Source organism: Streptomyces sp. NTD91, assembly GCF_059510455.1.
The window spans coordinates 225,293-281,190 of record NZ_JCAJZW010000005.1 but is presented as its reverse complement, the minus strand read 5'-3'; the positions used below and the strand labels follow the sequence as shown (position 1 = coordinate 281,190).

Here is a 55,898-nt window from a genome sequence, read left to right as displayed (position 1 = left end):
CGCGACGAGATCGCCGGGCGGCTCGCGAACCGGCTGCCGGTGCCCTGTTACGTCGTCCCCGACGAGCCCGCGCTGTCCGCCCCGACCGTCTCCCAGATCGTCCAGGCCCTCGACGCCAAGGTGCTGCTCGGCGACGACTCCGGGCTCGCCCGGGACACCCTCGACTTCGTCTTCGGCGGCGCGATGCTGCCGAACCTGCTCGCCGCCCTGACGCCCGGCTGCCTGGTGGTGACCCCGGGCGACCGCGCCGACCTGGTCGTCGGCTCGCTGGCCGCGCACAGCGCCGGCACCCCGCCGATAGCCGGCGTGCTGCTCACCCTGAACGAGGTACCGAGCGAGGAGATCCTCACCCTGGCCGCCCGGCTCGCCCCGGGCACCCCGGTCCTCTCGGTGGCCGGCAACTCCTTCCCCACCGCCGAGCGGCTGTTCTCGCTGGAGGGCAAGCTGAACGCGGCCACCCCGCGCAAGGCGGAGACCGCGCTCGGCCTGTTCGAGCGCTACGCCGACACCGCCGAGCTGGCCGCACGCGTGAGCGCCCCCAGCACCGACCGGGTCACCCCGATGATGTTCGAGCACAAGCTGCTGGAGCAGGCCCGCGCCGACAAGCGCCGGGTCGTCCTGCCCGAGGGCACCGAGGAACGGGTGCTGCACGCGGCCGAGGTGCTGCTGCGCCGGGGTGTGTGCGACCTGACCCTGCTGGGTCCGGAGGACCAGATCCGCAAGAAGGCCGCCGACCTCGGCATCGATCTCGGCGACACCCAGCTGATCGACCCGGCCACCAGCGAACTGCGCGACTCCTTCGCCGAGAAGTACGCGACCCTGCGCGCCCACAGAGGCGTCACCGTCGAGCTGGCCTACGACGTCGTCTCCGACGTCAACTACTTCGGCACCCTGATGGTCCAGGAGGGCCTGGCCGACGGCATGGTCTCCGGCTCGGTGCACTCCACGGCGGCCACCATCCGCCCGGCCTTCGAGATCATCAAGACGAAGCCCGAGTCCTCGATCGTCTCCTCCGTCTTCTTCATGTGCCTGGCCGACAAGGTGCTGGTCTACGGCGACTGCGCGGTCAACCCGGACCCGGACGCGCAGGCTCTCGCGGACATCGCCGTCCAGTCCGCCGGTACGGCGGCGCAGTTCGGCGTGGAACCGAGGATCGCGATGCTGTCGTACTCCACGGGCACGTCCGGCTCGGGCGCCGACGTCGACAAGGTGCGCGAGGCCACCGAGCTGGCCCGCTCGCGCCGCCCGGACCTGAAGATCGAGGGGCCGATCCAGTACGACGCGGCCGTGGAGCCGTCCGTGGCCGCCACCAAGCTGCCCGGATCGGAGGTCGCCGGGCAGGCCAGCGTGCTGATCTTCCCCGACCTCAACACCGGCAACAACACCTACAAGGCCGTGCAGCGCTCGGCCGGCGCGATCGCCGTCGGACCGGTCCTGCAGGGTCTGCGCAAGCCGGTCAACGACCTGTCCCGGGGCGCGCTCGTCCAGGACATCGTGAACACCGTCGCCATCACGGCGATCCAGGCCCAGACGCCCGCCAACTGAGTACAGAGAGCTTCCGAATCACCGTGACCGCGACCCGTGTCCTCGTCCTGAACTCCGGCTCCTCGTCGGTGAAGTACCAGCTCCTCGACATGCGCGACAAAAGCCGGCTCGCCGTCGGCCTGGTCGAGCGCATCGGCGAGCAGACCTCCCGGCTGCGGCACACCTGCCTCGTCGGCGGCGACACCCGTGAGCAGACCGGGCCGATCGCCGATCACGACGCCGCGCTGAAGGCCGTCGCCGAGGAGCTGAGCCGGGACGGCCTCGGCCTCGACTCGCCGGAACTGGCCGCGATCGGGCACCGGGTGGTGCACGGCGGCATGTTCTTCACGGAGCCGACCGTCATCGACGACGCGGTGCTCACCGAGATCGAGCGGCTGATCCCGGTCGCCCCGCTGCACAACCCGGCCAACCTGATCGGCATCCGCACCGCCCGGGGGCTGCGCCCCGACCTGCCCCAGGTCGCCGTGTTCGACACCGCGTTCCACACGACGATGCCGGAGTCGGCGGCGCGCTACGCGATCGACCCGAAGATCGCCGACCGGTACCGCATCCGCCGCTACGGCTTCCACGGAACCTCGCACGCCTACGTCTCCCGGGAGACGGCACGGCTGCTGGGCAAGGACCCCTCCGAGGTCAACGTGATCGTGCTGCACCTGGGCAACGGCGCCTCGGCGTCGGCGGTGGAGCGGGGCCGGTGCGTGGACACCTCCATGGGGCTCACGCCTTTGGAGGGACTGGTGATGGGTACGCGCTCCGGTGATGTGGATCCGGCCGTCATCTTCCATTTGGCCCGCGTTGGGGATATGTCCATGGACGAGATCGACACTCTCCTCAACAAGAGGAGCGGTCTGTTCGGTCTGTGCGGGGACAACGACATGCGGGAGATCCGCCGCCGGATCGACGAGGGCGACGAAGGGGCCGCTCTCGCGTTCGACATTTACATTCACCGGATCAAGAAGTACATCGGCGCCTATTACGCCGTGCTCGGCACGGTGGACGCGGTCGCGTTCACGGCCGGGGTCGGCGAGAACGCGGCGCCCGTACGGGAGGCGGCGATCGCGGGCCTTGCGGGACTCGGTCTCGCGGTCGACCCGGACCGGAACGCGCTGCGAGCGGACGGGGCCAGGCTGATCTCTCCCGACGATGCGCGTGTCGCGGTCGCCGTGGTGCCGACGGACGAAGAACTGGAGATCGCGACGCAGACCTACGCACTGGTCGGAAAGAACAACTGAATAGCAGCACCTGAGCGGTGTGCCACTCATTTGTATCTTCCGCCAGACGGAATATTCCGTAGCGAAACAAACCGATAGGATCGCCCCATGCGCCGTTCGAAAATCGTCTGTACTCTCGGCCCCGCGGTCGACTCCCACGAGATGCTCGTCGCCATGATCGAGGCGGGCATGAACGTGGCCCGGTTCAATTTCAGCCACGGCTCCCACGCCGAGCACCAGGCGCGGTACGACCGCGTCCGGGCCGCCTCCAAGGAGACCGGCCGGCCCATCGGCGTCCTCGCCGACCTGCAGGGTCCGAAGATCCGCCTGGAGACCTTCGCCGAGGGTCCGGTCGAACTCGAGCGCGGTGACGAGTTCGTCATCACCATCGAGGACGTCCCCGGCGACAAGCACATCTGCGGTACGACGTACAAGGGGCTGCCGGGCGACGTCGCGCGCGGCGACCAGATCCTGATCAACGACGGCAACGTCGAGCTGAAGGTGCTGGACGTCGAGGGCGCCCGGGTGAAGACGATCGTCATCGAGGGCGGTGTCGTCTCCGACCACAAGGGCATCAACCTGCCCGGCGCGGCCGTCAACGTGCCCGCGCTGAGCGAGAAGGACGTCGAGGACCTGCGCTTCGCCCTCCGCATGGGTTGCGACCTGGTCGCGCTGTCCTTCGTCCGGGACGCCAAGGACGTCCACGACGTGCACCGCGTCATGGACGAGGAGGGCCGCCGGGTCCCGGTCATCGCCAAGGTGGAGAAGCCGCAGGCGGTGGAGAACATGGAGGACGTCGTGATGGCGTTCGACGGCGTGATGGTCGCTCGCGGCGACCTCGCCGTCGAGTACCCGCTCGAGAAGGTCCCCATGGTGCAGAAGCGCCTGATCGAGCTGTGCCGGCGCAACGCCAAGCCGGTGATCGTGGCGACCCAGATGATGGAGTCCATGATCACCAACTCCCGCCCGACCCGCGCCGAGGCCTCCGACGTCGCCAACGCGATCCTGGACGGCGCCGACGCGGTCATGCTGAGCGCCGAGTCGTCGGTGGGCGCCTACCCGGTCGAGACGGTCAAGACCATGTCGAAGATCGTCACCGCCGCGGAGCAGGAGCTGCTCTCCAAGGGCCTGCAGCCGCTGGTGCCGGGCAAGAAGCCGCGCACCCAGGGCGGTTCGGTGGCCCGCGCGGCCTGCGAGATCGCCGACTTCCTCGGCGGCCGGGGCCTGATCGCCTTCACCCAGTCCGGTGACACCGCGCGCCGCCTCTCGCGCTACCGAGCGGTCCAGCCGATCATCGCCTTCACCACGGACGAGAACACCCGCAACCAGCTCACCCTGAGCTGGGGTGTGGAGCCGCACGTCGTGCCGTTCGTGAACACCACGGACGAGATGGTCGACCTGGTCGACCAGGAGATCGACAAGCTGGACCGCTTCGACGCGGGCGACACGGTCATCATCACCGCCGGCTCGCCCCCCGGCGTTCCCGGCACCACCAACATGCTGCGCGTCCACCACCTGGGCACGCAGACCAACTGACAAGCTCCACAAGGGCGTTGTACGGCGCTGAGGGCGCCCCCTGGACCAGGGGGCGCCCTCAGGCGTGTGCGGCTCCCGAACGGGCTTCTTGAGACCGGTCAGTCGGTCGTGTACATATGCATGCCGGGCACGTGCAGGTTGCCGCCGAACTGTGCCGCCTGCACCACGTGGACGTTGGTGAAGTAGATCAGCGGGAGGTTCAGCGGGGGCGGGCTGTCGGGGCTGAAGGTCATCGGGATCAGGCCGAACAGGTTGCCCGAGATCTTCTCGGTGTACATCACCGTGGAACCGCCCCTGATGGTGGACGTCGAGCCCTTGGCCGCCTGCACGTGGTAGGTCTTGCCCGAGAGCTTGTCGTCCACCGTCTGGTGCAGGTCGCCGATGTCGGTACCGTCGGAGATGACGTACTTCAGCACCTTCTTGGTGGTGCCCGAGGCCGTCTTCACCTCGACGATGCCCTGATAGTCGGCGCCCTTGAGCAGCAGCGAGCTGGCGCTCAGGTACCAGGGGTCGTCCGCCACCGGCACCTTGTTGTCGACGCCGCCCTCGTCGGTCGTGGCCGCCGGGCAGTTCTCCGCCGAGGTGCTCGAGCTCGCCGAGGGGCTCGGCGTGGCCGACGCGGCTGCTTCCTTGACCGCCTTGGTGGCGTCCGTGGCCGTCCTGGAGACCGTATCGGTGGTCTTCTTCAGCGTGTCGCCGACCGTCTTGGTGGTCTTGGAGACGGTGTCGGAGAGCTTGGAACCGGACGACGAGTCCGACGCCGAAGGGGAGGACGAGGAGTCCGTCGACGCGCTCGCCGAGGGGGTCGCCGACGGCGCCGGGCTCGCGGACGAGCTGCCGGAGCCGCTGCCGCCGCCGAGGATGCCGCCGAGCGTGTCGCCGAGGGTGCCCAGCAGACCGCCGCTGCTCTTGGACGCGGTCGGCGTGGGCGTGGCCGAGCCGTCGCCGGAAGCCGACGACGAGCCGGACGAACCCGAGCCCGAGCCGGACGAGCCGGAGGTCGCGGTCGGCGTGGGTGTGGCCTTGTCGCCGGAACCTGAATCCGACGAAGAGGCCGTGCTGGTGCCACCGGACGACGTGCCCTTGGAGTCCTTGGCGTCGGTGCTCGCCGAGGGCGACGGCGTAGCCGTGTCACCGCTCTTCGAGGCGGACGGCGAGGGCGAGGAGGAGGCGTCCTTGGAGCTGTCCAGCGCCGTGACGCAGTTCTTGTACTCGTCCGCCGTCAGGCTCTTGGCCGTCGTCGACGGGGAGGGGCTGCTGCCGCCCCCGGCCGCCAGGGCCAGCGAGGACGTGAAGCCCATGCCCATCAGCACCGCCGTCGGCATCGCCACGGAGGCGATCGCCTTGCCGGCCGGCATGTGGAACCTGGTGAACAGCGGCTTTCTGGGTGCCGCGTGGCGGGGGGCGGATCTCGCGCGGGACCCGTCCACATCGGTCCCGCGGGTCACCTCGTCAGCCGGCACTGTGCCTCCCGTTCGCCCCGTTGGCCGGGCTCGTTCCTGACAGGTCGTTCGCCTCGTGCCCGCCGTCCACGCCCTTGTCGGACACCGGAGCGGCCTGCGGGGCAGCGTCCTCGGCAGCCGGCTGCTGCGCGGGCGCGCCCGGAGCCCACGCCACGGCCATCGCCCCGCCGATGAGGGCGAGAAGGAAGCCCATGACGAAGCCACCGAAGTTGGACACGGGGATGGACACCAGCGCGAGCAGGATCGCGGCCACTCCGGCGAAGACCCGTACGTGCTTCTGGAACCAGAGGCTGATGCCCAGGACGATCAGCAGCACGCCGATGATCAGGGACCCGGCTCCCGCGGTGGTCGCCATCGCCAGCGTGAGATGGCCGAGCTGGAGGTGGGCGTACGGGAAATACATGATCGGAAAGCCGCCGAGCACGACGAACAGTCCGGCCCAGAACGGACGCGTGCCCCGCCAGGCGCGGAACTGCAGCCTCCGGCGGGTGAACTGGCCGGGTGCGGCGGCAGAGGTCTCGGCGCTCATGGAAAACAGCTCCCTGGTGCGGCGTTGCTGTGGTGGTGATGTGTGGCGCGTGTGAAACACGGCCGGAGAGTGGACGGGCGGGGGCGCCACCGGCTCCCCCGCCCATCACTGTGTGCTCAGTAGCACTCGTGCGTACCCGTCGACAGCGACATGTGCAGACCACTGAGCTTGAAGGTACCCGCTGTGGTCGCCCACGCCGTCTGCTTGACGCCGCTCAGCGTGGCCGAGTCGGCCTGCTGGGCGAATCCGTACGGGTTGGCCTGCTCGCCGCCGCCCTTCATGCCCGGACCCTTGCCGGCGTCCTTGGCGGCAACACCGATGTCGATGTTGTTGAAGGTGGCGTCGGCGTTCAGGTCGGCAACATCGATGTAGATGTTGTCTGCCTCGACCTTGTCGTGACCCGCACCGCCGGCCCGCAGGATCAGGCTGACGCTGCCGAAGATCGGCACGTCCGGGGTGACCACGGACTGGCACAGGTTGGTGATCTCGGCGTGCTTGAACGCCGAGACGGCCACCGGGTGGGCCGTCTTCTGACCGTCCAGCGTGTAACCGCTGTCGATGGCGCCGTACTGCTCGAAGCCGGTGCCCACGAGCTGGTCGGCGGACACCTTGAACGACTGACCGGACACGCTGAACGAGGCGGCGAGAGCACCCTGCGCGAGGGCGACACCTATGCACGCCGTGGCGGCAACGCTGGGCACCATGACCACAGCGAACCGCTTCCATCTGGTCCCGCCACGCACCTGGGACTCCATATTTCCTCCTTCTCGGACGTACATCTCCTGGCCCGGGCTCGCCGCCAGACGGCGGCTCGACCAGGCAGGGATGGGAGAAGTGCTACGTCCTCGGGAAGGAGAGCGCCCGCGCTCGGTGGCGCGAACCGCGCCCGAATCACCGGCGATCACCCCCGAGCGACAACCACTGGTCGCGCCTGACACGCATCACGCACAACCTTGCTTGGACAGGCTTCGCCGGGTGGGCGAAGACCCCCCTGCCCTAGAGCCGGCGCCACTGCCGCCGGCTCTGCTCGGTGGGGACCCAGAGTCTCCCGTGACCCGACCGGCTGCCGGGGTGTGGGAATGGACCGAGCGTCGCCGATCGTGGTGCATTCTCGCGCCGGGCACAAGGGGGTTCGTTACTGGCTAGTAACGGCCGGATAACCGGAGGACGACCGACCGATCTCGGAGTGCCACGCTGGGTGGTAATCCTGGGCAGAGCAAAGCCGTTGATCCCTGGACGAATCCAGACAGACCAACGGCCTCGACTTACTCCGAGTAACAGCTCGCCCGATTACCAAGATTTGGCAAAGGGCGACCACCGTGACGACTCGTCGGCAAACCTTTCACCCCGGCATCACAAGCCGTGGCGTTTAGGGACTGGTCAGAACAGGGCGCGCGCGAGCGCCCTTCGCGCGCCCACCACACGGGGATCCTCGGGTCCCACGACCTCGAACAGCTCCAGCAGCCGGCGCCGCACGGTGTCCCGGTCGTCACCCACCGTACGCCGCACGGTCTCGATCAACCGTCCGAACGCGTCCTCGACATGACCACCCACCAGGTCCAGGTCGGCGGCGGCGATCTGCGCGTCGACGTCGTTCGGCTGCTGCGCCGCCTCCTGACGGACCCTCTGGGGGTCGAAGCCCTGCACGCGCTGGAGCAACTCCGCCTGTGCGAGGCCCAGTTTCGCCTCCGGGTGGCCCGGGTCGTCGGCCAGCACGTTCTTGTACGCCTGGATGGCGCCGCCCAGGTCTCCGGCGTCCAGCGCCTCGGCGGCGGCGTTCAGCGCCGCGTCGTACGGCCCCGCCTGCTCGACGGCGGCGTCGCCGGGCCGGGCTTCCGCGTCGACCGTCAGACCCGTGATGCCGAACCGCTGCTCGGCCACCTGCACCAGCTGGTCCAGGGTCTGCCGGATCTGCTGCTCGGCGGCCGCACCCTGGAAGAGCGGCAGCGCCTGTCCGGCCACGACGGCGAAGACGGCCGGGATGCCCTGGATCCCGAACTGCTGCATCAGCATCTGGTTGGCGTCGACGTCGATCTTGGCGAGGAGGAAGCGCCCGTCGTACTCGACGGCCAGCCGCTCCAGGACCGGGCTCAGCTGCTTGCAGGGCTGACACCACTCGGCCCAGAAGTCGATGACGACGGGGACTTCGGCGGACCGCTGCAGGACATCGCGCTCGAAGCCCGCCTCATCGACGTCGATGACGAGATCGGCCGGGGCGACGGCGCCCGTGCCGCCCTGCCGGGCGGCCTCGGCGCGCGCCTGCTCGGCCTTGGCCTTGGCGTCCTGGGCCGCCTTCACCGCGGCGAGGTCGACGACGCCGCTCATGGACATGTTCCGTGGCTGCATGCGTCTATCCTCCCCCGTTGCCGCGTCGAAATGAAAAAGCACCGTACGCGGGCGCCGGGTCCCCACCCGCGCCCTCATGGTCATCGCGTGCGCGCGCCTCGTGTACGTCCGTCACAAGCCGCCCCACGCTTTCGCTACGAGTCGTAGCGTAATGCCATCGGGAGGCCGCACGACACCACTACCCGGTGATCTCCCTCACGACCGCACAGATCCCGCCGGTTATGGTCGAGGGATGCAGAGCCGCACCCCCGCCAGCCGTACCGGGCGCCCGCGCAGCGCCGCGGCGGACACCGCGATCCTGGCCGCGACCAGGCGGGCTCTGGTGGAACTCGGCTGGTCCAAGCTCACCCTGGGAGACGTGGCGACCCGGGCCGGGGTCGCGAAGACGACCCTGTACCGCCGCTGGTCGGGCAAGCACGAGCTGGTGTGCGACGCGGTGGCGGAGCTCTTCGACGAGCTGGAGCTTCCCGACCGCGGCAGCCTGGCCGCCGACATCGAGGGCGTGGTGCTGCAGTTCGCGGCGATCCTGGCCCGTCCGGAGGCGAAGAGTGGCCTGATGGCGGTGGTCGCCGAGTCCACCCGGGACGACGCGCTGCGCGAGCGCATCCGCGCCTCCATCGTGGAACGCCAGATGCGCCTGGTCCTGCAGGGCCGCGCCCGCGCCGAGAGCCGCGGCGAACTGCCCCCGGTGCCCGAGCCGGAGGAGGCCGCCCGCACGGTGGAGCTGATCTTCGACGTGGTGGCGGGCGCGGTGGTGCACCGCACCCTGGTGAGCGGCAAGGCGGCGGACGAGGAGTGGGTGCGCGACTTCACCCGGGTCCTGCTGCACGGGCTGGCCTCGTCCGCCTGAGCCGGCTGCGGGCGTGCCTGACGATTGGCGTCGTCGCCCGAAGGGCGGCGGCCCGGCGTCAGGTGCGTGCTCCGGGGATCCCCCGGCCGAAGGCTGCGGGGAGTGCCGCCCCCAGGCCCTCGTACTGGACGGACCTGGGTCTGGGGCCGGTGCGGCGAGAGGGCACTGGCGCCCCGGCAGGCAACGTCTGCCCGTCGAGGAGCGGCGTCCGGTGCGTGCTGTCGCGTGCCGGCCGGAAGCCCTCGTACGGGGCGTACTCGGGCTCTCGGCCGGTACGGCGAGTGCGGGCACCTCCCACGCCCCCAGGCAGTGGGGGAGCGTGCCGCACGTCGCGACGGGACGAACGTCGCCTGTCGGGGCACCAGGGCGTGTGTCGAAAGTCCCGTCTGGTCCGCGACGCCTGGCACGGCACCTCGCCGCGTTGTCGGGATCGTCCCCGTACGCCCGGTACGAGGACGACCGGCCCTCCGCCTTGCGATGCACCGCACCAGACGCCGCGGACCCCGCCCTCCGGGCGGACGACGCCACTTTCGAAACACGCCCTAGAAGCCCGCGGGCTCCGTGTACACGCCCCACTCGTCGCGCAGCACCCCGCAGATCTCGCCCAGCGTCGCCTCGGCCCGTACGGCGTCCAGCATCGGCTCGATCATGTTGGAGCCGTTCCGGGCGGCCGTCAGCATGCCGTCCAGGGCGGCGCGCACGGCCGCGTCGTCCCGGGCGGACTTGCGCTCGGCCAGCACCCGCACCTGCTCGCGCTCCACCTCGTGGCTGACCCGCAGGATCTCCAGGTCCCCGGTGACGGAACCGGTGTGGACGTTGACGCCGACGACCTTCTTGTCGCCCTTCTCCAGCGCCTGCTGGTAGCGGAAGGCGGACTCGGCGATCTCGCCGGTGAACCAGCCGTCCTCGATCCCGCGCAGGATCCCGGAGGTGATCGGCCCGATGGGGTGCTGCCCGTCGGGGTGCGCCCGCAGGCCACGCTCCCTGATCTGCTCGAAGATCCTCTCCGCGTCGGCCTCGATCCGGTCCGTCAGCTGCTCGACGTACCACGAACCGCCCAGCGGGTCCGCCACGCCCGCGACCCCGGTCTCCTCCATCAGCACCTGCTGGGTGCGCAGCGCGATCTCCGCGGCCTGCTCGCTGGGCAGCGCGAGGGTCTCGTCGAGGGCGTTGGTGTGCAGCGAGTTGGTCCCGCCGAGGACGGCCGCCAGCGCCTCCACGGCCGTGCGGACGACGTTGTTGTACGGCTGCTGGGCCGTCAGCGACACACCGGCCGTCTGCGTGTGGAACCGCAGCCACTGCGCCTTGTCGCTCCTCGCGCCGTACACGTCCCGCATCCAGCGGGCCCAGATGCGGCGCGCGGCACGGAACTTGGCGATCTCCTCGAAGAAGTCGACGTGCGCGTCGAAGAAGAAGGACAGGCCCGGGGCGAAGACGTCCACGTCCAGGCCGCGGCTGAGCCCCAGTTCGACGTACCCGAAACCGTCCGCGAGCGTGTACGCCAGCTCCTGGGCGGCCGTCGCGCCGGCCTCACGGATGTGGTAGCCGGAGACGGACAGCGGCTTGTACGCGGGGATGCCGGCCGCGCAGTACTCCATCAGGTCGCCGATGAGGCGCAGATGGGGCTCGGGCTCGAACAGCCACTCCTTCTGCGCGATGTACTCCTTGAAGATGTCCGTCTGGAGCGTGCCGTTGAGCACCGACGGGTCCACGCCCTGCCGCTCGGCGGCGACCAGGTACATGCAGAAGACCGGCACGGCCGGACCGCTGATGGTCATCGACGTCGTCACATCGCCCAGCGGGATGTCCTTGAACAGGACCTCCATGTCGGCGGCGGAGTCGATGGCGACGCCGCAGTGGCCGACCTCGCCGAGCGAGCGGGGATCGTCGGAGTCGCGCCCCATGAGCGTCGGCATGTCGAAGGCGACGGACAGTCCCCCGCCGCCGGCGGCGAGGATCATCTTGTACCGCTCGTTGGTCTGCTCGGCGTTGCCGAACCCGGCGAACTGCCGGATCGTCCAGGTGCGCCCGCGGTAGCCGGTCGGATGGAGCCCGCGCGTGAAGGGATACTCCCCCGGCCAGCCGATCCTCTCGAATCCCTCGTACGTGTCACCTGGCCGGGGCCCGTACACCGGCTCCACCGGGTCGCCGGAGAGCGTGGTGAAGTCAGCGTCGCGCTTGCGTGCGGCGTCGTAGCGGGCCTGCCAGCGGCGGCGGCCCTCCTCGATGGCGTGAGCGTCCATACCATCGAATTTACTTGGACGTCCTAGTAAATGTCGATGCGAGACCACCATCCGGCAGCGTGGGCAGGGCCACATCGGCGGGCACCGGCCCCGCCGCACGGCGCCCGTACGGCGGTGCCGGACCAGCGCCTGCCGTCCTGGGCCCTGTGGTCGAACTGCCGCCCACCCCGCCCTTCGGGCGGACGACGGGAGTTCGACGAAAGGATCTCTAGACCTCGGCGACGGCCGGGGCCCGGTCGGCGACCTTGGCCTCCAGCTCGCGGCTGATCCTGCGCTCGACGAAGAAGGCGGCGGTGGGAATCGTCCCCGCGAGCAGCACCCACAGCTGCTTGCCGATCGGCATCTTCGTCTTGGAGCCCAGGTCGAAGGCGACGACGAGGTAGACGACGTACAGCCAGCCGTGGGCGATGGCGACGACCCGGGTCACGTCGGCCGCACCGCTGATGTCCAGCCCGTACTTCGCGATCATGCTCAGGCACAGCAGCACCAGCAGGACACCGGTGGTGTAGGCCATGACGCGATAGCGGGTCAGCACGCTCTTCTTCATGGAGTCGAGCGTAACCACCCGCTCCGGGCGATCTTGCCCGGGGTGGCTCCTGGGCTCAGTCGTCCTCGAAGTCGCCCGCCGCGATCCGCAGCGGGCGGAGCATCGCGAAGATCTCCGCGCACTCCTCGGTGTCGTACACCCCGAGCCCGAAGTCCATGGCCATCAGGTCGCGGGTGGCCGCGTCGACCACCTCCCGGCCCTTGTCGGTGATGACGGCGAGGGTGCCGCGGCCGTCGTTGGGGTTGGGGCGCTTGGCCACCAGCCCCGACCTCACCAACCGGTCCACGGTGTTCGTCACCGAGGTGGGATGCACCATGAGCCGCTCCCCGATCTTGGACATGGGCAGCTCACCGGCCTTGGAGAAGGTCAGCAGCACCAGCGCCTCGTAGCGCGCGAACGTCAGTCCGTACGGCTTGACCACCGCGTCCACCTCGGCGAGCAGGATCTGCTGGGCTCGCATGATCGAAGTGATCGCGGCCATGGGCGGCACGTTTCCCCAGCGCTGCTTCCAGAGCTCGTCGGCGCGGGCGATGGGGTCGAAGGGGAGGCTGAGTGGCTTCGGCACGTCATCAGACCCTACCGGCCGGTCATATTCCGGGCAGCCCCGTCTCGGCTTTCGGTCGCCGCTCGCAGGCGCGGCCGACCCTCACCTCACCCGTACGCCTCCAGCCTGCGCAGCACACGCGGCGCCCGGGCCCGGGTGACCGGTGCCCGCAGGCACCGGCGGGCGGCGGGCGTCGCGGCCAGCGGGGCCTTGAAGAGCGCGAGCGACCCGGCGAGCACCAGCATCAGCGGGCACAGGTATGCCACGGCGTCCGCGAAGGAGCCGAAGAGCCGCAGCAGCGACTCCCGTCCCAGTCCGGTCAGGCACACGGTGAGGACAACCGCCCGGACGGTCACCTCGAGGATCCAGTTGAGCAGGGCCCGCTCGGGCGTGATCCCCCGCTCCAGCCACAGCCGGAGCCGGTCGAAGGACCACGCCGTGGCCCAGCCGGCCATCGGCCGCAGAAGCACCCGGTCTGCGACCGCGCCGAAGGCGCCCCCGCGGGGGCGGTACTCGTACCCGGTGAGCAGCCGCACGCCCCGCGTGTCGGGCACGTAACGCCAGTAGGCGCTCGCCTCGGCGATCGGGGAGAGCGGGTGGGAGGAGGAGAAACGCAGGGCACACACGCGCGTGCCGTCCGCCCGGTCGCGCTCGCCGGCCGCGACGCCGGTGGCGGGCACCGTGAGGAGGGGCAGCACGCGCCAGGCGCAGGCGAAGCGGCGCGGCCCGCCCGCCGTGCCCGCAAGGGGTTCGATCGACCGGAAGCGGAGGTCCCAGCGCAGGCGTGTGACGGGGTCCTGGGTGCGCGCCCACAGCTCGTCGAGGTCGGCGCGTATGTGTGTCTCTCGGTAGAGACGCATGAAGTTCCCCCAGGCCAGAATGCGAACTCGAGCGATCGCTCGGATGATCAGGAGGGGAACGTACACCTGCCTCCGACGACCGCCCAAAAGGGGTCCGCTACCCCGCCAGGTGCCGTTCGACGGTCTCGACCTTGGAAGTGAGTCCGTCGGTCACGCCGGGCCGGATGTCGGCCTTGAGGACGAGCGACACGCGCGGGACGCGCGCCTCCACCGCGGCGACGGCACGCCTGACGACGTCCATGACCTCGTCCCACTCGCCCTCGATGGACGTGAACATGGCGTCGGTGCGGTTGGGCAGCCCGGACTCGCGGACCACGCGGACGGCGTCGGCGACGTACTCCCCCACGTCCTCGCCGACGCCGAGGGGCGTCACGGAGAAGGCGACGATCACGCGTTCACGATCCCTTCCTTGCGGGCGCGGGCGGCGATGATCTCGTTCTCGGCGGCGCGCTTGAGCTTGCGTTCGGCGAAGAAGCCCCCCGTGGGCAGCACGGAGAGGACGAAGTAGAGCAGGCCGGTCCGCAGCGGCCACTTGGCACGGTTCCAGGCGTCCGCCCAGAAGATGACGTACAGGATGAACAGCACGCCGTGGACCGCGCCCATGACGGGGACCGCGTTGAAGTCGGTGGTCCGCTTCAGCACCGAGCAGACGAGGAGGATCAGGAAGGACACGGCCTCCGGGGCCGAGACCAGGCGGAGGCGGCGGAGGGCGGTGGCGGTCTTGATGTCCACGGATCACCTTCGGTGGGAGTTCTCGCGACGGTCTGCGGTTACGGTCCGTCGGCGGCGGGCTGCAGTTTGTGAACGCACGCACAAGCGTCCCCCATTGTGGCAAACGGCTGCCCCAGGGGTCCGCTCAGGGTCGGTGTCCACCCACGGGCCCTGTTCCGTCCACCCGCCGCGCCGCTACTTTCACTGCGTGGCGATGTTCCGACTACAGGGCAGCAAGGTGCTCGCCGTCGACATGACCGGGGACGCCGTGAAGGCGAAGAACGGCTCGATGGTCGCGTACGACGGGCAGATGAGCTTCAAGAAGCTGAGCGGCGGCGGCGAGGGGCTGCGCGGGATGGTGACCCGGCGGCTCACCGGCGAGCAGATGACGGTGATGGAGGTGAAGGGGCACGGCACGTGCTGGTTCGCGGACCGCGCGACCGAGATCAACCTCGTGAGCCTCCAGGGCGACAAGCTGTACGTGGAGGCGAGCAACCTGCTCGTGACGGACGCGGGACTGCGCACGGGCACGACGTTCACGGGGCTGCGCGGCGCCTCGCAGGGCAACGGCCTGTTCACGACGACCGTCGAGGGGCACGGGCAGGCGGCGATCATGTCCGACGGGCCGGCGGTGGTGCTCCGGGTCAGCCCGCAGTACCCGCTGATTGTCGACCCGGGTGCGTACATCGCCCACCAGGGCAATGTCCGGCAGTCCTTCCAGTCGGGCGTGACGTTCCGCACGTTCTTCGGGGAGGGCGGCGGCGAGGCCTTCCAGATCCGCTTCGAGGGGGACGGCCTGGTGTACGTGCAGCCGAGCGAGCGGAACACGATCGCGGGGGATCTGTAGCCATGGCCTTCCGCGAGATCAACTCCAAGATGGTGGAGGCGACCGTGCTGCCCGGGCAGCGACTGTTCAGTCAGCGCGGGGCGATGCTCGCCTACAGGGGGGATGTGTCCTTCACGCCGAACCTGCAGGGCGGCCAGGGCGGACTGATGTCCATGATCGGGCGCAGAGTGACGGGCGAGGCGACCCCGCTGATGACCGTCGAGGGCCACGGCACGGTCTTCTTCGGGCACGGCGGCCACCACGTCCACGTGATCCACCTCACCGGCGACACCCTCTGTGTGGAGGCCGACCGCCTGCTCGCCTTCGAGGGCACGCTGCGCCAGGGCACGATGTTCATGGGCTCGCAGGGAGGGGTGATGGGCCTGGTCCGGGGTCAGGTCACGGGGCAGGGCCTGTTCACCACCACCCTCCAGGGCCAGGGCTCGGTCGCCGTGATGGCGCACGGCGGCGTCTTCGAGATCCCGATCACTCCCCAGCGGCCGGTCCATGTGGACCCGCAGGCCTATGTCGCCCACCACGGCGACGTCCGCAACAGGCTCTCCGCCGCGCTCGGCTGGCGCGAGATGGTGGGCCGCGGCTCCGGCGAGGCCTTCCAGCTGGAGCTGAGCGGGAACGGCACGGTGTTCGTCCAGGCCTCGGAGGAGAAGCTGTGAGCACGCACGGAGGCATGTACGGCACCCCGGGCGGCCCGGTGGTGCACGACCCGATGACGCTGCCCGCCGACGACAACGTGAACAAGTACACGTTCTGCGTCGAGCTCAAGAGCGGGGAGTGGTTCCTGCAGAAGGGGAAGATGATCGCCTACTACGGGGCGATCGAGTTCAACGGCATCGGGCACGGCCGATTGGACCGACTTGTCCGCACGTCGTTCCATTCGCCACTGCACGCGAGCGACTGGGTGGTGGCGGCCGGCTCGGGCAAGATGCTGCTCGCCGACCGGGCCTTCGACGTCAACTCCTACGACCTGGACGACGGGAACTTGACCATTCGCGCGGGCAATCTGCTCGCTTTTCAGCCAAGTCTGTCGCTGAAGCAGTCGATCGTCCCGGGGTTTCTGACCCTTATCGGAACCGGAAAGTTTGTGGCCGCATCTAACGGACCGGTGGTGTTCGTGGAACCTCCGATCCGGGTCGACCCTCAGGCGCTCGTCGGGTGGGCCGACTGCCCGTCACCGTGCCATCACTACGACCACGGGTATCTGACGGGTGTGCTGGGCGGTCTACGTGCGATGACGGGCCTGGGCGGCGTGTCCGGGGAGGAGCACCAGTTCGAGTTCGTGGGCGCCGGAACGGTCCTGTTGCAGTCGACGGAGACCCTGATGGAGGAGACGGCGACGGGGGTCGTCCCCTCCGGACCGGGGGTGCCGGGGGGTGGCGTTCCGGGGTCGGGCGGACACGGTCCGCAACCTTCGGGTGCACCGCGCCTTCCCGGACAGCTGGGGGACCTCCAGCGTCGCTTCGGGCTGTGAGCGGTAGTCTGCGGAGTGTGACGTCGAACGCGTGCGCACAGTCACACCATCCGAAGTAGTTCGCCATTCAACTTCTTAGGTAGACTTCATTCATGGAGACCGAGACGGCCACGCGCTGGCTGACCGATGCGGAGCAGTGCGCCTGGCGCACCCACCTGGAGGTCAACAGGCTGTTGACGTACCAGCTGGAGAAGGATCTGCAGCCGTTCGGCCTGACTATGAACGACTACGAGATCCTCGTGAACCTGTCCGAGTCCGACGACGTACGCATGCGGATGAGCGACCTCGCGTCGGCGACCCTGCAGTCCAAGAGCCGGCTCTCGCACCAGATCACGCGGATGGAGAACGCGAACCTGGTGCGCCGTGAGAACTGCGAGTCGGACCGGCGGGGGCTGTACGCCGTGCTGACCGAACACGGCATGGAGACGATGAAGAAGGTGGCTCCCCACCACGTCGCCTCCGTGCGGCGGCACTTCATCGATCTGCTGTCACCGGAGGCGCTGACGGAACTGGACAAGGCGCTGAAGCCGATCGCCGAGCACCTGAGGGGGCAGCGGGGGCGTCCCTGAGCGGTGCGGGGTGCGGCAGCGGGGCGGGCGGGCAGTCCGGCACCGACGGATGCCGCCGCACCCCGTCAGGGCCGGACGGGGCCGATCATGCGGCTTCGCCGCGTGGACGCGGTCCGCCCGCCACGGCCCGCACCCCGCGACGGCGGTACGAGGCCACGGCGGGCAGCACGGCCACCGCCCCCGCCAGCAGGAAGCATCCCTCGAGGGGGAGCCTGCCGATGAGCAGCCCGGTCACCAGTGCTCCGGCCGAACTCCCGGCGTTCACCCCGGTGTTGACCCACGCCCCCGCCCGGGTCCGCGAAGCGCCGTCCGCCAGTTCCGCGGCCAGCAGATACGCCGTGGTCAGGAGAGGGGCGATGAACGCCCCGGCGAGAGCCATGACCCCGGCGAGGGTCCACACGCCGGGTGCCAGACCCGCCACCGCGATCACCAGGCCGAGCCCCGCGGCGAACCCGCACAGCCGTGCCCGGGCCGGCGCCCGCCACGCCACCGCCCCGTTGAGCAGACCGCCGACCGCGCTCCCCGCGGACAGGGCGCCCAGGACCCACGGGACCGGCCCTGCGCCGTACGACCGTGCCGTGGCGAACGCCGTCACCAGCAGTCCCACCCCGCTCAGCGCCAGTCCCGCCCCCGTCACCACGGCGACCGGCGCCAGCAGGCCGGAGAGGGTGCCGCGCCCCTTTCCAAGGACGGTGCCCCGAGGGCCGGGCAGCGCCGGGGAGGTGACGAAGACGCACGTACCGCCCACGATCAGGACCGCGCTGAGCAGGATCCCGGACGCCGGCGGGGCGACACCCGTCAGCGCGCCGACCAGGGCCGGGCCGGAGACGTAGAGCAGTTCCTCGGCGACGCCGTCCAGTCCGTAGGCGCGGACCAGCGTATCCGGTTCCGGAGCCAGTTCGGCCCATACCGCACGCATGGCCGGCCCCAGCGGAGGTGCGCACGCGCCCGTGAGGGCCGCCGCCGCGGCGAGGGCCGGCGGCGGTGCCCCGGGGCGCCAGGTCAGCGCGGCCAGCACGCAGAGCAGGACGCCGTACAGCAGGGCCATGGGCGGCAGCGTGCGCCGGGGACCGTACCGGTCGGTCAGGGAGGCGCGCCACGGCATCAAAAGGACCGCCGTGGCGCCGAACAGGGACAGCACGAGGCCGGATACGGCGTAGGAGCCGGTGGACCGGGTGACGGACAGCAGCACCGCCAGAGAGACCGTGCCGTAGGCCAGGCGGGCGGTGAGGGCGGAGGCGAAGGTGCGGCGGGCGTGGGGCAGGCGCAGTACGGCGGCGTACGTGGGCCGCGCGACGGCATGTGTGGACATGCTGATGTTCCTCTGGTGGAGGCGGAGGAGCGGACACCGAGGGACGCGAGGGCCGGTGGTTCGTCACGGCCTCGCGGTCCGGGGTGCGCTCTACGCCAAGGAGAGGAACATGGCCGCCAAGTTAGCAGCAGGGCCGGCCGGTCGGCGATCGGTCAGCCCTGGGTCAGGCCCGCGACCAGCTCGTCCGCCGCGCGGTACGGGTCCAGCTCGCCGGCGACGATGCGCTCCGCGAGCGCGCTGAGGCGGCGGTCGCCGTGCAGGTCGCCGATGCGCTCGCGCAGCGCCGTCACCGCGATGGTCTCCACCTCGCGGGCCGCGCGGGCCCTGCGGCGCTCGGCCAGCACCCCGCGTTCCTCCATCCACGCCCGGTGCTTCTCCAGGGCCTCGACGACCTCGTCGACGCCCTCGGCACGGGCGGCGACCGTCTTCACGATCGGCGGACGCCAGTCGCCGGGGCCACGGGCCTCGCCGAGGCCCAGCATGTGGTTCAGTTCGCGGGCGGTGGCGTCCGCGCCGTCCCGGTCCGCCTTGTTGACGACGTACACGTCGCCGATCTCCAGGATGCCCGCCTTGGCCGCCTGGATGCCGTCACCCATGCCGGGGGCCAGCAGGACCACGCTGGTGTCCGCCTGGGAGGCGATCTCGACCTCCGACTGGCCCACGCCCACCGTCTCGACCAGGATCACGTCGCAGCCCGCGGCGTCGAGGACCCGGATCGCCTGGGGCGCGGCCCAGGCGAGGCCGCCCAGGTGGCCTCGGGTGGCCATCGAGCGGATGTAGACGCCCGGGTCGGAGGCGTGCTCCGACATGCGGACGCGGTCGCCGAGCAGGGCGCCGCCGGAGAAGGGCGAGGACGGGTCGACGGCCAGGACGCCGACCCGCCTGCCCTGCTTGCGGTACGCCGTGACGAGCGCGGAGGTCGAGGTCGACTTGCCGACCCCCGGGGAGCCGGTCAGGCCCACCACGTAGGCGTTGCCGGTCAGCGGGGCCAGCGCCGCCATGACCTCTCTGAGCTGCGGGGACGCCCCCTCCACCAAGGAGATCAGCCGGGCCACGGCCCGCGGCCGGCCTTCCCTGGCCTGGGCCACCAGAGAGGAGACGTCCTGCATCAAACAGCTCCGTTCAGTTCACAGACGTACAGATGCGCACAACGAGAGTGCTCACGCCTTCGGTACCCGCACGATCAGCGCGTCACCCTGGCCGCCGCCACCGCACAGCGCGGCCGCGCCGGTGCCGCCGCCGCGCCGCTTGAGCTCCAGCGCCAGGTGCAGCACCAGACGGGCGCCGGACATGCCGATCGGGTGTCCGAGGGCGATCGCGCCACCGTTCACGTTCACCTTTTCGGTGGACACGCCGAGGTCCTTCATGGACTGCACGGCGACGGCGGCGAAGGCCTCGTTGATCTCGATCAGGTCCAGGTCGGAGACCTCCAGGCCCTCCTTCTTCAGAGCGTGCTGGATGGCGTTGGACGGCTGCGACTGCAGGCTGTTGTCCGGGCCCGCCACATTGCCGTGCGCGCCGATCTCGGCGAGCCAGGTGAGGCCCAGCTCCTCGGCCTTGGCCTTGCTCATCACGACCACGGCCGCCGCGCCGTCGGAGATCTGGGACGACGACCCGGCCGTGATCGTGCCGTCCCTGCTGAAGGCAGGGCGCAGCTTGCCCAGGGACTCCACGGTGGTGTCGCCGCGGATGCCCTCGTCCTTGCTGAACAGGACCGGGTCGCCCTTGCGCTGCGGGATCTCCACCGGGGTGATCTCGGCCTCGAACAGGCCGTTCTTCTGCGCGGCGGCCGCTCGCTGGTGGGACAGGGCGGCGATCTCGTCCTGCTCGGCGCGGCCGATGCCCAGACGGGTGTTGTGCTTCTCCGTGGACTCGCCCATGGGGATGTTCTCCCACGGGTCGGTCAGGCCGTCGTGGGCCATCGCGTCGAGCATCTGGACCGCGCCGTACTTGAAGCCCTCGCGGGACTTCGGCAGCAGGTGCGGGGCGTTGGTCATGGACTCCTGGCCGCCGGCCACGACGATGTCGAACTCGCCGGCGCGGATCAGCTGGTCCGCCAGCGCGATGGCGTCGAGGCCGGAGAGGCACACCTTGTTGATGGTGAGCGCCGGGACGTTCATGGGGATGCCGGCCTTGACGGCGGCCTGGCGGGCCGGGATCTGACCGGCGCCCGCCTGGAGCACCTGGCCCATGATCACGTACTGCACCTGGTCGCCGCCGATCCCCGCACGGTCGAGGGCGGCCTTGATCGCGAAGCCGCCGAGGTCGGCTCCGGAGAAGGACTTGAGGGAGCCGAGCAGTCGTCCCATGGGCGTGCGCGCGCCCGCGACGATCACAGAGCTGGTCGTTCCAGAAGGCATGAGCTGCGATCCCCTTACCGGCCTGCCCAGGCCGAGGAGTGAACGAGGGTTTACTTCGAATGTACTGAGTGGCACTCCGTGCCGTCATCGGGCTGTCAGTGTGATCGCTCGCACGTTGCGTAACCACCGCGGTGGCGCTGCACTGAAATCATGCTGACGCGAATCGACCACATCGGGATCGCCTGCCACGACCTCGACGCCACCGTCGAGTTCTACCGGGCCACGTACGGATTCGAGGTGTTCCACACCGAGGTCAACGAGGAGCAGGGCGTGCGCGAGGCCATGCTCAAGATCAACGAGACCTCGGACGGCGGCGCCTCCTACCTCCAGCTGCTGGAGCCGACCCGCGAGGACTCCGCGGTCGGCAAGTGGCTGGCCAAGAACGGGGAGGGCGTCCACCACATTGCCTTCGGCACGGCGGATGTGGACGCGGACGCCTCCGAGATCCGCGACAAGGGCGTACGCGTGCTGTACGACGAGCCGCGACGGGGTTCGATGGGATCGCGGATCACCTTCCTGCACCCCAAGGACTGCCACGGCGTCCTGACAGAACTGGTCACTTCGGCCCCGGTTGAGTCCCCTGAGCACTGACCGCCGTACATAAGGGCCGGTAGGGTTGGGGGCGGTCGTCTCCGAAAGCTGGGGGCGACCGTTCCGGGGTCCGGGTTTCGGGGGACGAGCGTCGGGGCGGCAGCCCGTGCTCCGCCGTTGATCTGACACCATTCCCCGGGGGCCCCGTTCGGCGGAGGACGAGGCTCGTTGGAGAAGCTGACCAGGGGACGGATGGGACCGCGCAGTGCGGGGCTACGAGAGCCAGGAGCGAGAGCCGGCGGCTGACGTCGACCACCTCACTCGGTTCGAGGCCGAGATGAAGCGGCTGAGGACCGAGCGGGAGAAGGCGATCCAGCACGCCGAGGACCTCGGCTACCAGGTCGAGGTGCTGCGCGCCAAGCTGCACGAGGCGCGCCGCACCCTGATGACCCGGCCCGCCTTCGACGGCGGTGACATCGGCTATCAGGCCGAACAGTTGCTCCGCAATGCCCAGATGCAGGCCGATCAGCTGCGGCAGGAAGCCGAGCGGATGGCCGCCGAGGCCCGTGCGCAGACCCAGCGGATCCTGCAGGAGCACGCCGAGCAGGCGGCCCGGCTCCAGGCCGAGCTGCACCAGGAGGCCGTGACCCGGCGGCAGCAGCTCGACCAGGAGCTGGCCGAGCGCCGCGCCACCGTCGAGTCGCACGTCAACGAGAACGTGGCGTGGGCGGAGCAGCTGCGTGCCCGCACCGAGCAGCAGGCCCGCCGGCTGCTGGAGGAGTCCCGCGCCGAGGCCGAGCAGGCGATGGCCGCCGCCCGCGCGGAGGCCGAGCGGCTGACCCGGGAGGCCCGGGAGCGGCTGCAGAGCGAGGCCGAGTCGGCCCGCACGGAGGCCGAGCAGATCCTGCGCCGCGCCCGCACGGACGCCGAGCGCCTGCTGAACGCCGCCTCCACGCAGGCCCAGGAGGCCACCGACCACGCCGAGCGGCTGCGCACCGACGCGGCCGGCGAGTCGGACACCGCCCGCAGGCAGGCCACCGAGCTGACCCGGGCCGCCGAGGAACGGATGGCGGCGGCCGAGGAGGCGCTGCGCAAGGCCCAGGCGGAGGCCGAGAAGGTCGTCACGGAGGCCAAGGAGGCCGCCGCCAAGGCCCTGGCCGGCGCCGAGGCCGCCAACGAGACGCGGACCCGCACGGCCAAGGAGCAGGTCGCCAGGCTGGTCGAGGAGGCCACCAAGGAGGCCGAGCAGACCAGGTCGGAGGCCGAGCAGCTGGTCGCGGACGCCCGCGCCGAGGCTGAGAAGATCCTCGCGGAGGCGTCCGAGAAGGCCCGCACGGTCACCGCCGAGGAGAGCGCGACCCAGCTGTCCAAGGCGGCCAAGACCGCCGAGGACGTGCTGAACAAGGCCTCCGAGGAGGCCAAGCGGACCACCCGGGCCGCCGCCGAGGAGGCCGAGCGGATCCGCACCGAGGCCGAGGCCGAGGCGGACCGGCTGCGCGCCGAGGCGCACGACATCGCCGAGCAGCTCAAGGGCGCGGCGAAGGACGACACCAAGGAGTACCGCGCCAAGACGGTCGAGCTGCAGGAGGAGGCCCGTCGGCTGCGCGGCGACGCCGAGCAGCTGCGCGCCGACGCGGTCGCCGAGGGCGAGTCGATCCGTGCGGAGGCCCGCCGGGAGGCGGTCGCGCAGATCGAGGAGGCGGCCAAGTCCGCCGAGGAGCTGCTGGCCAAGGCCAAGGCGGACGCCGACGAGCTGCGACAGACCGCGACGACCGACAGCGAGAAGGTCCGCACCGAGGCCATCGAGCGGGCCACCGCGCTGCGCCGGCAGGCCGAGGAGACCCTGGACCGGGCCCGCAAGGAGGCCGAGCGGCTGCGCGCCGAGGCCGGCGAGCAGGCCGAGCAGATCACGACGGACGCCGAGACCGCCGCGCGCGAGCTGCGGGAGGAGACCGAGCGCGCCGTCGAGGCCCGCCGCGCCGAGGCGGCGGGAGAGCTGACACGGCTCCAGACGGAGGCGCAGGAGCGGCTGGAGTCGGCCGAGCAGGCGCTCGCGGACGCCCGCGACGAGGCCGCCCGGATCCGCCGCGAGGCCACCGAGGAGAGCGAGCGGCTGCGCAGCGAGACCGCCGAACGGATCCGCACGCTCCAGCAGCAGGCCGAGGCCGAGGCCGAGCGGCTGCGCACCGAGGCCGCGTCCGACGCGTCCGCCTCGCGCGCCGAGGGCGAGGCCGTCGCCGTGCGGCTGCGCAGTGAGGCAGCCGCCGAGGCCGAGCGGCTCAAGGCGGAGGCCCAGGACACCGCCGACCGGCTGCGCGCGGAGGCGCAGGCCGCCGCCGAGCGGCTCGGCACCGAGGCGTCCGAGACGCTGGCCGCCGCCCAGGAGGAGGCCGCGCGGCGCCGCCGCGAGGCGGAGGAGCTGCTCGGCGCGGCCCGTGAGGAGGCCGAGGAGGAGCGCCGGCGGGCCCGCGAACAGAGCGAGGATCTGCTGGCCTCCGCCCGCAGGCGGGTGGAGGAGGCGCAGGCCGAGGCGACCCGGCTGGTGCAGGAGGCCGACCGGCGGGCCACCGAGATGGTGTCCGCCGCCGAGCAGCACGCCCAGCAGGTACGCGACTCGGTCGCCGGGCTGCACGAGCAGGCGCAGGAGGAGATCGCCGGGCTGCGCTCGGCCGCCGAGCACGCGGCGGACCGCACCCGGCGGGAGGCCGAGGAGGAGGCGGACCGGGTCCGCGCCGACGCCTACGCCGAGCGGGAGCGGGCGAGCGAGGACGCCTCGCGGGTCCGGCGCGAGGCGAACGAGGCGTCAAAGGCCGCCAAGGAACTGGCCGAGCGTACGGTCGCGGAGGCGATGGCGGAGGCCGAGCGGCTGCGCACGGACGCCGGCGAGTACGCCCAGCGGGTGCGCTCCGAGGCCTCGGACGCGCTCGCCGAGGCCGACCAGACGGCATCCCGTACCCGGGCGGACGCCCGTGAGGACGCCAACAGGATCCGCTCGGACGCGGCGACCCAGGCGGACACCCTCATCACCGAGGCGCGCAACGAGGCCGAGCGGCTCCAGAACGAGACGATCGCCGAGGCCGACCGGCTCCGTACGGAAGCCCTGAGCGAGGCGGAGCGGCTGCAGACGGCGACCGCCGCCGAGGCGGAGCGGGTGCGCGCCGAGGCTCTGGCGGCCGCCGAGCAGCTCGTCGGAGAGGCCACCGGCGAGGCCGAGCGGCTGCGCGCGGAGGCCGCCGAGACGGTCGGTTCGGCGCAGGCGCACGCCGAGCGGCTGCGGACGGACGCCGAACAGCTCAGGGCGGACGCGGAGGCGGCGGCCGAGCGGCTCCTCGGCTCGGCCCGTGAGGAGGCCGAACGGGCCCTGGACGAGGCCCGCAAGGAATCCAACAAGCGGCGTTCGGAGGCGGCCGAGCAGGTCGACACGCTCATCACCGAGACCACGGCCGAGGTGGACAAGCTGCTCGCGGAGGCGCAGGAGCAGGCGCTGAAGACCACCGCGGACGCCGAGTCGCAGGCCGACACCATGGTCGGCGCGGCCCGCGCCGAGGCCGAGCGGATCGTCGCCGAGGCGACCGTCGAGGGCAACGCCCGGGTGGAGAAGGCCCGTACGGACGCCGACGAGCTGCTGGTCGGCGCCCGCCGGGACGCGACCGCGATCAGGGAGCGCGCGGAGGAGCTGCGCGACCGCATCACCGCCGAGATCGAGGAGCTGCACGAGCGGGCCCGGCGCGAGGCCGCCGAGACGATGAAGTCCACCGGCGACCGCTGCGACGCGCTCATCAAGGCGGCCGAGGAGCAGCTGGCGAAGGCCGAGGCGAAGGCCAAGGAGCTGGTCTCGGAGGCCAACTCCGAGGCGGGCAAGGTGCGTATCGCGGCCGTGAAGAAGGCGGAGGGGCTGCTCAAGGAGGCCGAGCAGAAGAAGGCCAGCCTCGTCAAGGAGGCCGAGGAGCTCAAGGCCGAGGCGATCCGCGAGGCCCGGCGCACGGTCGAGGAGGGCAAGCGCGAGCTGGAGATCCTGGTGCGCAGGCGCGAGGACATCAACGCCGAGATCTCCCGGGTCCAGGACGTCCTGGAGGCGCTGGAATCCTTCGAGGCGCCGTCGTCCGGCAAGGACGGCGGGGTCAAGGCCGGTGCGACGGTGGGCGCCCCCCGATCGGGTGGCAAGGCGTCAGACGGCTAGCCTGAGGGATGCGTTCCGGTAACGTCTGGGGGCTTTGCCCGACTCGTTGGCAAGCCATCCGGCCGTCAGCCACTCAAAAGGGGTCTCATTCTCCAGATCAAACACGTATCCGCTCGATGACACACCGCTTCGGCCCCTAGGATTCCCCCTATCACCTCACCGGTCTCATTCGACAGGAACCCCATGAGCGACACTTCCCCCTACGGCTTCGAGCTTGTGCGGCGTGGGTACGACCGCGCTCAGGTGGACGAACGTATCTCCAAACTCGTCTCCGACCGTGACAGCGCTCTCGCCCGCATCACCGCCCTGGAGAAGCGCATCGAGGAGCTCCACCTCGAGACGCAGAACGCGCAGGCCCAGGTCACCGACGCCGAGCCGTCGTACGCGGGTCTCGGTGCCCGGGTCGAGAAGATCCTGCGCCTGGCCGAGGAAGAGGCCAAGGAACTGCGTGAGGAGGCCCGGCGCGCGGCCGAACAGCACCGGGACCTCGCCGAGTCGGCGGCCCAGCAGGTCCGCAACGACGCCGAGGCCTACGCCACCGAGCGCAAGGCGAAGGCCGAGGACGAGGGCGTCCGCATCGTCGAGAAGGCGAAGGGCGAGGCCGCCCAGCTGCGTGCCGAGGCGCAGAAGGACGCGCAGTCCAAGCGCGAGGAGGCGGACGCCCTCTTCGAGGAGACCCGCGCCAAGGCCGCGCAGGCCGCCGCCGACTTCGAGACGAACCTCGCCAAGCGCCGCGAGCAGTCCGAGCGCGACCTGGCCTCGCGTCAGCAGAAGGCCGAGAAGCGCCTCGCCGAGATCGAGCACCGCGCCGAGCAGCTGCGCCTGGAGGCGGAGAAGCTGCGCACCGACGCCGAGCGCCGTGCCCGCCAGACGGTGGAGACGGCCCAGCGCCAGGCCGAGGACATCGTGGCCGACGCCAACGCCAAGGCCGACCGCATCCGCTCGGAGTCCGAGCGCGAGCTGGCCGCGCTGACCAACCGCCGCGACTCGATCAACGCGCAGCTGACGAACGTCCGGGAGATGCTCGCGACGCTCACCGGTGCGGCCGTCGCCGCCGCGGGTTCGCCGACCGAGGACGAGCCGATCTCGCGTGGGGTGCCGGCGCAGCAGTCCCGGTAGGCACGGGTAGCGGCCGTACGGGCGCCTTCGTAGCCCCCTGCCCTCAAGTGGCAGGGGGCTTCCTCGCGTTTTAGCGTGGCCGCATGATCGAGCTCGAGGGGCTGACCAAGCGGTACGGCGAGAAGGTGGCGGTGGATCACCTCACGTTCGCCGTGCGGCCGGGCATCGTCACCGGGTTCCTCGGGCCTAACGGTGCCGGGAAGTCCACGACCATGCGGATGATCCTCGGGCTCGACCACCCCACCGCCGGTGACGTCCGCATCGACGGCAGGCACTACCCGCAGCTGAAGGACCCGCTGACGTACATCGGCGCCCTGCTGGACGCCAAGGCCGTGCACGGCGGGCGCAGTGCCTACAACCATCTGCTGTGCCTGGCGCAGAGCAACGGCATCCCGGAGCGCCGGGTGGCCGAGGTGCTGGAGACGGTCGGGCTCACGGCCGTGGCGCGGAAGAAGGCCAAGGGCTTCTCGTACGGCATGGGGCAGCGGCTGGGAATCGCCGCGGCGCTGCTCGGCGACCCGCGGATCCTGATGTTCGACGAGCCGGTCAACGGGCTGGACCCGGAGGGCATCCACTGGATCCGGAACCTGATGAAATCGCTGGCCGCCCAGGGGCGGACGGTGTTCGTCTCGAGCCATCTGATGAGCGAGATGGCACTGACCGCGGATCATCTCGTCGTCATCGGGCAGGGGCGGCTGCTCGCCGACACCTCCATGGCCGACTTCATCCGGACGAACTCGCGGTCGTACACGCGGATCCGCTCGCCGCAGCGCGAGCGGCTGCTCGATGTGCTGCACGCGGACGGGATCACCGTCGTCGAGGCGGGCGGGGCCGCCCTGGAGGTCGAGGGCGGCAAGGCCGAGCGGATCGGCGAGCTGGCGGCGCGCCACGGGATCGTGCTGCACGAGCTGAGCCCCCGGCAGGCCTCGCTGGAGGAGGCGTTCATGCAGCTGACCGCGGACGCGGTGGAGTACCACGCGCAGACCGGTCCGGGGGCCGCCCCGCGGGACTGGGGCGCCGACTGGAAGGGGGCCTGACGCCCGTGGCGACCGTACAGGTGCTCCGCTCCGAGTGGACCAAGATCCGGTCGGTGGCGTCCACGGTGTGGACGCTGTCGCTGGCCGTGGTGGTCACCATCGCCGTCGGGATGCTCATCTCCGCCCTGTCCAGGAGTCAGTTCCACTCGATGCCGGCCGAGGACCGGCTGGCGTTCGATCCGACGTACGTCAGCTTCGCGGGCATGAGCCTGGGCCAGCTCGCCATGATCGTGTTCGGGGTGCTGGTCGTGTCGAACGAGTACAGCACCGGCATGATCCGGGTCTCGCTGGCCGCCGTGCCGCGGCGTGCGGCCTTCCTGTCCGGCAAGATCGCCGTGGCCGGCGCGCTCGCCCTGGCGGTCGGCATGGCGACGAGCTTCGCCGCGTTCTTCCTCGGGCAGGCGATGCTCGGCCCGCACGCGGCGCGGCTCGGCGATCCCGGTGTGCTGCGCGCGGTGCTGGGGGGCGGGCTCTACATGGCGCTGATCGCGATGTTCTCCATGGGTGTCGCCGCGATGCTGCGCTCGCCGATGCTCTCGCTCGGCATCCTGATGCCGTTCTTCTTCCTGGTCTCGAACATCCTCGGCAACGTGGACGCCACGAAGAGGATCGGCCGGTTCCTGCCGGACCAGGCGGGCAGCCGGATCATGCAGGTGGTGCCGAGGCTCGGCGACGACACGCCGTACGGGCCGTGGGGCGGGCTCGGGATCATGCTGCTCTGGGTGATCGCGGCGCTCGCCGGCGGGTACGCACTCCTGCGGCGCCGAGACGCTCAGTAACGGCCTCCGTCACCTGCCGTAGTGTTCTGGCTTTGCATTCTCTTGGGCGGAACCGTCAGCGCCTCGATATCCTCCTAACCCTTACGGGGGCGTCTGCCCCGGCTGTCCTGAACCTTTCGATGGGTGCGGAGCATGATCGAGGCTGTCGGCCTGACCAAGCGCTACGGCGACAAGACCGCCGTGCACGACCTTTCCTTCCAGGTGCGTCCAGGAGCCGTCACCGGCTTCCTCGGGCCCAACGGCTCGGGCAAGTCGACGACGATGCGGATGATCCTCGGGCTGGACAATCCGACGTCCGGGTCGGTGACGATCGGCGGCTACCCGTACCGCAAGCTGCCCAACGCCCCCCGCCAGGTCGGCGCACTGCTCGACGCGAAGGCCGTGCACGGGGGCCGGACCGCCCGCAACCACCTGCTGAGCCTCGCCCAGCTGTCCGGCATCCCGGCCCGGCGGGTGGACGAGGTGCTCGGCGTGGTCGGTCTGCAGGACGTGGCGAGAAAGCGCTCCAAGGGCTTCTCGCTCGGCATGGGCCAGCGCCTCGGCATCGCCGCCGCGCTGCTCGGCGACCCGCAGGTGCTGCTGTTCGACGAGCCGGTCAACGGCCTCGACCCCGAGGGCATCCTCTGGGTCCGCAACCTGATGAGGGCCCTGGCCGCGGAGGGCCGCACGGTCTTCGTCTCCTCGCACCTGATGAGCGAGATGGCGCTGACCGCCGACCATCTCATCGTCATCGGGCGCGGCCAACTGCTCGCCGACATGAGCGTCAAGGACTTCATCTCCGCCAACTCCGCGGACTTCGCCCGGGTGCGCACCCCCGACACCGAGCCGCAGCAGCGCGAGAAGCTCAGCGCCGCGCTCGCCGAGGCGGGCGGCCATGTGCTGCCGGAGCAGGACGGCGCGCTGCGGGTGACCGGGCTGCCGCTGCCCCGGATCAGCGACCTCGCGCACGAGGCGGGCGTACGGCTGTGGGAGCTGTCGCCGCACCAGGCCTCGCTGGAGGAGGCGTACATGCGGATGACGCAGAGCGCCGTGGACTACCGCTCGACCGTCGACCAGAAAACGGGCCTGCAGCAGCCGCTGCCGCCGGGCGCCCAGCCGCCGATGCCGGTGCCCGGCCAGGGCCAGCCCGGCTGGTACGCCCCGCCGCCGCCCCAGCAGGGCGGTCAGCCGTTCGCGATGCCGCAGGTGCCCGCGGGGCCCTACGGCGGCCCGCAGACGCCCGGTTACGGCGCCCCCGCCGCCCCGGGCGTCCCCAACCCCTACGCCCAGCGGGCCGCCTCCCCCGCGCAGGCCCAGACGCCGGGCGGCACCCCGCAGGGCGGGCCGGCCGTCCCGGCGCCCCAGTCGCAGCCGGCCGCTCCGGCGCCGCAGGCAGCCTCGGCCCCGCCCGCGCCGCAGCAGACGCCCGCCGCCGCTCCCCCGGCCCCGGCCGCCGCCCCCGCCGACCTGACCAAGCCCGAGGACGCCCGATGAGCACCCACCAGCCCCCGATGCCGCAGGCCGCCCCCTCCACCGCTCCCGCTCCCGCTCCCGACTGGCAGGCGGCACCCGGCGGGGCGTACCCCGGTTACACCTCGCCGATCCCGGTGCGGCGCACCCACCTCGGGCACGCGCTTGCCTCCGAGTGGACGAAGATCAAGTCGGTGCGGTCGACGATGTGGACGCTCGGCGTGTTCATCGTGCTCGTCCTCGGCATCGGCCTGATGGCCGGCTCGCTGGTCAGGTCCAACTCCTCGCCGGAGACGCTGTCGGGCCAGAACCCGCTGCAGTTCGGCTTCTTCGGCCTGCTCATCGGCAGCATGTGCGTCATCACCCTCGGCGTGCTGACCACGGCCTCCGAGTACGGCACGGGCATGATCCGTACCACGATGACCGCGTGCCCGAGCCGCATCCGGGTGCTCGCCGCCAAGGCGATCGTGTTCTTCGTGGTCGCCTTCGTCGTGGCCCTGGCCACCTCCGGCTTCGTCGCCATGGTCCACGCGTCCATGCTGAAGGGGGTGGGCGGCTCCCGCACCCCCTCCACCGACGACTGGCTCAAGGCGACCGTCGGCATCAGTCTCTACCTGGCGCTGCTCGGACTGTTCTCGCTGCTCGTCGGCTCGGTCATCCGGCACTCCGCGGGCGCCATCACCATCATGATCGGCGCCGTGCTGGCCCCGCTGGTGATCGCACTGTTCATGGCCTCGCAGTCCCTGGCGAAGGTGCGGCAGTGGCTGCTGGAGTACTCGATCCCGAGCCAGATGAGCTGCTTCTACGACAACTCCCTGAGCAGTTCGGGCCCTTCGGGCTGGGACCCGCTGTGGATCATGCTGGGCCTGACGGCGGCCGCGTTCGCCGGTGCCTGCGTGCTGCTGCAGCAGCGGGACGTGTGACCCGTCCGGGACCCGGGCCCTAGGGCCTGTTTCGAAAGTAGCGTCGTCCGCCCGGAGGGCGGGGTTCGCGGCGTCTGGTGCGGTGCATCGCAAGGCGGAGGGTCGTCCTCGTACCGGGCGTACGTGGACGATCCCGACAACGCGGCGAGATGCCGTGCCAGGCGTCGCGGACCAGACGGGACTTTCGAAACACGCCCTGGTGCCGCGGCAGGCAACGTTTGCCCGTCAAGGAGCGGCGTCCGGTGCGTGCTCTCGGCGTGCCGGGTGCAAGCCCTCGTACTGGATGTACGTGGGTTTGTGCCCGGTGCGGCGAGTGGGGGCACCTCCCACGCCCTTGAGGCAGTGGGGGAGCGTGCCGGGCGTCGCGACGGGGCGAACGCTGCCTGTCGCGGCACTAGAACCTCGGCGCGTCACGGGACCGCTGCACCCGTGTGGTGCGGCGGTCCTTCGCGTTCCAGCACGCCTTGTGCCAGTGGCGGCGGTCGTCGACGCCCGCGTACTCCGGCCAGGCCACCACGTGCGGGACGCCGGAGGGAATCATCTGGTCGCACCCCGGACAGCGGTAGGACTTGCCCTCGGCGCTCGCCCCGGCGACATGGCGCACGCTCCACTCCTCGCCCTGCCAGCTCTCGGCCGACTCCCAGCCGCCGTACCGGCCGACCCGGTCGTCCTCGGCGCTGCGGCCCGACGATCCGGCTGCCTTCGGTCGGTTGCGACGCGGGGACACGGGACACCTCTCGGGGCTGTACAGGAAGGACGGGCCGTATCCAGCCTACGCGCCGCCGAGTGGGGTACGCGGACGGAACCAACCCGCAGAAGTCCACCGCCAGGCGACCCATTCTGCAGACAATCCGCAAATCTCTCCGCCAGGCCGTGTCCTGGGCACGTGTCAGGCGGTTATGCGGGGTGGGGGAGCTCCGGTCGGAGCCAAGGAAGCAGGAAACGCGATGTACGTAGGAAGTTTTGTGCTGGGCGCCCAGTTCCCGGGCCAGGGTCCGGGGGAGGCCCTGCACCGGGCGGTCCGCTCGGCGGAGGTCGCCGAGGAGGCCGGGCTGCACTCCGTGTGGCTCGCCGAGCACCATTTCGTGCCGTACGGCACATGCCCGTCCGCCGTCACCCTGGCCGCTCTGCTGCTCGGCCGCACCCACCGCATCCGGGTGGGCACGGCGGTCAGCGTACTGCCCACGGCCCACCCCGTGGCCCTCGGCGAGCAGGCCGCGCTGCTGCACGTGACGAGCGGCGGACGGTTCACGCTCGGGGTGGGCCGCGGCGGGCCCTGGGTGGACCTGGAGGTGTTCGGCACGGGCCTCGCGGCGTACGAACAGGGGTTCCCGGAGTCCCTCGATCTGCTGTTGCGCTGGCTGCGCGAGCCGTCGGTGTCGGCGTCCGGCGAGCGGTTCAGCTTCCGCGAGGTGCCGGTCGTGCCGCGCCCGTCGGAGGCGCTGACGGAGGCCCCGGGACCCGAGGTCGTCGTCGCCTGCACCTCCCCGGCGAGCGTACGGCTGGCCGCCGAGCGCGGACTGCCCATGCTGCTCGGCATGCACGTGGGGGACGAGGAGAAGGCCGAGATGGTCGCCCTGTGGCGGCGCTGCGCCCGGGCCGCCGGCCGGCCGGCCGAGGAGATCTCCGGCGCCGCGCACGTCTCCGCCGGGGTGTGCCAGCTCGCGGACCGGCGCACGGACGCGGCGGAGACGCTGCTGAAGGCGATGCCGGGCTGGCTGAGGCAGGGTCTGGAGGCGCATGTGACGGTCGACGGCCGGGCGCGCGCGATGCGCGATCCGCACGCCTACACCGAACTGCTCTGCGGCCTGCACCCGGTCGGCACCCCACGGCTGGCCGCCGACCGGCTCACGGCCACCTCGGAACGCACCGGCATCTCCCGATTCGCCCTGCTCGTGGAGGGCTCGGGCGATCTCGCCGCGACGGAGGAGAACCTGCGGCGGCTCGGCGCCGAGGTGCTGCCCCAGTTGCGCTGAGCGGGCCGGTGACTCCCCGGATGGGGGCTTGCCGCCCCAGCGCCGAATGCACCTCCCCGGGTGGAGCGGCAAGCAGGCGGCTCACGACATCCGCCGCACCGGGGCCGCCCGTCAGCAGTCCCGGAGCTCCGGCGACTGGTTGAGCAACTGGCTGCGCACCGAGGTGAAGCGGGCCAGCGTCTCGTCCACCGAGGCGTCCAGTGGGAACACCGCCACCCGGTGGCAGTTCTGGAACGCCAGCCGCACACCGAAGTGCCGTTGCAGCGCACCGCGGATGGCGTCACTCGCGAGCGCACGCAGCAGCTGACCGCGTGCCTGCTCGTCCGGCGGGGGCGTCTGGTTGTCGGCGAACGCTCCACCGTCGACCTTCAGCTGGGCCACCAGGGAGCTGATCATCTCCCATGCGTAGGGCAGGGAGGTCCGGACGCAGTCGACGAATGCTGCTTCGTCGACCTCGCCTCGCTCGGCCTGTTCGAGTAGGGCCGGTGAGACGTCGAGCGACATGGGTTCTCCTCTCGCACCCCCGAAGAGCGGGGGTTGCCGGACGGGTAAGGGAGTTCGCGATATCGAACACGCTCAGTACCTATGCGGCGACCTCCCGTTCACTACCGTAGGCAACGGTCGGTGACCACACCAGCAGAACGCGTATATGGAACGATCCCTTTACGGGCACAATCGGCCAGGGATGAACAAGAGTTTCCAGGGACAATTGGGGCGATCGATCGGGAGCGGGACGGGCGAATCGCGCGCACGCCGAGGCGTCGAGTAGCGTTGCCGACCATGCGTCTCGTCATTGCCCGATGCTCGGTCGACTACGCCGGCCGGCTCACCGCCCACCTGCCCTCGGCGCCCCGCCTGATCCTGGTCAAGGCGGACGGCAGCGTCTCCATCCACGCCGACGACCGGGCCTACAAGCCCCTCAACTGGATGTCGCCGCCCTGCACGCTCAAGGAGGGCGCGGGCGAGGAGGAGGGCGTGTGGACGGTCGTCAACAAAGCGGGCGAGAAACTGATCATCACGATGGAGGAGATCCTCCATGACTCCTCGCACGAACTCGGCGTGGATCCGGGCCTGATCAAGGACGGCGTGGAAGCGCACCTCCAGGAGCTGCTGGCCGACCGCATCGAGACGCTGGGCGACGGCTACACGCTCGTCCGCCGCGAGTACATGACGGCCATCGGCCCGGTGGACATCCTGTGCCGGGACGCCGAGGGCCGGACCGTCGCGGTCGAGATCAAGCGGCGGGGCGAGATCGACGGCGTCGAACAACTCACGCGCTACCTGGACCTGTTGAACCGCGACCCCCACCTGGCGCCCGTCCGCGGCATCTTCGCCGCGCAGGAGATCAAGCCCCAGGCCCGCGTCCTCGCCACCGACCGCGGCATCAACTGCCACGTCCTCGACTACGACGCCCTACGCGGCATCGAGGACGACAAGCTCCGCCTGTTCTGAGGCGACGCTCCGTCCGCGCTACACCACCGTGTTGTAGCCGGTCGGTGTTCGCGTACCGGCGCTCTGCGACGCGCTCGCCGGGCTGCTGGAGGCCGGACCGCTCGCCGAGTCCGTGGTCGTGGGAGGCGTGGTCGTGGTCGTGGGCGGCGGCGGCGGGCTGGAGGTGTCCGTGGGCGGCGGCGAGGACGTCCCCGTGCTCGACGGACTCGACTTGGACGGCGTCGGCGAAGTGGGCTTGGTCGTCCTGGACTTGGACGGTGTCGGCGTCGTGCCACTGGTGTGGCCCGGGTCCGCCGAGGGGGACGTGGCCGGCTGGGACGGTGTCGGATCGTCCGTCGTGCCGTGGGTGCCGTCGGGGCCCGGGTTCGTCGGGTGGGTCGCCGGGGCGGCCGAGCCGGAGCCCGCCGGCGGGGTCCGGTTGGGGTCGGCGCCCAGATTGCCGTCGGACGGGTCCTGGCTCGCCGAGGGGTTGACGTCGACCTTGCCGGCCGGGTTCCTGTCGGCGTTCTCGTTGGACGTCATGCCGAGCGTGACGACCGTACCGAGCACCGCGGCGAGCAGCGCACCGGAGCCGGCCGCGACGAGGTTGCGGCGGGCCAGCCGGCGGAAGCCGCCGCCGCTCGGCGTGGCGTCCGGGATCCGCCGGGTGACCAGGGGGTCGCCGAGGGGCACGTACGGCGGCGGCGCCGACTCCTCGTGCCGTGTCTCCGGCTGCTCCTCCCCCGCCGTCGCCGCGATCCCCGGTATGTCGCCCGAGAGGTCGGCGACCAGGGCCAGGGCGCGCCGGCCGGCGACCGTGCCGCGCTTGTCCGCGAGTGCCCCGCGCAGCCCGATGGACGCCTCCAGCTCGGCGCGCGCCCGGTCGAGCCGACCGCCGCACAGCGCGAGAACACCCAACTCGTGGTGGAAATAGGCTTGTTCGGGCACCTCACCGGCGAGCCGGGAGGCTTCGGCGCCGGAGCGCAGGACCCGTTCCCAGGCGCTCCAGTGCAGCCCGGCGGCGAACGCGGGCGCGGCCGTGCGGGCCAGCCGTACCCCGCAGCTCTCCTCCCCCTCGGGGGAGGGAACCGTGTGCGGCACGATCGCGGCGAGCGCGGCCAGCACCGCGTCGGCCTCCGCGCACACCCGTTCGGGCGTGACCGACGGGTGCCCGGCCCACCAGGCGTAGTGCTCGGCGGCGGCCAGTGCCTGGGCGGGGGCGTCGTCGGCGAACCCGGCGGCCTCCAGCTGGGTCAGCACACCGGCCGCGAGCCGGTAGCGGGCGCCGACCGGGGAGACCAGTCCACAGGCGGCCAGCTCGCCGAGGGCGGCGTCGGCGTGGGTGTCGCCGATCAGCGCCGGCAGATGCGCCTGGTGCGGCACCTCGCCGCCGAGGGCGACGGCGAAGCGCAGGGTGGCGCGGGCGGAGGCGCTGAGCCTGGAGGCGAGCAGCGGGGCGGGCGCCGCGGCCTCGCCGAGGGAGGGCAGCGGGACCTCGTCGGCCGTGTCCAGGGGCAGTTCCGCCGAGGGTCGTACGTCCTCGAAGACGCCGTACTCGTCCACCGCCCCGGCGCCGGCCCGCAGCTGGTCGCGCTGCCGGAGCAGCGCACCGGCCTGGACGAACCGCAGCGGCAGCCCCTCGGACTCGAACCACAGGTCGCCGGCCCAGTTGGCCTCCTCCTCGGTGAGGACGCGGCCCGCGGTCCGCTCCAGGATCTCCACGCCCCCGGCACGGTCGAGGCCGCTGAGGAAGACCTCCTCGACCTGCGACTCGGGGGACGGCGGGGGCACGTCGGGGGTGGCGCCGACCAGAAACGCGCACTCGGGGGTCGCTTCGAGCAGTTCGTCGAGGGCGGCACCGCCGAACTCGATGTCGTCCAGCACCACGACCGCGCCGATCTCCCGGACGAGCGCGCGCAGCTCGTCCGGTTCCGGGCGGTGACGCGGGCTGACGTAGACGGCGTGGAAGAGGTCGTGGAGGAGGTCGTTCACGGTGCGGTGGAAGCCGTTGAGGTGCACCACGCCGTCGGGTGCGAGGTCCTGGCAGTCCTCGCCGACGAGGTCCAGCAGCGCGGTGCGGCCGGAGCCGCCGGGGCCGGTGAGCCTGACGGAGCGGCCACGTGCCAGCAGTCGGACCAGGCGCTCGCGTTCGTCCTGGCGTTCCAGCAGGGAGAGCGCCGGCTGGGCGGGACCCGGCGGCACGGGCGGCCGCGCGGCCCGCTCGGTGTCGGCGCGCTCGGCGGCGGTGCGCTTGCGGGGGCGCTCCGGGCGTTCGACGGGCGGGCAGGGTTCTATCTCGCTGCCGTCGACGGGGTTCACGGTCAGGAGCAGGTCGCCGGAGACGACCCGCGCCGTGCGGGCGAGCGACGGCGTGCTCTGTCCGAAGTCGGAGGTCAGGGATTCCCGGGGCGGGCGGCGGCTGTGCGCCTGGCCGTGCTCCTCGGGTCCCGGGTTGATCGGGTCCATAGGTTCAAGCCCCCCAAAAGCGTCGTGTGCCCGTGATGTCCGGCCCCTCCCGGCCTTGTCGCACACCGCGCTGTCGCTTCTGGTCCGGGCCCGCTCGATCGAGGGTGGCGAGACGGCGGGCGACCGAACCCTAAACCTTCGCACAGTATCTCCGACAGGGCGGGGTGCCGTGCGGTCCGAGACGTCACAGTCCGGTGAGGATTGCCCCCGACGTGCGCTTCGGCGGCTGCGCCCGGGTCTCCCCCGTCGCCCGTTTCCCACCCGCTCGCACCGTTGTCCCCGCCCCCGCCGGCCGCACCCGGGCGATCCGCCCTGCGCGTCGCTCCGGGATCCGGCCGGTCCACGCGGTCACACTCGGGGCAGTGACTCCACCCCGATGCCGCCCTCGATGGCGAGGATGCGGTGCAGACGGGTGGCGACCAGCAGGCGCTGCATCTGCGGCGGGACACCGCGCAGCACCAGACGGCGACCGCAGCGGCCGGCCCGCCGATGGGCACCCATGATCACACCGAGTCCGGTGGCGTCCCAGGAGTCCAGTTCGGACAGGTCGAGCACCAGGTCGCCGACGCCGCCGTCGACGGCCGAGTGCAGGGCCGTACGGGCGTCCGCCGCGCTGCGGACGTCGAGGCGGCCCCCGACGACCAGCTCGGCGTGGTCGCCCCTGATGTGCATATGCGCTCCCCGTTGAGTGCGGTTGGCTGCTCCGTGACCTTGCACCGTCTGACTGTGTCGGTGGCGGTGCGGTTGCTGCTTGTAAGCGAACCGATACCGAATTCACCCCGGGGAGTGATGTTCCCGGGGTGAATGTCGGTGACGGGACGGCTCAGTACTTGTAGAAGCCCTGCCCGCTCTTGCGGCCGATGTCACCGGCGTCCACCATCCGGCGCATCAGCTCCGGCGGGGCGAACTTCTCGTCCTGGGACTCGGTGTAGATGTTGCCGGTGGCGTGGAGCAGGATGTCCACGCCGGTGAGGTCGGCGGTGGCGAGCGGCCCCATGGCGTGCCCGAAGCCCAGCTTGCAGGCGAGGTCGATGTCCTCGGCGGTGGCGACGCCGGACTCGTAGAGCTTGGTCGCCTCCACGACGAGGGCGGAGATCAGACGGGTGGTGACGAAGCCGGCCACGTCCCGGTTGACGACGATGCAGGTCTTGCCGACGGACTCGGCGAACTCCCGCGCGGCGGCCAGGGTGTCGTCACTCGTCTTGTAGCCGCGGACCAGCTCGACGAGCTGCATCATCGGCACCGGCGAGAAGAAGTGGACACCGACGACCCGTTCGGGGTGCTCGGTGGCCGCCGCGATCTTGGTGATCGGGATGGCGGAGGTGTTGGAGGCAAGCACGGCCTCCGGGCGCACCAGCTTGTCGAGGGCACGGAAGATCTCGTGCTTGACCTCGAGCTTCTCGAAGACGGCCTCGACGACGATGTCGGCCTCGGCGGCGGCGTCCAGGTCGGTCGTCGGGGTGATGCGGGCGAGGGCGGCCTCGGCGTCGTCCGCGGCCAGCTTGCCCTTGCCCACGAACTTGTCGTAGGAGGCCTTGATGCCGTCGGTGCCGCGCTTCAGTGCCTCGTCGGTGACGTCGCGCAGGACGACGTCCCAGCCCGCCTGCGCGGCGACCTGAGCGATCCCGGACCCCATGAGACCGGCCCCGATGACGGCGAGCTTCCGTGCCACTCCGACTCCCTTGAACGCGCTTCAAGTCTGCTTCTCCGGCGGACCCTAGCGCTATGGCGGCGCTGTGTGAGCGGTTAGTAACGCGTGTCACGGTCTCAGAGCGTGAGACACCGGTCACGTCCCACACGACGGGCCCGGCGGGTGCGCCGTCGGCGGATCCGACGGAATCTGCGCCCCGCCACGGAAGCATCAATTCCGCACGAACCGGCACTCATTGGCGCTTCGCCGGTCGCCCGCCGCCCGGACCTCCCCGGCGCTGTGACCGAGAGGGACTCAGGAGTCCGGCCGTACCGCGCAGTTCACGGCCGTTTCGCACCATGAGCACTCGATGTCCTCGAGGAGGACCAGCACTTCTCGGGGCACTTCCGCCGGTTCGCGGTCCGTGCGGAGACGGCGGCCGACGGTGACGAACACCGCCTTGGTGGGTGCCGGCCGGGGAAGAAGGCCTCGGCCTTTGCGGGCACTCGGCCACGCCGACCGCCCTGCACAGGGTCGGGCAGCGAAATCCTGCCGCCGGCGCACCTCGCCGACAGCGGCTCACGGACCACGGTGCTCCCCGCCCGACCGCCTTCCGGCCCGAGGCGCCCGCGAGGGCTCCGCTCCGGCAGGAGGACCACCCTGCGGTGCGCCGGGCTTCGTGCCGCTGCGTCATCCGGTGGACGCGGTGTGCGACGCTTGCGCGGGGCAGGACCCGAGCGCGGATGCCCTACGGCGTCCTCGTCGCCGTAGGGTTCGCGGAGCCGGCGGTGACGGTGGGCACACGGGTGTTCCGGACGGCCGGGGCGTAACTACGCTGGTCGCATGGTCAATCTGACGCGCATCTACACCAGGACCGGCGACACGGGCACCACGGCGCTCGGCGACATGAGCCGGGTCGCCAAGACCGATCTGCGGATCTCGGCCTACGCCGACGCCAACGAGGCGAACGCGGTGATCGGCACCGCGATCGCGCTGGGCGGCCTGGACGCGGAGATCGTCGAGGTGCTCACGCGCGTCCAGAACGACCTGTTCGACGTGGGCGCGGACCTGTCGACACCGGTGGTGGAGAACCCGCGGTTCCCGCCGCTTCGGGTGGAGCAGTTCTACATCGACAGGCTGGAGGCGGACTGCGACCGCTTCAACGAGCGGCTGGACAAGCTCCGCTCCTTCATCCTGCCCGGCGGCACCCCGGGCGCGGCCCTGCTGCACCAGGCCTGCACGGTCGTACGCCGCGCCGAGCGCTCCACCTGGGCGGCCTTCCAGGTGCACGGCGACACGATGAACCCGCTCACGGCGACCTATCTCAACCGGCTCTCGGACCTGCTGTTCATTCTGGCGCGGGTGGCGAACAAGGAGACCGGCGACGTGCTGTGGGTCCCCGGTGGGGAGCGCTGAGCCCTCCCCCACCGGGGCTCGGCCGGGTCAGCGGTCGGTGTTGCTCGCGGCGTCCCGGTCGGCCGCGGCGGCAGCCGACTCGGCCGCGTCCACCTTCTTCTGCATCTCCGCGTACCCGGAGGGCTCGCCGGCGGACGCGCCGGACGCCGGCGGGGTCTTCGGGGACGCGGCGTCGTGGTGGGCGCAGCCCGCGGTGAGCGCCGTCAGCAGGGCCACCGCCGGCAGGGCGCCCGCCACCCGCCGCGCCCGCATCAGCTCGCCGCCTTCCCGCTGCCGCCCGCCTGGCACCAGGTGCGCACGGCGCCCAGATCCTTCTGGCGCTGCTTCAGGGTGGTCACCAGCGACTTGCGGAAGTCCAGCCGGTCCTTGAGGTACGTGGCGACCGCGGTGTGGCCCGCCTTCTCGGCGTTGTCCACGCGCTGCTGCAGCCGGGCGATCGAGCCACGGGTGCCGGGCCCGGCGTCCAGCCGCTTCAGGGCCCGCTCGATCCGGCGGTCGATCCTGGGCACCCGCTTGCACAGCTTCTGCGCCCCGTCGCCGGTCGGGGCCGGCTTCGGGGTGCTGTCGGCCGACGCGACCCCGGCGGTGCCCGCCACCGCGAGTACGGCCGCCATCGCGCCGCCCGCGAGCAGCGTGCGCGTACGTCGTCGTGCGTTCATCGTTTTCTCCGTTTCGTTCCCGGACCGGCCCGGTCGCCCGTCCGGCCCCTTTTCCGGACGGGCGGGTCGCCGTCCGTACGGGACGGAGGCTAGGGGCGGTCTTTGGGGAAACTCTGTGACCGGTTTGCCCCGGCTGTGCCGATCAGCCAGTCGCGCCGGCCCGGCAGCCGGCCGCCGTCCGCGGGCAGGCCCCCGCCGTCCGCCGGCAGCCGGACCTCGAAGCGGGCGCCGGTCCCGTCCGGACCGTCCGTGACGGTGACGCTCCCCCGGTGCAGTGCCGCCTGCTGGGCGACGAGGGTGAGGCCGAGCCCGGAGCCCGCGCTGTCCGGTCCCCGCTGGAACCGCTCGAAGATCCGGGCGCGGGCGTCGGGCGGCACGCCGGGACCCTGGTCGTCGACCGTGACGAGGAGTGCGTCTTCGGTGCCGGTCACGCCGACCCGCACCCGGGCCCGGCCCTGTGCGTCGCGGCCGTGGGCGAGGGCGTTGCCGAGCAGGTTGTCCAGCAGCAGCCGCAGGCCCGGTTCCCAGCCGTGCACGGTGAGTCCGGGGGCGGCGTCGAGGGTGACGTCCGCGTCCGGGGCGCGGCGACGCGCCTCGGCGACGGCCGTGTCGGCGAGGTCGGCGAGGTCGACCGGCCGCAGCGAGTCGGCCTCCACGAGATCCGCTCGTCCCAGGTCGCGCAGCATCACCAACAGGCCGAGCAGCCGGGCGTGTTCGCGGTGCAGGTCGGCCAGGACCTCGGCGCGTTCGGCGTCCGGCAGGTCGGGGTGGTCGGTGATGATGTCGAGGTTGGTGCCCATGCTCATCAGCGGGGTGCGCAGTTCGTGCGCGGCGGCGGAGGAGAAGGAGCGGGCGGTGTCCAGGGCCTGGCCGGTGCGGGCGGCCTGTTCGTCGTAGCGGGCGAGGACCGTCCTGAGGGTGGCGGCGAGTTCGTCGACCTCCCGTACGCCGGTCCGTTCGGCGGGCAGCCGGGCGGTGCTGGTGCGCGGATCGAGTCCGGCGGTGCGGCGGGTGAGGCGGGCGAGGGGCGCGCTCGCCCCGGCGGCCAGCCCCCAGGCGAGCAGCCCGGACAGGGGTGCGGCGAGCAGCGCGGTGAGGAGCACCCGGCCACGGACGAGCCGGACCTGGGCGCGGTCTGCGGTGTCGGGTGAGAAGAGCCACAGGGTGCCCGAGGCGGTGGCGGTGCGGACCGGCCGGACCAGGGCCCGCCAACTGCGCCCGTCGGCGTGGACGGTGACGAAGCCGGCGGACCGGTCGGGCAGGGCCGCGGACGGGCCCGGCTGGGGTCCGCCGCTGAAGGTGGTGTCCGGTCCGACGAGCCGTACCCCCACGTCGAGGGCCGAGCTGAACAGCCGCCGCTCGCGGGTGTCGGCGGCCTTGGGGCGGCCGTTCGCCGAGGCTCGCAGCAGCCCGCGGGCCTCGGGGCCCAGAGCCACGGCGCGCTGCTGGAGGTGCTGGTCCTCGGCCCGGTGCAGATCCCGTGCGACGAGGCCCAGCAGCAGCCCGCCGGCGGCGAGGACCAGCAGGGGGACGGTGCCGCCGACGGCGAGGGCGATGCGGGTGGAGAGCCTCATGGCCGTTCCCTCAGGACGAAGCCCACTCCGCGCACGGTGTGGATCAGCCGGGGCCGCCTCCCGGCCTCCAGTTTGCGCCGCAGATAGCTGACGAAGGTGTCGACGGCGTCGGTGCGCACGTCGAAGTCGTAGCCCCACACCCGTTCCAGGAGCTGGTCGCGGGTGAGGACGAGGTCGGCGTTGCGGGCCAGCACCTCCAGCAGCTCGAACTCGCGCCGGGTCAGGTCCAGCGGGCTGCCGTCCCGCTCGGCGGTGCGGGCGGCGGGGTCGATCACCAGGCCCGCCACCGTCAGCCGCTCCCGGCCGGCCGGCGGGCGGCGGCGCAGCAGCGCGCGCAGCCGCAGCACCAGTTCCTGCAGGGCGAACGGTTTGACCAGGTAGTCGTCGCCGCCGGCCTGGAGCCCGGCGATCCGGTCGGCGGTCTCGTCCAGCGCGGAGAGCATCAGCACCGGCAGGTCCCGGCCCTCGTCGCGCAGCCGGGTGCACACCTCGATGCCGCTCATGCCGGGCATCGACACGTCGAGCACCAGGACGTCGGGCGGCACGTCCCGGATCACGGCGAGCGCCTGCGGCCCGTCGGCGGCGGTCCGCACCGCGAACCCGCTCAGTCTGAGGCCACGCTCCAGCGAGCGCCGGATCGCCGCGTCGTCGTCGACGACCAGCACCGCCCCATGCTCCGCCGTGTCCGTCATCCGCCCTCCTCGTCGCCGGGTCAGCGTACGACCCTCCGGCGAGCGTGCGGCAGCCCAGGTGGGGTTGATCCGGTACACGGGCACAAGCTGCCGTGCTGCTACAGGAGTTGGGGATCCAGCGAGCCGTACCGGCCAACTGGTCCAGACCTATTGACCCATGGTCCAGACCTTTCTACGCTCGCAGCACCGTGGGCGTGAAGGCTCAGTCATGCTCACGACATCCTCAACTCCCCCTAGTGAGGAGGCGCAGCATGCGCTTCAGACACAGAGCCGCGGCAGGGTTCGCGACCCTGTTGCTCCCCCTGGCCGGTCTGGTCGGTCTCGCGAGCCCCGCCCAGGCCGCGACGAACGCGACCGCCGCCTACACCAGGACCAGCGACTGGGGCACCGGCTTCGGCGGCCAGTGGACCGTCAAGAACACCGGCTCCACCAGCATCAGTTCCTGGACCGTCGAGTGGGACTTCCCCTCCGGCACGTCCGTGACCTCCGCCTGGGACGCGGACGTGACGAACTCCGGCACCCACTGGACCGCGAAGAACAAGTCCTACAACGGCACGATCGCCCCCGGCGCCTCGGTCTCCTTCGGCTTCAACGGCGCCGGACCCGGCTCCCCTTCCAACTGCAGGTTCAACGGCGACAGTTGCGACGGTACGACGGCCCCCGGCGACGCGCCGCCCTCCGCGCCCGGCACCCCGACCGCGTCGGACGTCACGGACACCTCCGTCAAGCTCGCCTGGAACGCGGCCACCGACGACAACGGCATCAAGAACTACGACGTGCTGCGCGACGGCAAGGTCGTCGGCACCGTGACGACCACGTCGTACACGGACAGCGGTCTGACCGCCGGCACCGACCACTCCTACACCGTGCAGGCCCGCGACACCGCCGACCAGACCGGCCCGGTCAGCGGCGCCGTCAAGGTGCACACCACCGGCGGCACCACCACTCCCCCGCCCACCGGCGACAAGGTCAAGCTCGGCTACTTCACCGAGTGGGGCATCTACGGACGGAACTACAACGTCAAGAACCTGGTGACGTCCGGCTCGGCGGCGAGGATCACGCACATCAACTACGCCTTCGGCAACGTCACCAACGGGCAGTGCGCGATCGGCGACTCCTACGCCGACTACGACAAGGCGTTCACCGCCGACCAGTCGGTCAGCGGCGCCGCCGACACCTGGGACCAGCCGCTGCGCGGCAACTTCAACCAGCTGCGCGAACTGAAGGCCAAGTACCCGAATCTCAAGGTGCTGTGGTCCTTCGGCGGCTGGACCTGGTCCGGCGGCTTCGCCCAGGCCGCGGCCGACCCGGCCGCGTTCGCCGACTCCTGCTACAAGCTGGTCGAGGACCCGCGCTGGGCCGACGTCTTCGACGGCATCGACATCGACTGGGAGTACCCCAACGCCTGCGGCCTGTCCTGCGACACCAGCGGGGCGGCGGCCTTCAAGAACGTGATGGCCGCGCTGCGCGCCAAGTTCGGTTCCAAGGCTCTGGTCACCGCGGCGGTCACCGCCGACGGCTCCTCCGGCGGCAAGATCGAGGCCGCGGACTACGCGGGCGCAGCCCAGTACGTCGACTGGTACAACGTGATGTCGTACGACTTCTTCGGCGCCTGGGACGCCCAGGGCCCGACCGCGCCGCACTCGCCGCTCACCTCGTACTCCGGCATCCCGAAGGCCGGCTTCGACGCGGCCGACGCGATCGCCAAGTACAAATCGATCGGCGTCCCCGCCGACAAGCTGCTCATCGGCATCGGCTTCTACGGACGCGGCTGGACCGGGGTGACCCAGGACGCCCCGGGCGGCACGGCCACCGGACCGGCGGCCGGCACCTATGAGCAGGGCATCGAGGACTACAAGGTCCTCAAGACGTCCTGCCCGGTCACCGGCACCGTCGCCGGCACGGCGTACGCCCACTGCGGCAGCAACTGGTGGTCGTACGACACCCCGTCGACCATCGCCGGGAAGATGAGCTGGGCCAAGTCCCAGGGTCTCGGCGGCGCGTTCTTCTGGGAGTTCAGCGGCGACACCAGCGACGGTGAGCTGGTGAACGCCATCAGCAGCAACCTGTAGAGGCGAACAGCAGCACACACTCGTTCACCCTCCCCCGGTCGTCGCCCGGCGGAGGGTGGATGTGCCTACGCCACATTCACCCGCTGTCCGGGCGGGGCTGCTTCCAGCCACGCGAGGAACCCGGTCAGCGCGTCCTCACTCATGGCCAGTTCGAGACGCGTGCCCCGATGGGTGCAGGCGAGGATCACCGCGTCGGAGAGCAGCGCCAGTTCCTCCTCGCCCTCGGGCAACCGGCGGCCGGCCACCTCGATCTGCGCACGCTCCAGGGTGCGGCGCGGGCGGAAGGCGTAGGAGAAGACCCGGTACCACTCGATGCGGTCGCCGTTGTAGCGGGCGACGCCGTACGACCAGCCCTTGCCGCCCGCGTCCGGTTTCTCGGCCACGTCCCAGCGCAGGGAACAGTCGAAGGTCCCGCCGGAGCGCTGGATCAGCCTGCGCCGCAGCCCGAACAGGAACAGCCCCACCACCACGAGCGCGACCACGATCCCGCACACAGTCAGAGCGAGGACCATCGGCACCGACCTCCTCGTCTCCTCGGTAACGGAACGGAAAAAACATCCATATCTGCCTCAGCCGCGGCCGGGTCCGGATTCCTCCGGTCCCAGCCGCGGCTGAGTGACATCATCGCGCCTCGCCTCCCCAGAGCCCAAAGGGGAGGTACCGCAGTCAGCGCGCGGCCGCCGCATGCAGTCGGACGTCCGCACGACGCTGGGCGTCCTCGTCCGCGGCCGCCCTCGCGCGCTCGAGCGCCCGCTCGGCCCGCTGGACATCGATCTCGTCCGCGAGTTCGGCGCTCTCGGCCAGCAGCGACAGCTTGTTGTCAGCGAACGAGATGAAACCGCCGTGCACCGCGGCCAGGACCGTTTCACCATCACTCGTTCGGATGGTCACTGGGCCCGACTCCAGCACGCTGAGCAGCGGCTGGTGACCGGCCATGACTCCGATGTCGCCGGACGCGGTGCGAGCGACGACCAGTCGGGCCTCACCGGACCAGACCTGGCGGTCGGCAGCGACCAGCTCGACGTGCAGCTCAGCAGCCAAGGGTGGCTCCTCGGGTCATCACCCGGCGATGATGCCGGGTGTTGGGGTCAATTCTAGTAGGCGTGGAGAGAGGGGCCGGACACACCCCCGAAAGGTGCGGCCCCGCCCCTCTCACCGTGAGCCCCGGGGCTCAGGAGACGCCCAGCTCCTTGGCCTTGGCCTTGAGGTCCTCGAGGCCGCCGCACATGAAGAACGCCTGCTCCGGGAAGTGGTCGTACTCGCCGTCGCAGATCGCGTTGAACGCGGCGATCGACTCGTCCAGCGGCACGTCCGAGCCGTCCACGCCGGTGAACTGCTTGGCAGCGTGGGTGTTCTGGGACAGGAAGCGCTCCACGCGACGGGCACGGTGGACGACGAGCTTGTCCTCCTCGCCGAGCTCGTCGATACCGAGGATCGCGATGATGTCCTGGAGATCCTTGTACTTCTGCAGGATCGTCTTGACGCGCATCGCGGCTTCGTAGTGGTCCTGCGCGATGTAGCGCGGGTCCAGGATGCGGGACGTGGAGTCCAGCGGGTCCACGGCCGGGTAGATGCCCTTCTCGGAGATCGGACGGGACAGAACCGTCGTCGCGTCGAGGTGGGCGAAGGTCGTGGCCGGGGCCGGGTCGGTCAGGTCGTCCGCGGGGACGTAGATCGCCTGCATCGAGGTGATCGAGTGACCACGCGTCGAGGTGATGCGCTCCTGCAGCTGACCCATCTCGTCGGCCAGGTTCGGCTGGTAACCCACCGCGGAGGGCATACGGCCGAGCAGGGTGGACACCTCGGAACCGGCCTGGGTGAAGCGGAAGATGTTGTCGATGAAGAACAGCACGTCCTGCTTCTGCACATCGCGGAAGTACTCCGCCATGGTCAGGCCGGCCAGGGCGACACGGAGACGGGTGCCCGGGGGCTCGTCCATCTGTCCGAAGACCAGCGCGGTCTTGTCGAGAACGCCGGACTCCTCCATCTCCGCGATGAGGTCGTTGCCCTCACGGGTGCGCTCACCGACGCCCGCGAAGACGGAAACGCCCTCGTGGAGGTTGGCGACACGCATGATCATTTCCTGGATCAGCACGGTCTTGCCGACACCGGCACCACCGAACAGACCGATCTTGCCGCCCTTGACGTACGGGGTGAGGAGGTCGACGACCTTCAGACCGGTCTCGAACATCTCGGTCTTCGACTCGAGCTGGTCGAAGGCCGGCGCCTTGCGGTGGATGGACCAGCGCTCGCCGTCGTAGGTCTCGTCGACGTTCAGCACCTCACCGAGGGTGTTGAACACCTTGCCCTTGGTGAAGTCACCGACCGGGACGCTGATGCCCGCGCCCGTGTCGGTCACCGTGGCCTGGCGGACCAGACCGTCGGTGGGCTGCATCGAGATCGTGCGGACCAGGCCGTCACCCAGGTGCTGGGCGACCTCCAGGGTCAGCGTCTTCTTCTCGCCGGCGTTGGCCGGGTCGGCGACCTCGACGTGCAGCGCGTTGTAGATCTCCGGCATCGCGTCGACGGGGAACTCCACGTCGACGACCGGGCCGATGACCCGGGCGACGCGGCCCGTGGCAGCGGCCGTCTCAACAGTGGTCGTCATTACTTGTCACTCCCCGCGGTCGCGTCGGCCAGGGCGCTGGCGCCACCGACGATCTCGCTGATTTCCTGGGTGATTTCGGCCTGGCGGGCCGCGTTGGCAAGGCGGGACAGCGTGTTGATCAGCTCACCCGCGTTGTCGGTCGCCGACTTCATCGCGCGGCGCGTGGCGGCGTGCTTGGAGGCAGCCGACTGGAGCAGCGCGTTGTAGACACGGGACTCGACGTAGCGCGGCAGCAGGGCGTCGAGGACGTCCTCCGCCGACGGTTCGAACTCGTACAGCGGCCGGACCCCGCTCTTCGACGCCGTCTCCGAGGAGTCGGTCGCCACCGCTTCGAGACGCATCGGCAGCAGGCGGGCGTCGATCGCCGTCTGCGTCATCATCGAGATGAACTCGGTGTAGACGATGTGGAGCTCGTCCACGCCGCCGTCCGCCGTGTCCTTCTCTATGGCCTCGATGAGCGGCCCCGCGATCTGCTTCGCGTCCCCGTACGAGGGATCGTCCGTGAAGCCCGTCCACGAGTCCGCGATGACGCGCTCGCGGAAGTTGTAGTGCGCGATGCCGCGGCGGCCGACGATGTACGTGACGACCTCCTTGCCCTCGGCCTCGAGACGCTTGGTCAGCTGCTCCGCCGCCTTGATGGCGTTGGAGTTGAAGGCGCCGGCGAGACCGCGGTCGCTCGTGAGGAGCAACACCGCGGCGCGGGACGCCGACTCCGTCTCCGTGGTCAGCGGGTGCTTGCTGATCGAACCGGTGGCGACGGCCGTGACCGCGCGGGTGAGCTCGGTCGCGTACGGCGTGGAGGCCGCCACCTTGCGCTGCGCCTTGACGACGCGCGAGGCGGCGATCATCTCCATCGCCTTGGTGATCTTCTTGGTCGCGGTGACGGATCGGATGCGACGCTTGTAGACCCGGAGCTGGGCTCCCATGAGTCAGGTCCCTTCCTTACGTCACTTGGCGGCAGCGGCCGGAGCGTCCTCGCCGAGCAGCTTGCCGTCGGAGGTCTCGAACTGCTTCTTGAAGTCCGCGATCGCGTCGGCCACGGCCGTCAGCGTGTCGTCGGACATCTTGCCGCCCTCCTTGATGGAGGTCATGAGGCCCTGCTCCTTGCGGTGCAGGTACTCCAGGAGCTCCTTCTCGAAGCGGCGGATGTCGGCGACCGGGACGTCGTCCATCTTGCCGGTGGTGCCGGCCCATACGGAGACGACCTGGTCCTCGGTGGCCATCGGCTGGTACTGCGGCTGCTTGAGCAGCTCGACCATGCGCTGACCGCGCTCCAGCTGGGCCTTCGAGGCACTGTCCAGGTCGGAACCGAAGGCGGCGAACGCCTCCAGCTCACGGAACTGGGCGAGGTCCACGCGGAGCCGACCCGAGACCTGCTTCATCGCCTTGTGCTGCGCGGAACCGCCGACTCGGGAGACGGAGATACCGACGTTCAGGGCCGGGCGCTGGCCGGCGTTGAACAGGTCGGACTCCAGGAAGCACTGGCCGTCGGTGATGGAGATGACGTTGGTCGGGATGAACGCCGAGACGTCGTTGGCCTTGGTCTCGACGATCGGCAGACCCGTCATCGAGCCGGCGCCCATGTCGTCGGAGAGCTTGGCGCAGCGCTCCAGCAGACGGGAGTGCAGGTAGAAGACGTCACCCGGGTAGGCCTCACGGCCCGGCGGGCGGCGCAGCAGCAGGGAGACGGCGCGGTAGGCGTCGGCCTGCTTGGAGAGGTCGTCGAAAACGATGAGGACGTGCTTGCCCTCGTACATCCACTGCTGACCGATGGCCGAACCGGTGTACGGCGCAAGGTACTTGAAGCCGGCCGGGTCGGACGCGGGGGCGGCGACGATGGTCGTGTACTCGAGCGCGCCGGCCTCCTCCAGGGCACCGCGCACGGACGCGATGGTGGAGCCCTTCTGGCCGATGGCGACGTAGATGCAGCGGACCTGCTTCGACGGGTCGCCGGTGCGCCAGTTGTCGCGCTGGTTGATGATCGTGTCGATGGCCAGGGCGGTCTTGCCGGTCTGGCGGTCACCGATGATCAGCTGGCGCTGGCCGCGGCCGATCGGGGTCATCGCGTCGACGGCCTTGTAGCCCGTCTCCATCGGCTCGTGCACCGACTTGCGCTGCATGACCGTGGGGGCCTGCAGTTCGAGCGCCCGACGGCCACTGGTCTCGATGTCGCCGAGACCGTCGATCGGGTTGCCGAGCGGGTCGACGACGCGGCCGAGGTAGCCCTCGCCCACGGCGACGGACAGCACCTCACCGGTGCGCTGCACCGGCTGACCCTCCTCGATGCCGCTGAACTCGCCGAGGACGACCGCACCGATCTCGCGCTCTTCCAGGTTCAGTGCGAGACCGAGGGTGCCGTCCTCGAACTTCAGCAGTTCGTTGGCCATGGCCGAGGGCAGGCCCTCGACCTTCGCGATGCCGTCGCCGGCAAGGGTGACCGTACCGACCTCCTCGCGCGAGGCCGCGTCCGGCTTGTACGACTGGACGAAGTTCTCCAGTGCGTCCCGGATCTCCTCCGGCCGGATCGTGAGCTCCGCCATCTGGGTTCCCTGCTCTCCTTGTTGGGCCCGAAGTCTTTGGGGGTCTGGGGCTGTTTCCCTTAGCGGCTGCGCCGCGGGCCCCCAGCAATCTTCTGCAATTTCTGCACGGCCCAACCGGGCCGCTGTTCTTCTTGTCGACGGGTGGCCGTCAGCCGGCCAACCGCCGCGACGCCTCTTCGAGACGCTCCGCGACCGTGCCGTCGATGACCTCTTCGCCGACGCGCACCGAGATCCCGCCGAGGACCGTGGGGTCCACGTCCAGGTTCAGATGCATCTGGCGTCCGTACAGCTTCGCCAGCGCGGCGCCGAGACGCTGCTTCTGTCCGTCGGTGAGCGGCACCGCCGAGGTCACGACCGCGACCGCCCTGTCGCGGCGGGCCGCGGCGAGGCGGGACATCGTCTCGAGTCCCGCTTCCAGGCTACGTCCCCGCGGTCGCGTCACAAGACGCACGACCAGTCGTTCCGTGACCGGGTGGGCCCGGCCGCCGAGCAGGCTGTGCAGCAGCTCGCTCTTGGCCTCGACCGAGGCCGCCCGGTCGGTGAGCGCGGCACGCAGTGCCGTGCTGGACTGGACGATCCGGCCGAACCGGAACAGCTCGTCCTCGACGTCGTCGAGCGCGTCGGCCTGCTGAGCCGCCGCCAGGTCGGCGGTGGCGGCAAGCTCCTCCACCGCGTCGACCAGGTCACGCGAACGCGACCAGCGGGAGCGGACCATGCCGGTGACCAGGTCGACGGCCGCGCCGTCCACGCGCCCGGTCAGCAGCCGTCCGGCCAGCTCGGCCCTCGCCTCGGCGGACTGCACCGGGTCGGTCAGGACCCGGCGCAGGGCCACCTCACGGTCGAGGAACGCCGTGACGGCAGCCAACTGCTCGGCGAGCTGCGCGGCATCGACCGACGGGGTGTCGGTCAGTACCCGGAGGCTGTCCCGCGCGGCTGCGAGCGCTTCGCGGCTCGCTCCGTTCATGGCCTGGCCTCGGCCTTCGCAGCGCTTTCCTCGAGCCCGTCGAGGAAGCGGTCGATCGTACGGCTCTGCCGAGCGTGGTCCTCGAGGGACTCACCCACCAGCTTGCCGGCCAGCTCGGTGGCCAGCTTGCCCACGTCCTGACGGAGCGCGGCGACCACGGTCTTGCGGTCCGCCTCGATCTGGGCGTGACCGGCGGCGACGATCTCGTCGCGCTGCCGCTGGCCTTCCGCCCTCATCTCCTGGATGATCACAGCGCCCTGCTCGGTCGCCTCCTGGCGCAGGCGTGCTGCCTCGTGCCTGGCCTCGGCGAGCTGAGTCCGGTACTGCTCGAGGATCTGCATGGCCTCGGCCTGCGCTTCGGCCGCCCGCTCGATGCCGCCCTCGATCGCGTCGCGCCGCTCTTCCAGGGTCTTCTGGATGTTGGGCAGGAGCTTCTTGCCGAGGACGCCGAAGACGATGAAGAAGCAGAGCAGGCCGACGATCAATTCCGGGGTGGAGGGGATGAGCGGATTCTCCGCTCCCGCCTCAGCCAGGAAGGCCATCATGTCTGAACCTTTCGTCGAATGTGGCTACTGGTCGTCAGCTGCTGAAGACGAAGGGAACGACCAGACCGAGCAGTGCCAGCACCTCGCAGAGCGCGAAGCCCAGGAACATGTTGGTGCGGATGATCGGCATGGCCTCGGGCTGACGGGCCATGGCCTCGATGGAGTGGCCGAAGACCAGACCGATGCCGACACCGGGGCCGATGGCGGCGAGACCGTAGGCGATCGCGCCCATACGACCCGCGACGGAAGCGGCAGCAAGGTTAACGAGCTCGGCAGACATTTCCCTGTCTTCCTTTTGTGATGTGTGCGATGCGGTCCGTTGGGAGGGCTTCCCAGCGGCGGTGGTGCGGGAGGGCTGCAGGGGATGCAGTGCGGGTCAGTGACCCTCTTCGAGCGCTCCCTGGATGTAGATCGAGGCGAGGAGCGTGAAGATGTACGCCTGAAGGAACTGGATCAGAACCTCCAGGGTGGTCATGGCGAGCGCCAGCAGGAACGAGCCACCGGCGACGGCCGACATGATCGACGGAGTGAGCAGGTACCAGGACGCCACGCTGAACATCACGATCAGCATGTGGCCGGCGAACATGTTGGCCCACAGCCGCACCGCGAGGGTGAACGGGCGCAGGATCACGTTCGAGAAGAACTCCAGCAGGACGATCAACGGAATGAGAGGCTTCGGCAGACCGTCCAGCCACACCAGGTTCTTGACGCCACCCTTGAACCCGTGCGTCTTGAACGTGAGGAACATGTACGTGACGTACACCAGCGCGGCGAGTCCGACCGGGTACGCGAAGCGCGAGGTCGCCGGGAACTGCGCGAGCGGGATGATGGACATGACGTTCATGATCCACACGAAGAAGAAGAGCGACGTGAGGAAGGGAACGTACTTGCTGCCCTTCTTGCCGATCACTTCCAGGGCGATGCTGCGCGCGACGAAGTTGTACCCGATCTCGCCGACCAGCTGCAGCTTCCCGGGGACCAGCTTCGGCTTGCGGAAGGCGGCAGCGAAGAAGCCGATCACGACCAGCATGCAGATGACCGTCAGGAGCATCGGCTTCGTGAAGTCGAAGCTGCCGATGCTGAAGATCGGCTTGAAGTCGAACGAGTGGAGGCCCGGCGCAGGAAAGGCACAGTCGGCATTGATGTGGCAGCCGCTTTCAGCGAGCAGCGTGTGGGCACTCACCCGTGACTCCTTCGTCGTGACGCATAAGAAACGGCAACCTTGTGTGTCAGCGCGGCTGGTGAGGCCGCTGTTCGGCACTGGGGACGTGTTGGTGTGACGGTGCCGCCGCAGTCCGTGGGGCGCATCCGCCGCGGGCCCGGCAGCTCGGATTCCGCGCTGTGATCACAGCTGTTGATCCGAGCGAGCCGAAGACCGTGAGGGCGATGCCCTCCTCCGCTCGAGAAGCGGGAGGACCCCTCACCGGAGGCGCTCCCGGACGATAGCAGACGGGGATGTATCGCCTTTACGCGCCCCCTACACCGCATCGTGGGACTCCGCCTTGACCGGGTCCGCCTCCTTGGCAGGCACGGACGGCTCGGGGTTCACGTAGAGCATCCGGCTGGTGAGGCTCTGCCGCACCTGCCCGCCCACCCAGGCCAGCGCGGTGACCAGCAGGCTGAGGGCGAAGGCCCGGCCGTTGAAGAACGTGGCCTTGCCGAAGGCGAGGATGAAGACGCCGATGAGCAGCATCTGCACGGTGTAGACGAGCAGGCCCGCCGTCATGGCGAGTTGCGGCCTGTCCTGTGTGATGCGCATCAGCGCCCAGGAGCCGAGGCCGAAGAAACCGCCGACCACGGCGAGTGCCACCAGCGCGCCGATCAGACCCTTCTCACCGGCGACGAGCGCACTGACAACGGTGGCGACGATGCCGACAGGGGCGGCTGCGATCGTCGCGCCCCGGAGGATCCGGGCGTCGTTTGGCTGCATGCGGGGGTGCTCCAGCGGGAGTGGGGTCGTATGGAGACGTGGTGACCGGGCGGTGACTCAACAGCAATCCGGTGCAGTGCAGAGGTTAACGCCGGAGGGGGAACGGCGTGTCCACTCAAAGGACCGTTCCGCCTACCCTTTCCGTGCTTTGCCTCTGTGGTAGTGAACGCTATCACAAACTATTTGATGAGGTCTTTACCTGGTGGATGTGCTGGCCGTCACACATGAGAGTGAACCTGCGCGTCTGAGCGAAAACCGTGATGCTATGTCTGATATTAGGGGTCTTTGATACCCCACGACTTGGCAATGCTCTAGTCAGATTCTTACCTTGGCGAGGTCATCGGGAGGTCTCGGAAGTGCGTCGGTCCGGGAAGCGCGAACGGGCTCCCAGGGCGGTCGCGCCGTTGACTCCGGCCACTGCGGCGCTCACCGGAGAGCGGTGCCCGGCGAGCTCGTCGTCGCACTCCTGCTCCTCGACGGCCGCCGCCGGCTGGGGAGTTGCGGCGCCCAGTACCTCGGCCGCCCGGGCGGACCGGCGCCGCCGGTAGCGGGGCGGCACGAAGGCCTGCGCCCACACCGGCACCCGCGGCGTGAAGCGCGGAAGCAGCAGCAGGACCAGGCCGACCGCGCTGAGGAAGACGACGCCGAGCACGATCCACATCGAGGCCGAGTTGACCGAGTACGCCAGCGCGCCGAAGGCGATCAGCGCCGACCAGAAGTACATGATCAGCACGGCCCGGCTGTGCGAGTGGCCGATCTCCAGCAGCCGGTGGTGCAGATGCCCGCGGTCGGCCGCGAACGGCGACTGGCCGCGCCAGGTGCGACGGACGATGGCGAGGACCAGGTCGGCCGTGGGCACCGCGATGATCGTCAGCGGGAGCAGCAGCGGGATGTAGACCGGGACCGTCGCGTGCACCGCGGCCTTCTCGGAACCCACGTACAGGTTCAGCGCGTCCGGGTCGAGCTGGCCGGTGATCGAGATCGCGCCGGCCGCCAGCACCAGGCCGATCAGCATCGAGCCGGAGTCACCCATGAAGATCCGCGCAGGGTGCATGTTGTGCGGCAGGAAACCGAGGCACATGCCCATCAGGATGGCCGCGAACAGGGTGCCGGGGGCGGCGGCCTCGATGCCGTACGAATACCAGATCCGGTACGCGTACAGGAAGAACGCGCCGGCCGCGATGCACACCATGCCCGCCGCGAGACCGTCCAGGCCGTCCACGAAGTTCACCGCGTTGATCGTGATGACGACGAGCGCCACGGTCAGCAGGGTGCCCTGCCACTGGGTGAGCGCCACGTTGCCGACGCCCGGGATGGGCAGCCACAGGATCGTCAGCCCCTGGACGACCATCACGCCCGCGGCGATCATCTGGCCGCCCAGCTTGATCAGCGCGTCGATCTCGAACTTGTCGTCCAGGACGCCGATCAGCCAGATCAGGGCCGCGCCGGAGAGCAGGGCACGCGGCTCGTTCGACTTCGCGAAGACCTCGTTGAGGTTGGTCAGGTGGTCCGCGACCAGCAGGCCCGCGCACAGGCCGAAGAACATGGCGATACCGCCGAGTCGCGGAGTGGGTTCCCGGTGCACGTCACGGGCCCGGATCTCCGGCATCGCCCCGGCCACGATCGCGAACTTCCGTACCGGCCCGGTCAGCAGGTACGTCACCGCGGCCGTGATGCAGAGCGTCAGCAGGTATTCACGCACGGGCTTCCCCACAGGTCTCGCTGGCCATCACAGCCCCACACCCTAGCGATGGACGTATAAGGATGGGGACTTCCGGGTAGCCACGATGGTTGCACGGGCCGCTGTGGACCATGTCGCACACCGGGGTGTACGGGGGAGCGCCTACCCCCGTTCAGCCCGGATAGGGCGGAAAAGCGGCTGTGAGACCGCGCACCTCCTCCCGCGCCGCGGCCGGCTCGGTCGCACCGCGCAGCACGGCCGCGGTCAGCGCGGCGATCCGCACCATCTCCGGCTCGCCCATGCCCTGCGTGGTCACGGCGGCCGTACCCAGGCGCAGGCCCCGGCCGTCGCCGTGCGGCAGCGCGCAGCAGTCCATGACGAGTCCGGCGGCCATGAGCCGGCCGCGTGCGGTACGGCCGTCCACGCCGAGCGGGGCCGGGTCGGCGGTGATCAGGTGGGTGTCGGTGCCACCGGTGACCACGGCGAGGCCCTCCGCGGCCAGGTGACCGGCCAGCACCCGCGCGTTGGCGACCACCTGACGGGTGTACGCGCCGAAGGCCGAAGTCGCCGCCTCGCCGAACGCGACGGCCTTCGCGGCGATCGTGTGCATCTGCGCACCGCCCTGGGTGAACGGGAACACGGCCCGGTCGACGCGCTCGGCCAGTTCGGGTGAACCGCACAGGATCATCCCGCCCCGCGGACCGCGCAGCACCTTGTGAGTGGTCGCGCACACGAGGTCGGCGTACGGCACCGGG

At 70.8% G+C, this 55,898-nt stretch carries 53 protein-coding genes and 1 pseudogene (2 of these 54 running past the window's edge); 20 read left to right on the top strand and 34 right to left on the bottom strand.

Going from position 1 to position 55,898, the window contains the following annotated elements:
• From pta to pyk, 3 genes are all read left to right on the top strand, one after another.
• A protein-coding gene (gene pta / locus AC5WRT_RS08835) for a phosphate acetyltransferase (RefSeq protein WP_496093457.1) crosses the window boundary here: on the top strand, positions 1-1,545 show its 3' portion. 531 nt of this gene lie to the left of the window's left edge; only the last 1,545 of its 2,076 coding nucleotides appear in the window; its start codon lies beyond the left edge, outside the window; it ends in the stop codon at positions 1,543-1,545.
• Between the two features lie 23 nt (positions 1,546-1,568).
• On the top strand, positions 1,569-2,777 hold the full coding sequence (locus tag AC5WRT_RS08830; protein WP_496093458.1) for an acetate kinase: 1,209 nt from the start codon (positions 1,569-1,571) through the stop codon (positions 2,775-2,777).
• Positions 2,778-2,864: 87 nt separating this feature from the next.
• Positions 2,865-4,292 (top strand): pyruvate kinase, encoded by a 1,428-nt coding sequence (pyk, locus tag AC5WRT_RS08825; protein WP_496093459.1) that lies wholly within the window; start codon positions 2,865-2,867, stop codon positions 4,290-4,292.
• Positions 4,293-4,390: 98 nt separating this feature from the next.
• Here pyk and AC5WRT_RS08820 read toward each other — a convergent pair whose 3' ends face one another.
• The 4 genes from AC5WRT_RS08820 to AC5WRT_RS08805 all read right to left on the bottom strand — a co-directional run bounded on the left by AC5WRT_RS08820 (position 4,391) and on the right by AC5WRT_RS08805 (position 8,630).
• Positions 4,391-5,755 carry a hypothetical protein gene (locus tag AC5WRT_RS08820; RefSeq protein ID WP_496100096.1) on the bottom strand — a complete coding sequence of 455 codons (1,365 nt, stop codon included), beginning with the start codon at positions 5,753-5,755 and terminating at the stop codon, positions 4,391-4,393.
• Positions 5,745-6,284 carry a DUF6114 domain-containing protein gene (locus AC5WRT_RS08815; protein WP_496093461.1) on the bottom strand — a complete coding sequence of 180 codons (540 nt, stop codon included), beginning with the start codon at positions 6,282-6,284 and terminating at the stop codon, positions 5,745-5,747. Before AC5WRT_RS08815 ends, AC5WRT_RS08820 begins: the two co-directional genes overlap by 11 nt.
• Before the next feature lie 116 nt (positions 6,285-6,400).
• Positions 6,401-7,039: a DUF6230 family protein gene (locus AC5WRT_RS08810; RefSeq protein WP_496093462.1), complete on the bottom strand. Its 639-nt coding sequence runs from the start codon at positions 7,037-7,039 to the stop codon at positions 6,401-6,403.
• A 625-nt stretch (positions 7,040-7,664) separates the two neighbouring features.
• Positions 7,665-8,630 (bottom strand): tetratricopeptide repeat protein, encoded by a 966-nt coding sequence (locus tag AC5WRT_RS08805; protein ID WP_496093463.1) that lies wholly within the window; start codon positions 8,628-8,630, stop codon positions 7,665-7,667.
• Between the two features lie 232 nt (positions 8,631-8,862).
• On the opposite strand from AC5WRT_RS08805, the gene AC5WRT_RS08800 reads away from it, so the two are divergent.
• Positions 8,863-9,480 (top strand): TetR/AcrR family transcriptional regulator, encoded by a 618-nt coding sequence (locus AC5WRT_RS08800; RefSeq protein ID WP_496093464.1) that lies wholly within the window; start codon positions 8,863-8,865, stop codon positions 9,478-9,480.
• Positions 9,481-10,022: 542 nt separating this feature from the next.
• Here AC5WRT_RS08800 and icmA read toward each other — a convergent pair.
• From icmA to AC5WRT_RS08770, 6 genes are all read right to left on the bottom strand, one after another.
• Positions 10,023-11,723, bottom strand: a complete 1,701-nt coding sequence (gene icmA / locus AC5WRT_RS08795; RefSeq protein ID WP_496093465.1) for a coenzyme B12-dependent isobutyryl-CoA mutase large subunit — start codon at positions 11,721-11,723, stop codon at positions 10,023-10,025.
• Positions 11,724-11,931: 208 nt separating this feature from the next.
• The gene (locus tag AC5WRT_RS08790; protein ID WP_496093466.1) at positions 11,932-12,270 is read right to left on the bottom strand and encodes a DUF3817 domain-containing protein; all 339 of its coding nucleotides are present in this window, start codon (positions 12,268-12,270) and stop codon (positions 11,932-11,934) included.
• A 55-nt stretch (positions 12,271-12,325) separates the two neighbouring features.
• Positions 12,326-12,835 (bottom strand): MarR family winged helix-turn-helix transcriptional regulator, encoded by a 510-nt coding sequence (locus tag AC5WRT_RS08785; protein WP_496093467.1) that lies wholly within the window; start codon positions 12,833-12,835, stop codon positions 12,326-12,328.
• Between the two features lie 86 nt (positions 12,836-12,921).
• The gene (locus AC5WRT_RS08780; RefSeq protein ID WP_496093468.1) at positions 12,922-13,674 is read right to left on the bottom strand and encodes a hypothetical protein; all 753 of its coding nucleotides are present in this window, start codon (positions 13,672-13,674) and stop codon (positions 12,922-12,924) included.
• 97 nt (positions 13,675-13,771) lie between these two features.
• Positions 13,772-14,065, bottom strand: a complete 294-nt coding sequence (locus tag AC5WRT_RS08775; protein ID WP_496093469.1) for an MTH1187 family thiamine-binding protein — start codon at positions 14,063-14,065, stop codon at positions 13,772-13,774.
• Entirely contained in the window at positions 14,062-14,406 is a 345-nt protein-coding gene (locus tag AC5WRT_RS08770) for a DUF3817 domain-containing protein (RefSeq protein ID WP_496093470.1), read from the bottom strand. Before AC5WRT_RS08770 ends, AC5WRT_RS08775 begins: the two co-directional genes overlap by 4 nt.
• A gap of 193 nt (positions 14,407-14,599) precedes the next feature.
• Between AC5WRT_RS08770 and AC5WRT_RS08765 the strand changes: the two genes are divergently transcribed.
• The 4 genes from AC5WRT_RS08765 to AC5WRT_RS08750 all read left to right on the top strand — a co-directional run bounded on the left by AC5WRT_RS08765 (position 14,600) and on the right by AC5WRT_RS08750 (position 17,269).
• A complete protein-coding gene (locus AC5WRT_RS08765) occupies positions 14,600-15,232 on the top strand; it encodes an AIM24 family protein (RefSeq protein WP_496093615.1) in 633 nt (210 codons plus the stop codon).
• Positions 15,233-15,234: 2 nt separating this feature from the next.
• Positions 15,235-15,885, top strand: a complete 651-nt coding sequence (locus AC5WRT_RS08760; protein ID WP_496093471.1) for an AIM24 family protein — start codon at positions 15,235-15,237, stop codon at positions 15,883-15,885.
• Between the two features lie 14 nt (positions 15,886-15,899).
• Entirely contained in the window at positions 15,900-16,700 is an 801-nt protein-coding gene (locus AC5WRT_RS08755) for an AIM24 family protein (RefSeq protein WP_496093616.1), read from the top strand.
• A gap of 92 nt (positions 16,701-16,792) precedes the next feature.
• Entirely contained in the window at positions 16,793-17,269 is a 477-nt protein-coding gene (locus AC5WRT_RS08750) for a MarR family winged helix-turn-helix transcriptional regulator (RefSeq protein ID WP_071376406.1), read from the top strand.
• A gap of 85 nt (positions 17,270-17,354) precedes the next feature.
• On the opposite strand, the gene AC5WRT_RS08745 is transcribed toward AC5WRT_RS08750, so the two are convergent.
• The 3 genes from AC5WRT_RS08745 to AC5WRT_RS08735 form a co-directional block, all read right to left on the bottom strand.
• A complete protein-coding gene (locus AC5WRT_RS08745) occupies positions 17,355-18,581 on the bottom strand; it encodes an MFS transporter (RefSeq protein ID WP_496100095.1) in 1,227 nt (408 codons plus the stop codon).
• A 152-nt stretch (positions 18,582-18,733) separates the two neighbouring features.
• Complete coding sequence (meaB, locus tag AC5WRT_RS08740; RefSeq protein ID WP_496093474.1) at positions 18,734-19,690, bottom strand: methylmalonyl Co-A mutase-associated GTPase MeaB; 957 nt, start codon at positions 19,688-19,690, stop codon at positions 18,734-18,736.
• A gap of 51 nt (positions 19,691-19,741) precedes the next feature.
• Positions 19,742-20,941 (bottom strand): acetyl-CoA C-acetyltransferase, encoded by a 1,200-nt coding sequence (locus tag AC5WRT_RS08735; protein WP_496093475.1) that lies wholly within the window; start codon positions 20,939-20,941, stop codon positions 19,742-19,744.
• Between the two features lie 150 nt (positions 20,942-21,091).
• On the opposite strand from AC5WRT_RS08735, the gene mce reads away from it, so the two are divergent.
• The 7 genes from mce (at position 21,092) to AC5WRT_RS08700 (ending at position 30,959) form a co-directional block, all read left to right on the top strand.
• Positions 21,092-21,532, top strand: coding sequence for a methylmalonyl-CoA epimerase (gene mce / locus AC5WRT_RS08730; RefSeq protein ID WP_496093476.1), 441 nt, complete (start codon positions 21,092-21,094; stop codon positions 21,530-21,532).
• A 205-nt stretch (positions 21,533-21,737) separates the two neighbouring features.
• A complete protein-coding gene (gene scy, locus AC5WRT_RS08725) occupies positions 21,738-25,652 on the top strand; it encodes a polarized growth protein Scy (protein ID WP_496093477.1) in 3,915 nt (1,304 codons plus the stop codon).
• Positions 25,653-25,835: 183 nt separating this feature from the next.
• On the top strand, positions 25,836-26,771 hold the full coding sequence (locus AC5WRT_RS08720; protein WP_496093478.1) for a cellulose-binding protein: 936 nt from the start codon (positions 25,836-25,838) through the stop codon (positions 26,769-26,771).
• Positions 26,772-26,854: 83 nt separating this feature from the next.
• On the top strand, positions 26,855-27,808 hold the full coding sequence (locus AC5WRT_RS08715) for an ABC transporter ATP-binding protein (protein ID WP_496093479.1): 954 nt from the start codon (positions 26,855-26,857) through the stop codon (positions 27,806-27,808).
• 5 nt (positions 27,809-27,813) lie between these two features.
• Positions 27,814-28,587, top strand: a complete 774-nt coding sequence (locus AC5WRT_RS08710) for an ABC transporter permease (protein WP_496093480.1) — start codon at positions 27,814-27,816, stop codon at positions 28,585-28,587.
• 132 nt (positions 28,588-28,719) lie between these two features.
• Positions 28,720-30,060: an ABC transporter ATP-binding protein gene (locus AC5WRT_RS08705; protein ID WP_496093481.1), complete on the top strand. Its 1,341-nt coding sequence runs from the start codon at positions 28,720-28,722 to the stop codon at positions 30,058-30,060.
• The gene (locus AC5WRT_RS08700; protein WP_496093482.1) at positions 30,057-30,959 is read left to right on the top strand and encodes an ABC transporter permease; all 903 of its coding nucleotides are present in this window, start codon (positions 30,057-30,059) and stop codon (positions 30,957-30,959) included. The genes AC5WRT_RS08705 and AC5WRT_RS08700 overlap by 4 nt, the downstream gene beginning before the upstream one ends.
• A gap of 394 nt (positions 30,960-31,353) precedes the next feature.
• On the opposite strand, the gene AC5WRT_RS08695 is transcribed toward AC5WRT_RS08700, so the two are convergent.
• The gene (locus tag AC5WRT_RS08695; RefSeq protein ID WP_496093483.1) at positions 31,354-31,686 is read right to left on the bottom strand and encodes an Rv1322 family protein; all 333 of its coding nucleotides are present in this window, start codon (positions 31,684-31,686) and stop codon (positions 31,354-31,356) included.
• A 220-nt stretch (positions 31,687-31,906) separates the two neighbouring features.
• On the opposite strand from AC5WRT_RS08695, the gene AC5WRT_RS08690 reads away from it, so the two are divergent.
• On the top strand, positions 31,907-32,935 hold the full coding sequence (locus AC5WRT_RS08690) for an LLM class flavin-dependent oxidoreductase (protein WP_496093484.1): 1,029 nt from the start codon (positions 31,907-31,909) through the stop codon (positions 32,933-32,935).
• A 111-nt stretch (positions 32,936-33,046) separates the two neighbouring features.
• On the opposite strand, the gene AC5WRT_RS08685 is transcribed toward AC5WRT_RS08690, so the two are convergent.
• Positions 33,047-33,439 (bottom strand): SCO5389 family protein, encoded by a 393-nt coding sequence (locus AC5WRT_RS08685; protein WP_190188623.1) that lies wholly within the window; start codon positions 33,437-33,439, stop codon positions 33,047-33,049.
• A gap of 276 nt (positions 33,440-33,715) precedes the next feature.
• On the opposite strand from AC5WRT_RS08685, the gene nucS reads away from it, so the two are divergent.
• On the top strand, positions 33,716-34,387 hold the full coding sequence (nucS, locus tag AC5WRT_RS08680) for an endonuclease NucS (RefSeq protein WP_496093485.1): 672 nt from the start codon (positions 33,716-33,718) through the stop codon (positions 34,385-34,387).
• A gap of 18 nt (positions 34,388-34,405) precedes the next feature.
• Here nucS and AC5WRT_RS08675 read toward each other — a convergent pair whose 3' ends face one another.
• The 3 genes from AC5WRT_RS08675 to AC5WRT_RS08665 all read right to left on the bottom strand — a co-directional run bounded on the left by AC5WRT_RS08675 (position 34,406) and on the right by AC5WRT_RS08665 (position 38,504).
• Positions 34,406-36,832: an ATP-binding protein gene (locus AC5WRT_RS08675; protein ID WP_496093486.1), complete on the bottom strand. Its 2,427-nt coding sequence runs from the start codon at positions 36,830-36,832 to the stop codon at positions 34,406-34,408.
• A 348-nt stretch (positions 36,833-37,180) separates the two neighbouring features.
• A complete protein-coding gene (locus AC5WRT_RS08670; RefSeq protein ID WP_330337777.1) occupies positions 37,181-37,504 on the bottom strand; it encodes an STAS domain-containing protein in 324 nt (107 codons plus the stop codon).
• A gap of 151 nt (positions 37,505-37,655) precedes the next feature.
• On the bottom strand, positions 37,656-38,504 hold the full coding sequence (locus AC5WRT_RS08665) for a 3-hydroxyacyl-CoA dehydrogenase family protein (RefSeq protein WP_496093487.1): 849 nt from the start codon (positions 38,502-38,504) through the stop codon (positions 37,656-37,658).
• A gap of 637 nt (positions 38,505-39,141) precedes the next feature.
• Here AC5WRT_RS08665 and AC5WRT_RS08660 point away from each other — a divergent pair.
• A pseudogene (locus tag AC5WRT_RS08660) lies at positions 39,142-39,292 on the top strand (ABC transporter permease); the annotation flags it as partial.
• Between the two features lie 13 nt (positions 39,293-39,305).
• Positions 39,306-39,878, top strand: a complete 573-nt coding sequence (locus AC5WRT_RS08655) for a cob(I)yrinic acid a,c-diamide adenosyltransferase (RefSeq protein ID WP_496093488.1) — start codon at positions 39,306-39,308, stop codon at positions 39,876-39,878.
• Between the two features lie 27 nt (positions 39,879-39,905).
• Here AC5WRT_RS08655 and AC5WRT_RS08650 read toward each other — a convergent pair whose 3' ends face one another.
• The 4 genes from AC5WRT_RS08650 to AC5WRT_RS08635 form a co-directional block, all read right to left on the bottom strand.
• Positions 39,906-40,130 carry a hypothetical protein gene (locus AC5WRT_RS08650; protein WP_496100094.1) on the bottom strand — a complete coding sequence of 75 codons (225 nt, stop codon included), beginning with the start codon at positions 40,128-40,130 and terminating at the stop codon, positions 39,906-39,908.
• Entirely contained in the window at positions 40,130-40,537 is a 408-nt protein-coding gene (locus AC5WRT_RS08645) for a hypothetical protein (protein WP_496093490.1), read from the bottom strand. Before AC5WRT_RS08645 ends, AC5WRT_RS08650 begins: the two co-directional genes overlap by 1 nt.
• An 89-nt stretch (positions 40,538-40,626) precedes the next feature.
• Complete coding sequence (locus AC5WRT_RS08640) at positions 40,627-42,111, bottom strand: sensor histidine kinase (protein WP_496100093.1); 1,485 nt, start codon at positions 42,109-42,111, stop codon at positions 40,627-40,629.
• Entirely contained in the window at positions 42,108-42,803 is a 696-nt protein-coding gene (locus AC5WRT_RS08635) for a response regulator transcription factor (protein WP_496100092.1), read from the bottom strand. The genes AC5WRT_RS08640 and AC5WRT_RS08635 overlap by 4 nt, the downstream gene beginning before the upstream one ends.
• 251 nt (positions 42,804-43,054) lie before the next feature.
• Between AC5WRT_RS08635 and AC5WRT_RS08630 the strand changes: the two genes are divergently transcribed.
• Positions 43,055-44,875 (top strand): glycosyl hydrolase family 18 protein, encoded by a 1,821-nt coding sequence (locus AC5WRT_RS08630; protein WP_496100091.1) that lies wholly within the window; start codon positions 43,055-43,057, stop codon positions 44,873-44,875.
• 65 nt (positions 44,876-44,940) lie between these two features.
• Here AC5WRT_RS08630 and AC5WRT_RS08625 read toward each other — a convergent pair whose 3' ends face one another.
• The 12 genes from AC5WRT_RS08625 to glyA all read right to left on the bottom strand — a co-directional run.
• Positions 44,941-45,387, bottom strand: a complete 447-nt coding sequence (locus AC5WRT_RS08625) for a DUF2550 domain-containing protein (RefSeq protein WP_496093494.1) — start codon at positions 45,385-45,387, stop codon at positions 44,941-44,943.
• Positions 45,388-45,541: 154 nt separating this feature from the next.
• Positions 45,542-45,916: a F0F1 ATP synthase subunit epsilon gene (locus AC5WRT_RS08620; RefSeq protein ID WP_496093495.1), complete on the bottom strand. Its 375-nt coding sequence runs from the start codon at positions 45,914-45,916 to the stop codon at positions 45,542-45,544.
• Between the two features lie 130 nt (positions 45,917-46,046).
• Complete coding sequence (atpD, locus tag AC5WRT_RS08615) at positions 46,047-47,483, bottom strand: F0F1 ATP synthase subunit beta (protein ID WP_496093496.1); 1,437 nt, start codon at positions 47,481-47,483, stop codon at positions 46,047-46,049.
• Complete coding sequence (locus AC5WRT_RS08610; RefSeq protein ID WP_496093497.1) at positions 47,483-48,409, bottom strand: F0F1 ATP synthase subunit gamma; 927 nt, start codon at positions 48,407-48,409, stop codon at positions 47,483-47,485. Before AC5WRT_RS08610 ends, atpD begins: the two co-directional genes overlap by 1 nt.
• Before the next feature lie 21 nt (positions 48,410-48,430).
• The gene (atpA, locus tag AC5WRT_RS08605; RefSeq protein ID WP_496093498.1) at positions 48,431-50,023 is read right to left on the bottom strand and encodes a F0F1 ATP synthase subunit alpha; all 1,593 of its coding nucleotides are present in this window, start codon (positions 50,021-50,023) and stop codon (positions 48,431-48,433) included.
• A 148-nt stretch (positions 50,024-50,171) separates the two neighbouring features.
• The gene (locus AC5WRT_RS08600) at positions 50,172-50,987 is read right to left on the bottom strand and encodes a F0F1 ATP synthase subunit delta (RefSeq protein WP_496093499.1); all 816 of its coding nucleotides are present in this window, start codon (positions 50,985-50,987) and stop codon (positions 50,172-50,174) included.
• Positions 50,984-51,532, bottom strand: a complete 549-nt coding sequence (locus tag AC5WRT_RS08595; protein WP_496093500.1) for a F0F1 ATP synthase subunit B — start codon at positions 51,530-51,532, stop codon at positions 50,984-50,986. Before AC5WRT_RS08595 ends, AC5WRT_RS08600 begins: the two co-directional genes overlap by 4 nt.
• Positions 51,533-51,566: 34 nt before the next feature.
• A complete protein-coding gene (gene atpE / locus AC5WRT_RS08590; protein ID WP_016438241.1) occupies positions 51,567-51,812 on the bottom strand; it encodes an ATP synthase F0 subunit C in 246 nt (81 codons plus the stop codon).
• A 96-nt stretch (positions 51,813-51,908) separates the two neighbouring features.
• Positions 51,909-52,715 (bottom strand): F0F1 ATP synthase subunit A, encoded by an 807-nt coding sequence (atpB, locus tag AC5WRT_RS08585; RefSeq protein WP_496093501.1) that lies wholly within the window; start codon positions 52,713-52,715, stop codon positions 51,909-51,911.
• Between the two features lie 294 nt (positions 52,716-53,009).
• Positions 53,010-53,462 carry a Cg1360 family ATP-synthase-associated protein gene (locus AC5WRT_RS08580; protein ID WP_496093502.1) on the bottom strand — a complete coding sequence of 151 codons (453 nt, stop codon included), beginning with the start codon at positions 53,460-53,462 and terminating at the stop codon, positions 53,010-53,012.
• A 337-nt stretch (positions 53,463-53,799) separates the two neighbouring features.
• A complete protein-coding gene (locus AC5WRT_RS08575; RefSeq protein WP_496093503.1) occupies positions 53,800-55,164 on the bottom strand; it encodes an MraY family glycosyltransferase in 1,365 nt (454 codons plus the stop codon).
• A gap of 151 nt (positions 55,165-55,315) precedes the next feature.
• Positions 55,316-55,898, bottom strand: the final stretch of a protein-coding gene (gene glyA / locus AC5WRT_RS08570) for a serine hydroxymethyltransferase (RefSeq protein ID WP_496093504.1). It continues 659 nt past the right edge of the window; 583 of the gene's 1,242 nt are visible here — the last part of the coding sequence; its start codon lies beyond the right edge, outside the window — the gene reads right to left on this strand; its stop codon occupies positions 55,316-55,318.

What these genes read in the sequence shown, in the direction of transcription:
- pyk (WP_496093459.1), top strand. Translation starts at nt 2,865, where the DNA reads ATGCGCCGTTCGAAAATCGTCTGTACTCTCGGCCCCGCGGTCGACTCC.
- AC5WRT_RS08815 (WP_496093461.1), bottom strand. Translation starts at nt 6,284, where the DNA reads ATGAGCGCCGAGACCTCTGCCGCCGCACCCGGCCAGTTCACCCGCCGG.
- AC5WRT_RS08810 (WP_496093462.1), bottom strand. Translation starts at nt 7,039, where the DNA reads ATGGAGTCCCAGGTGCGTGGCGGGACCAGATGGAAGCGGTTCGCTGTG.
- AC5WRT_RS08805 (WP_496093463.1), bottom strand. Translation starts at nt 8,630, where the DNA reads ATGCAGCCACGGAACATGTCCATGAGCGGCGTCGTCGACCTCGCCGCG.
- AC5WRT_RS08800 (WP_496093464.1), top strand. Translation starts at nt 8,863, where the DNA reads ATGCAGAGCCGCACCCCCGCCAGCCGTACCGGGCGCCCGCGCAGCGCC.
- icmA (WP_496093465.1), bottom strand. Translation starts at nt 11,723, where the DNA reads ATGGACGCTCACGCCATCGAGGAGGGCCGCCGCCGCTGGCAGGCCCGC.
- AC5WRT_RS08790 (WP_496093466.1), bottom strand. Translation starts at nt 12,270, where the DNA reads ATGAAGAAGAGCGTGCTGACCCGCTATCGCGTCATGGCCTACACCACC.
- AC5WRT_RS08780 (WP_496093468.1), bottom strand. Translation starts at nt 13,674, where the DNA reads ATGCGTCTCTACCGAGAGACACACATACGCGCCGACCTCGACGAGCTG.
- AC5WRT_RS08765 (WP_496093615.1), top strand. Translation starts at nt 14,600, where the DNA reads ATGTTCCGACTACAGGGCAGCAAGGTGCTCGCCGTCGACATGACCGGG.
- AC5WRT_RS08760 (WP_496093471.1), top strand. Translation starts at nt 15,235, where the DNA reads ATGGCCTTCCGCGAGATCAACTCCAAGATGGTGGAGGCGACCGTGCTG.
- AC5WRT_RS08755 (WP_496093616.1), top strand. Translation starts at nt 15,900, where the DNA reads ATGTACGGCACCCCGGGCGGCCCGGTGGTGCACGACCCGATGACGCTG.
- AC5WRT_RS08750 (WP_071376406.1), top strand. Translation starts at nt 16,793, where the DNA reads ATGGAGACCGAGACGGCCACGCGCTGGCTGACCGATGCGGAGCAGTGC.
- AC5WRT_RS08745 (WP_496100095.1), bottom strand. Translation starts at nt 18,581, where the DNA reads ATGTCCACACATGCCGTCGCGCGGCCCACGTACGCCGCCGTACTGCGC.
- meaB (WP_496093474.1), bottom strand. Translation starts at nt 19,690, where the DNA reads ATGCAGGACGTCTCCTCTCTGGTGGCCCAGGCCAGGGAAGGCCGGCCG.
- AC5WRT_RS08735 (WP_496093475.1), bottom strand. Translation starts at nt 20,941, where the DNA reads ATGCCTTCTGGAACGACCAGCTCTGTGATCGTCGCGGGCGCGCGCACG.
- mce (WP_496093476.1), top strand. Translation starts at nt 21,092, where the DNA reads ATGCTGACGCGAATCGACCACATCGGGATCGCCTGCCACGACCTCGAC.
- AC5WRT_RS08720 (WP_496093478.1), top strand. Translation starts at nt 25,836, where the DNA reads ATGAGCGACACTTCCCCCTACGGCTTCGAGCTTGTGCGGCGTGGGTAC.
- AC5WRT_RS08715 (WP_496093479.1), top strand. Translation starts at nt 26,855, where the DNA reads ATGATCGAGCTCGAGGGGCTGACCAAGCGGTACGGCGAGAAGGTGGCG.
- AC5WRT_RS08705 (WP_496093481.1), top strand. Translation starts at nt 28,720, where the DNA reads ATGATCGAGGCTGTCGGCCTGACCAAGCGCTACGGCGACAAGACCGCC.
- AC5WRT_RS08700 (WP_496093482.1), top strand. Translation starts at nt 30,057, where the DNA reads ATGAGCACCCACCAGCCCCCGATGCCGCAGGCCGCCCCCTCCACCGCT.
- AC5WRT_RS08690 (WP_496093484.1), top strand. Translation starts at nt 31,907, where the DNA reads ATGTACGTAGGAAGTTTTGTGCTGGGCGCCCAGTTCCCGGGCCAGGGT.
- AC5WRT_RS08685 (WP_190188623.1), bottom strand. Translation starts at nt 33,439, where the DNA reads ATGTCGCTCGACGTCTCACCGGCCCTACTCGAACAGGCCGAGCGAGGC.
- nucS (WP_496093485.1), top strand. Translation starts at nt 33,716, where the DNA reads ATGCGTCTCGTCATTGCCCGATGCTCGGTCGACTACGCCGGCCGGCTC.
- AC5WRT_RS08675 (WP_496093486.1), bottom strand. Translation starts at nt 36,832, where the DNA reads ATGGACCCGATCAACCCGGGACCCGAGGAGCACGGCCAGGCGCACAGC.
- AC5WRT_RS08670 (WP_330337777.1), bottom strand. Translation starts at nt 37,504, where the DNA reads ATGCACATCAGGGGCGACCACGCCGAGCTGGTCGTCGGGGGCCGCCTC.
- AC5WRT_RS08655 (WP_496093488.1), top strand. Translation starts at nt 39,306, where the DNA reads ATGGTCAATCTGACGCGCATCTACACCAGGACCGGCGACACGGGCACC.
- AC5WRT_RS08650 (WP_496100094.1), bottom strand. Translation starts at nt 40,130, where the DNA reads ATGCGGGCGCGGCGGGTGGCGGGCGCCCTGCCGGCGGTGGCCCTGCTG.
- AC5WRT_RS08645 (WP_496093490.1), bottom strand. Translation starts at nt 40,537, where the DNA reads ATGAACGCACGACGACGTACGCGCACGCTGCTCGCGGGCGGCGCGATG.
- AC5WRT_RS08640 (WP_496100093.1), bottom strand. Translation starts at nt 42,111, where the DNA reads ATGAGGCTCTCCACCCGCATCGCCCTCGCCGTCGGCGGCACCGTCCCC.
- AC5WRT_RS08635 (WP_496100092.1), bottom strand. Translation starts at nt 42,803, where the DNA reads ATGACGGACACGGCGGAGCATGGGGCGGTGCTGGTCGTCGACGACGAC.
- AC5WRT_RS08630 (WP_496100091.1), top strand. Translation starts at nt 43,055, where the DNA reads ATGCGCTTCAGACACAGAGCCGCGGCAGGGTTCGCGACCCTGTTGCTC.
- AC5WRT_RS08625 (WP_496093494.1), bottom strand. Translation starts at nt 45,387, where the DNA reads ATGGTCCTCGCTCTGACTGTGTGCGGGATCGTGGTCGCGCTCGTGGTG.
- atpD (WP_496093496.1), bottom strand. Translation starts at nt 47,483, where the DNA reads ATGACGACCACTGTTGAGACGGCCGCTGCCACGGGCCGCGTCGCCCGG.
- AC5WRT_RS08610 (WP_496093497.1), bottom strand. Translation starts at nt 48,409, where the DNA reads ATGGGAGCCCAGCTCCGGGTCTACAAGCGTCGCATCCGATCCGTCACC.
- atpA (WP_496093498.1), bottom strand. Translation starts at nt 50,023, where the DNA reads ATGGCGGAGCTCACGATCCGGCCGGAGGAGATCCGGGACGCACTGGAG.
- AC5WRT_RS08600 (WP_496093499.1), bottom strand. Translation starts at nt 50,987, where the DNA reads ATGAACGGAGCGAGCCGCGAAGCGCTCGCAGCCGCGCGGGACAGCCTC.
- AC5WRT_RS08595 (WP_496093500.1), bottom strand. Translation starts at nt 51,532, where the DNA reads ATGATGGCCTTCCTGGCTGAGGCGGGAGCGGAGAATCCGCTCATCCCC.
- atpE (WP_016438241.1), bottom strand. Translation starts at nt 51,812, where the DNA reads ATGTCTGCCGAGCTCGTTAACCTTGCTGCCGCTTCCGTCGCGGGTCGT.
- AC5WRT_RS08580 (WP_496093502.1), bottom strand. Translation starts at nt 53,462, where the DNA reads ATGCAGCCAAACGACGCCCGGATCCTCCGGGGCGCGACGATCGCAGCC.